General features: G+C 58.8%; 45 protein-coding genes, 1 tRNA gene and 1 pseudogene (1 of these 47 running past the window's edge). 33 read left to right on the top strand and 14 right to left on the bottom strand.

The window, feature by feature from the left end; translation table 11 throughout:
- Nucleotides 1-1,087 carry the 3' portion of an MBL fold metallo-hydrolase RNA specificity domain-containing protein gene (locus BEN48_RS00255; protein WP_070731784.1) on the top strand. The gene continues 317 nt to the left of window position 1, outside the view, so only the last 1,087 of its 1,404 coding nucleotides appear in the window; its start codon lies beyond the left edge, outside the window; the stop codon is at nt 1,085-1,087.
- A 101-nt stretch (nt 1,088-1,188) separates the two neighbouring features.
- Here the strand turns inward: BEN48_RS00255 and BEN48_RS00250 are convergent, their stop codons facing one another.
- The 3 genes from BEN48_RS00250 to BEN48_RS00240 all read right to left on the bottom strand — a co-directional run bounded on the left by BEN48_RS00250 (nt 1,189) and on the right by BEN48_RS00240 (nt 3,984).
- Nucleotides 1,189-2,202 carry an MlaD family protein gene (locus tag BEN48_RS00250; RefSeq protein WP_070731782.1) on the bottom strand — a complete coding sequence of 338 codons (1,014 nt, stop codon included), beginning with the start codon at nt 2,200-2,202 and terminating at the stop codon, nt 1,189-1,191.
- A gap of 59 nt (nt 2,203-2,261) precedes the next feature.
- Complete coding sequence (locus BEN48_RS00245; protein ID WP_070731780.1) at nt 2,262-3,038, bottom strand: ABC transporter ATP-binding protein; 777 nt, start codon at nt 3,036-3,038, stop codon at nt 2,262-2,264.
- Nucleotides 3,039-3,183: 145 nt separating this feature from the next.
- Entirely contained in the window at nt 3,184-3,984 is an 801-nt protein-coding gene (locus tag BEN48_RS00240) for an MlaE family ABC transporter permease (RefSeq protein ID WP_394330917.1), read from the bottom strand.
- A 958-nt stretch (nt 3,985-4,942) separates the two neighbouring features.
- Here BEN48_RS00240 and BEN48_RS00235 point away from each other — a divergent pair.
- The 3 genes from BEN48_RS00235 to BEN48_RS00225 all read left to right on the top strand — a co-directional run bounded on the left by BEN48_RS00235 (nt 4,943) and on the right by BEN48_RS00225 (nt 7,251).
- Complete coding sequence (locus BEN48_RS00235; protein ID WP_241502119.1) at nt 4,943-6,310, top strand: FAD-binding oxidoreductase; 1,368 nt, start codon at nt 4,943-4,945, stop codon at nt 6,308-6,310.
- Between the two features lie 113 nt (nt 6,311-6,423).
- Nucleotides 6,424-6,810 carry a cupin domain-containing protein gene (locus BEN48_RS00230; RefSeq protein WP_070731775.1) on the top strand — a complete coding sequence of 129 codons (387 nt, stop codon included), beginning with the start codon at nt 6,424-6,426 and terminating at the stop codon, nt 6,808-6,810.
- A 96-nt stretch (nt 6,811-6,906) separates the two neighbouring features.
- Nucleotides 6,907-7,251, top strand: a complete 345-nt coding sequence (locus BEN48_RS00225) for a F0F1 ATP synthase subunit epsilon (protein WP_070731773.1) — start codon at nt 6,907-6,909, stop codon at nt 7,249-7,251.
- Between the two features lie 58 nt (nt 7,252-7,309).
- Here BEN48_RS00225 and BEN48_RS00220 read toward each other — a convergent pair whose 3' ends face one another.
- The 5 genes from BEN48_RS00220 to BEN48_RS19325 form a co-directional block, all read right to left on the bottom strand.
- Complete coding sequence (locus BEN48_RS00220; RefSeq protein WP_070731771.1) at nt 7,310-8,167, bottom strand: universal stress protein; 858 nt, start codon at nt 8,165-8,167, stop codon at nt 7,310-7,312.
- Nucleotides 8,168-8,379: 212 nt separating this feature from the next.
- On the bottom strand, nt 8,380-9,243 hold the full coding sequence (locus BEN48_RS00215) for a universal stress protein (protein ID WP_083320607.1): 864 nt from the start codon (nt 9,241-9,243) through the stop codon (nt 8,380-8,382).
- Nucleotides 9,244-9,286: 43 nt separating this feature from the next.
- Nucleotides 9,287-10,120 carry a universal stress protein gene (locus tag BEN48_RS00210; protein WP_070731768.1) on the bottom strand — a complete coding sequence of 278 codons (834 nt, stop codon included), beginning with the start codon at nt 10,118-10,120 and terminating at the stop codon, nt 9,287-9,289.
- A gap of 47 nt (nt 10,121-10,167) precedes the next feature.
- Nucleotides 10,168-10,986, bottom strand: a complete 819-nt coding sequence (locus BEN48_RS00205; RefSeq protein ID WP_070731766.1) for a universal stress protein — start codon at nt 10,984-10,986, stop codon at nt 10,168-10,170.
- Nucleotides 10,987-11,251: 265 nt separating this feature from the next.
- A complete protein-coding gene (locus BEN48_RS19325) occupies nt 11,252-11,503 on the bottom strand; it encodes a hypothetical protein (protein WP_070731764.1) in 252 nt (83 codons plus the stop codon).
- 9 nt (nt 11,504-11,512) lie between these two features.
- Between BEN48_RS19325 and BEN48_RS18485 the strand changes: the two genes are divergently transcribed.
- The gene (locus tag BEN48_RS18485; RefSeq protein WP_125932400.1) at nt 11,513-11,755 is read left to right on the top strand and encodes a hypothetical protein; all 243 of its coding nucleotides are present in this window, start codon (nt 11,513-11,515) and stop codon (nt 11,753-11,755) included.
- Nucleotides 11,756-11,929: 174 nt separating this feature from the next.
- Here BEN48_RS18485 and BEN48_RS00195 read toward each other — a convergent pair whose 3' ends face one another.
- On the bottom strand, nt 11,930-12,862 hold the full coding sequence (locus BEN48_RS00195; protein WP_070731763.1) for a flavin reductase family protein: 933 nt from the start codon (nt 12,860-12,862) through the stop codon (nt 11,930-11,932).
- A gap of 390 nt (nt 12,863-13,252) precedes the next feature.
- Between BEN48_RS00195 and BEN48_RS00190 the strand changes: the two genes are divergently transcribed.
- The 8 genes from BEN48_RS00190 to acs all read left to right on the top strand — a co-directional run bounded on the left by BEN48_RS00190 (nt 13,253) and on the right by acs (nt 24,633).
- Entirely contained in the window at nt 13,253-13,675 is a 423-nt protein-coding gene (locus tag BEN48_RS00190; protein ID WP_070731761.1) for an IS1/IS1595 family N-terminal zinc-binding domain-containing protein, read from the top strand.
- 150 nt (nt 13,676-13,825) lie between these two features.
- Complete coding sequence (locus BEN48_RS00185; protein ID WP_241502118.1) at nt 13,826-15,370, top strand: hypothetical protein; 1,545 nt, start codon at nt 13,826-13,828, stop codon at nt 15,368-15,370.
- A gap of 51 nt (nt 15,371-15,421) precedes the next feature.
- Nucleotides 15,422-16,930, top strand: coding sequence for an MFS transporter (locus BEN48_RS00180; RefSeq protein ID WP_083320606.1), 1,509 nt, complete (start codon nt 15,422-15,424; stop codon nt 16,928-16,930).
- A 108-nt stretch (nt 16,931-17,038) separates the two neighbouring features.
- Nucleotides 17,039-17,290 (top strand): hypothetical protein, encoded by a 252-nt coding sequence (locus BEN48_RS00175; RefSeq protein ID WP_241502117.1) that lies wholly within the window; start codon nt 17,039-17,041, stop codon nt 17,288-17,290.
- A gap of 60 nt (nt 17,291-17,350) precedes the next feature.
- Nucleotides 17,351-20,155 (top strand): sensor histidine kinase, encoded by a 2,805-nt coding sequence (locus tag BEN48_RS00170; RefSeq protein WP_070731758.1) that lies wholly within the window; start codon nt 17,351-17,353, stop codon nt 20,153-20,155.
- Between the two features lie 94 nt (nt 20,156-20,249).
- On the top strand, nt 20,250-20,633 hold the full coding sequence (locus BEN48_RS00165; protein WP_070731755.1) for a response regulator transcription factor: 384 nt from the start codon (nt 20,250-20,252) through the stop codon (nt 20,631-20,633).
- A 93-nt stretch (nt 20,634-20,726) separates the two neighbouring features.
- Nucleotides 20,727-22,658: a propionyl-CoA synthetase gene (locus BEN48_RS00160; RefSeq protein ID WP_070731753.1), complete on the top strand. Its 1,932-nt coding sequence runs from the start codon at nt 20,727-20,729 to the stop codon at nt 22,656-22,658.
- A gap of 46 nt (nt 22,659-22,704) precedes the next feature.
- Nucleotides 22,705-24,633, top strand: a complete 1,929-nt coding sequence (acs, locus tag BEN48_RS00155) for an acetate--CoA ligase (RefSeq protein ID WP_070731752.1) — start codon at nt 22,705-22,707, stop codon at nt 24,631-24,633.
- 90 nt (nt 24,634-24,723) lie between these two features.
- Here acs and BEN48_RS00150 read toward each other — a convergent pair whose 3' ends face one another.
- From BEN48_RS00150 to BEN48_RS00140, 3 genes are all read right to left on the bottom strand, one after another.
- A complete protein-coding gene (locus BEN48_RS00150) occupies nt 24,724-26,208 on the bottom strand; it encodes an exonuclease domain-containing protein (protein WP_070731751.1) in 1,485 nt (494 codons plus the stop codon).
- 233 nt (nt 26,209-26,441) lie between these two features.
- Entirely contained in the window at nt 26,442-26,918 is a 477-nt protein-coding gene (locus tag BEN48_RS00145) for a PA2169 family four-helix-bundle protein (protein ID WP_070731750.1), read from the bottom strand.
- Nucleotides 26,919-27,013: 95 nt separating this feature from the next.
- Entirely contained in the window at nt 27,014-28,207 is a 1,194-nt protein-coding gene (locus tag BEN48_RS00140) for an AI-2E family transporter (RefSeq protein ID WP_083320605.1), read from the bottom strand.
- Between the two features lie 181 nt (nt 28,208-28,388).
- Here BEN48_RS00140 and BEN48_RS00135 point away from each other — a divergent pair, with 181 nt between their 5' ends.
- The 9 genes and pseudogenes from BEN48_RS00135 (at nt 28,389) to rplT (ending at nt 42,532) form a co-directional block, all read left to right on the top strand.
- Nucleotides 28,389-30,332 carry a DNA topoisomerase IV subunit B gene (locus tag BEN48_RS00135; protein WP_070731749.1) on the top strand — a complete coding sequence of 648 codons (1,944 nt, stop codon included), beginning with the start codon at nt 28,389-28,391 and terminating at the stop codon, nt 30,330-30,332.
- Nucleotides 30,333-30,604: 272 nt separating this feature from the next.
- Nucleotides 30,605-32,638 carry a tetratricopeptide repeat protein gene (locus tag BEN48_RS00130; RefSeq protein WP_158010055.1) on the top strand — a complete coding sequence of 678 codons (2,034 nt, stop codon included), beginning with the start codon at nt 30,605-30,607 and terminating at the stop codon, nt 32,636-32,638.
- A gap of 932 nt (nt 32,639-33,570) precedes the next feature.
- Nucleotides 33,571-36,315: a DNA gyrase/topoisomerase IV subunit A gene (locus tag BEN48_RS00125; RefSeq protein ID WP_394330916.1), complete on the top strand. Its 2,745-nt coding sequence runs from the start codon at nt 33,571-33,573 to the stop codon at nt 36,313-36,315.
- A 348-nt stretch (nt 36,316-36,663) separates the two neighbouring features.
- On the top strand, nt 36,664-37,572 hold the full coding sequence (locus BEN48_RS00120) for a tetratricopeptide repeat protein (protein ID WP_070731746.1): 909 nt from the start codon (nt 36,664-36,666) through the stop codon (nt 37,570-37,572).
- A gap of 131 nt (nt 37,573-37,703) precedes the next feature.
- Nucleotides 37,704-38,831, top strand: a complete 1,128-nt coding sequence (locus tag BEN48_RS00115) for a tetratricopeptide repeat protein (RefSeq protein ID WP_158010054.1) — start codon at nt 37,704-37,706, stop codon at nt 38,829-38,831.
- 99 nt (nt 38,832-38,930) lie between these two features.
- Complete coding sequence (thrS, locus tag BEN48_RS00110; RefSeq protein WP_070731742.1) at nt 38,931-40,865, top strand: threonine--tRNA ligase; 1,935 nt, start codon at nt 38,931-38,933, stop codon at nt 40,863-40,865.
- A gap of 278 nt (nt 40,866-41,143) precedes the next feature.
- Nucleotides 41,144-41,701 (top strand): annotated as a pseudogene (infC, locus tag BEN48_RS00105) (translation initiation factor IF-3); the annotation flags it as partial.
- A 216-nt stretch (nt 41,702-41,917) separates the two neighbouring features.
- Nucleotides 41,918-42,112: a 50S ribosomal protein L35 gene (rpmI, locus tag BEN48_RS00100; protein WP_070731735.1), complete on the top strand. Its 195-nt coding sequence runs from the start codon at nt 41,918-41,920 to the stop codon at nt 42,110-42,112.
- Nucleotides 42,113-42,187: 75 nt separating this feature from the next.
- Nucleotides 42,188-42,532, top strand: a complete 345-nt coding sequence (gene rplT, locus BEN48_RS00095; protein WP_070728591.1) for a 50S ribosomal protein L20 — start codon at nt 42,188-42,190, stop codon at nt 42,530-42,532.
- Between the two features lie 196 nt (nt 42,533-42,728).
- On the opposite strand, the gene BEN48_RS00090 is transcribed toward rplT, so the two are convergent.
- A tRNA-Met gene (locus BEN48_RS00090) sits at nt 42,729-42,802 on the bottom strand.
- A gap of 132 nt (nt 42,803-42,934) precedes the next feature.
- Here BEN48_RS00090 and BEN48_RS00085 point away from each other — a divergent pair.
- The 11 genes from BEN48_RS00085 to BEN48_RS00035 all read left to right on the top strand — a co-directional run bounded on the left by BEN48_RS00085 (nt 42,935) and on the right by BEN48_RS00035 (nt 53,689).
- Nucleotides 42,935-43,348 carry an START-like domain-containing protein gene (locus tag BEN48_RS00085; protein ID WP_070731733.1) on the top strand — a complete coding sequence of 138 codons (414 nt, stop codon included), beginning with the start codon at nt 42,935-42,937 and terminating at the stop codon, nt 43,346-43,348.
- A gap of 110 nt (nt 43,349-43,458) precedes the next feature.
- The gene (locus tag BEN48_RS00080; RefSeq protein ID WP_070731732.1) at nt 43,459-44,904 is read left to right on the top strand and encodes an LptF/LptG family permease; all 1,446 of its coding nucleotides are present in this window, start codon (nt 43,459-43,461) and stop codon (nt 44,902-44,904) included.
- A 146-nt stretch (nt 44,905-45,050) separates the two neighbouring features.
- A complete protein-coding gene (rpsO, locus tag BEN48_RS00075) occupies nt 45,051-45,326 on the top strand; it encodes a 30S ribosomal protein S15 (protein ID WP_035566361.1) in 276 nt (91 codons plus the stop codon).
- A gap of 201 nt (nt 45,327-45,527) precedes the next feature.
- Entirely contained in the window at nt 45,528-47,699 is a 2,172-nt protein-coding gene (gene pnp, locus BEN48_RS00070) for a polyribonucleotide nucleotidyltransferase (RefSeq protein WP_070731730.1), read from the top strand.
- 123 nt (nt 47,700-47,822) lie between these two features.
- Entirely contained in the window at nt 47,823-48,686 is an 864-nt protein-coding gene (locus tag BEN48_RS00065) for a sigma-70 family RNA polymerase sigma factor (RefSeq protein WP_035566352.1), read from the top strand.
- 144 nt (nt 48,687-48,830) lie between these two features.
- Complete coding sequence (gene trxB, locus BEN48_RS00060) at nt 48,831-49,766, top strand: thioredoxin-disulfide reductase (protein ID WP_070731729.1); 936 nt, start codon at nt 48,831-48,833, stop codon at nt 49,764-49,766.
- Nucleotides 49,767-49,896: 130 nt separating this feature from the next.
- Nucleotides 49,897-51,045 carry a M23 family metallopeptidase gene (locus tag BEN48_RS19985; RefSeq protein WP_317043655.1) on the top strand — a complete coding sequence of 383 codons (1,149 nt, stop codon included), beginning with the start codon at nt 49,897-49,899 and terminating at the stop codon, nt 51,043-51,045.
- A gap of 117 nt (nt 51,046-51,162) precedes the next feature.
- Nucleotides 51,163-51,882 carry a bacillithiol biosynthesis deacetylase BshB1 gene (bshB1, locus tag BEN48_RS00050; RefSeq protein WP_070731728.1) on the top strand — a complete coding sequence of 240 codons (720 nt, stop codon included), beginning with the start codon at nt 51,163-51,165 and terminating at the stop codon, nt 51,880-51,882.
- Between the two features lie 154 nt (nt 51,883-52,036).
- Nucleotides 52,037-52,474, top strand: a complete 438-nt coding sequence (parS, locus tag BEN48_RS00045; protein WP_083320604.1) for a type II RES/Xre toxin-antitoxin system antitoxin — start codon at nt 52,037-52,039, stop codon at nt 52,472-52,474.
- A gap of 104 nt (nt 52,475-52,578) precedes the next feature.
- Nucleotides 52,579-53,031: an RES family NAD+ phosphorylase gene (locus tag BEN48_RS00040; RefSeq protein WP_070731727.1), complete on the top strand. Its 453-nt coding sequence runs from the start codon at nt 52,579-52,581 to the stop codon at nt 53,029-53,031.
- Between the two features lie 232 nt (nt 53,032-53,263).
- A complete protein-coding gene (locus BEN48_RS00035) occupies nt 53,264-53,689 on the top strand; it encodes a hypothetical protein (RefSeq protein ID WP_070731726.1) in 426 nt (141 codons plus the stop codon).
- Nucleotides 53,690-54,054: 365 nt separating this feature from the next.
- Here the strand turns inward: BEN48_RS00035 and BEN48_RS00030 are convergent, their stop codons facing one another.
- Entirely contained in the window at nt 54,055-57,204 is a 3,150-nt protein-coding gene (locus tag BEN48_RS00030; protein WP_083320603.1) for a T9SS-dependent M36 family metallopeptidase, read from the bottom strand.
- Nucleotides 57,205-57,671: the final 467 nt, after the last annotated feature.

The raw sequence follows: 57,671 nt of genomic DNA, 5'->3' as shown, positions 1-57,671 counted from the left end.
GGCCAAGCTCCAGGAAGAAGAAGCCGCTTTCGCCAACAAAAAAGGCTACTCCAAGCACCACCCCGCCGAGCCGCTCTACACCCAGGCCGACGTGGAACATATGCTGCCGCTGGTGGAAAGCGTAGCCTACGATGCCCCCGTTGACCTGCTCGATGGCCTGCTCACCCTCACCTTTCGCGATGCCGGCCACATCATCGGCTCGGCCATTGTGGAGCTGGAGGTGCAGGGCGCGCAGCAGCACAAGAAGCTGGTGTTTTCCGGCGACCTGGGCCGCTACGACAACCCGGTGCTGTTCGACCCCACGCCCATTACCACGGCCGATGTGCTGCTGGTGGAATCCACCTACGGCGACCGCGACGCCCGCATCGAAGACCCCGAAGCCGAGATGGTGCAGGTGGTAACCGAGGCCATGGCCCGGGGCGGCGTGCTGCTTATTGCCGCCTTTGCCGTGGGCCGCACCCAAACCCTGCTCTACTACCTCAAAAAGCTCATTGCCGATGGCCGCCTGCCCCAGGTGCCGGTGTACGTAGACAGCCCGATGGGCATTCGCGTGTCGGACCTGTACCCGCGCCACCCAGCCGCCCACCGCCTCGGGCACGGCAACGTGTTCGACTTTCCGGGCGTGCGCTTCGTCACCGAAGCCCGCGAGTCGAAGGGGCTGAACTCGAAATCCGGGCCGGCCATCATCGTCTCCTCCAGCGGCATGCTCACCGGTGGGCGAATCATTCACCACCTGTTCAACCGCCTCTCCCGGCCCCAGGACACGCTACTCCTTGTGGGCTACCAGGCCGAGGGCACCCGGGGCCGCCGCCTGCAAAACGGCGAAACCGAAATCAAAATGTTCGGCGAAATGGTGCCCGTACGCTGCCAGGTAAAGCAGTTGCAGGGCTTCTCGGCCCACGCCGACCGCTCGGAGCTGCTGCGCTGGCTGGGCCAGTTCGAGGCCCCTCCCAAGCGCGCGTTTATCGTGCACGGCGAGCCCGAGCCTGCCGAAGCCCTGGCAAAAGCCCTGCGCGAAGTCCACAACTGGCCCAACGTGATAGTGCCCGACTACCTAGAACGGCATGTGCTGTTTGAAGGCATTTAACCGGGGACAAGCTCAGCTCACTACCCTAAAGTATCGGACCACTGAACTGGCTGCCAACTCCATTCAAGTAAGTAGCAGCAGAGGGAATGTCGGCAGGCACATTACTGTGCGAGGCGGGCGCTGTCGCGGGCCAGGCGGGCTTTTTCGCAGGCGGCTTTGCGGGCCTCCTGCTTGGCCTGGCGGCGGAAGTAGCCGCGCAGCAGGAAGTTGTGCTGCAGGGCCGTCATGCTTTGGTTGAGCTTGGCGGTGCTTTGCGCCACGCTGCCCATGGTCTGGCGCAGCTGGCGGGCAGCGGTGGTGTCGGTGAGCAGCGTCTGCACCGGGCCGCCGCCGCTTTGCACCTGGCGTTGCAGGCCGTTGAGGGTGGCGGCCAGGGTATCGGAGGTACCGGCCAGCTGCCGGGCGGCGTGCCCAATCTGGTTGGCAAACGCCTTGTCGGTAAGCAGGTAGCCCAGCGGCCCCCGGCCATTGCGCACGCCGCTGGTAAGCTGGTGCACATCCACGGCGGCGGCGTTGAGCTGGGTCGAAGCGGCGGCGGCGTTGCGCACGCTCCGGCTCACGTCGGCCGGCAACTGCTCGTTGCCCAGCAGCACCCACAGCGCCTTGCTGTTGTTGAGCTTGTCCGTGACCTGGCGCAGGCCGGCGGTGATGCCAACGAGGTTTTTATTGGACACGTCGAGCGTGGCCAGCATCGCGTCGATGCTGTTTTTTTCGTGAGTGGGCAGCTGGTCGCCGGCCTGCACGGTTGGGGCCGGGCCGCGGCCGGCCGTGAGGTTGATGATGGTGTTGCCCACCAGCCCGTCGGTGCCGATGCTGGCCACCGCATTGCGGCGTAGGATGGGCTGCACGTCTTGGTTTAAACTCATTGTCACGCGTACCGTGGTGTCATTCAGAATGTTGATGTCTTTCACGGTGCCCACCGTGATGCCCCCCAGGCGCACGTTGTTGCCCTTGAGCAGGCCCGCCACGTTGCGGAAGTCGGCCTGCACCGGCAGGCTGCTTTGAAACAGGTTTTGCTGGCGCCCCAGCAGAAACAGAATAACGAGCAGGCAGCCCACCCCCACCAAAACGAACAGGCCGAGGCGCACTTGCTTGCTGCTGGATGAGTCAGGCATGGTGTGTGGGTTTAAAGTGGATGTTTGGATAAATGGGCGCCCGCCCAATCAGCTCGGTATCAAATGAAAAAGGCGTGCACGCGCGGGTCTTCATGTTTGGCCAGCTCCGCGTAGGTGCCCTGGGCGTAGCAGCGGCCGTCGGCGAGCAGAGCCACCCGGTCGGCTACTAGGCGCACGCTGTCCATGTCGTGGGAGATGACGAAGGCCGCCGTCTGGTACTTCTGCTGCACCTCCCGGATGAGGCCGCTGATTTCGCGTGCCGTGATGGGGTCGAGGCCGGTGGTCGGCTCATCGTAAAGAATGATTTCGGGCCGTAAAATGAGCGTGCGGGCCAGGGCGATGCGCTTGCGTTGCCCGCCGGAGAGCTCGGCCGGCATTTTTTCGGCGGTATCGCCCAAGCCTACGTCCTCCAGCGCCTGCTGCACCATCTCTTTCTCCTGGCCCCGGCGGTCGGCCAGCCACTGCCGGCGCAGCGGAAACAGCAGGTTCTCGCGCACCGTCATCGAGTCGTACAGGGCATTGCTTTGGAACAGGAAGCCCAGCTTGGCCCGCAGCTGGTCCATGGCCTCGTGGCCCAGGGTGCCAACGTCCTGCCCCAGCACCGTAATACGCCCGGAATCGGCCTTTAGCAGGCCAATAATGCACTTCACCAGCACCGACTTTCCCGAACCCGACTTGCCCAGCACCACCACGTTTTCGCCCCGGTGCAGGTTCAGGGAAAAGTCCTGCAGCACATGGTTGTCGCCAAACGATTTGGCGATGTGCTCCAGCGTAAGCACCACCTCGGCCGAGCCAGTGGGAGCAGGGGGCGGTGCCGGTTCGGTGAGGGTTTTCATGGGGTAGGGTAGTTGTTGGCCAAATAAAATAAGAACGTCATGCTGAGCTTGCCGAAGCATCTCTACCGCTTCGTTGCGGTAGTAATCAAACGAAGCGGTAGAGATGCTTCGACTACGGCTCCGCCTTCGCTCAGCATGACGTTCTTTAGTTGAAGCCCATTAGACTGGTAACCTGCACGGCCAGCAGGTCGAGAATAAATATGAGCAGCGACGATACTACCACGGCCGAGTTGGCCGCTGCTCCCACGCCGGCCGTGCCTTTGTCGGCGTAGTAGCCCTTGTAGCAACCGATGATGCCCACCGCAAATCCGAAGAAGAATGTTTTGAAGAAGGCCGGCAGCACGTCCGCGAAAGTCAATCCGCTGAGAACGTTGTTTGTAAACAGGGCAAGCGACGTAACTCCTTTGAAGTTGATGCCCACGTAAGAGGCGTAAAGGCCAATGGCATCGGCCAGCACCGTGAGCAGCGGCAGCATGAGCGTGGTGGCCAGCACCCGCGTCACTACCAGATACTTAAAGGGGTTGGTGCCCGAAACCTCCATGGCGTCAATCTGCTCCGTCACGCGCATCGAGCCCAGCTCGGCCCCGATGCTGGAGCCGATTTTACCCGCGAAAATCAGCGCCGTGATAATCGGCCCCATCTCGCGGATGATGGTCAACCCGACCATGGTCGGAATCCAGGATTCGGCCCCGAACTGGGCCATGGTGGGCCGGCTTTGCAGCGTGAGCACAAGGCCCATGATGAAGCCCGTAATGCCTACCATCGGCAGCGACTGGTAGCCCACCACGAAGCACTGATACAAAAACTCCCGCACCTCATAGCGCGGCCGAAACCCCTCGCGGAAAAACCGCCCGGTAAACTGCGCAATGGCGCCGGTTTCGGCAAGGAAAGGGCTGTTGAACACGGGGCAGTGGTTGCAAAAAGTTGTTTGGGTATCGGTACGTATTCGGCTCAAGGAGAAGCTGATAAGCAGTTGCCAAGTGACAGTAGTTCGATGGCAGCAGCCACTGCCCCGGGTACAACAGCCCCGTGCACCAGCGAGCGGGCCCGGGACCCCACCTCAGGCAGGGTGTTGTCCTGCTGAGTGTTAAGGGTATCCGGCAGTCCGTTTTCGTCCAGCAGCAGCCAACAGGCGTCGGCCCTGGTGGCAAAGCCGTCGGGCACCCTGATGCCCTGCTCAGCTTGTTTAATATATCACTTCAGAAAGCATTTTTGCCGCCCAACTGGGCCACTTTGCCGTAGGTTAGTTACCGGAAAAAAAACATGAAAGGTGCTTGTATCATAGTGAGTTGCTGAAAAAGGGTGAGGTAGGCGGCCTGACTGTTGGCATATGGCAAAGGACCGATGCGCCCCCGGCAACGGGAATGCCCAATGTCAGGCTCCGGCCATGACTTTCGTCAAGGGCGCACGGCTGGCGTGGTCGTAATCTTGTGATGGGCTATATCCTTAGCAAGTAGCTGTGTCGCAACCCAATCCTGAATGTCGATGAACCATCAAACGCACATGCCGGAAGCCGAAGGGGCTACCCATCCTGCTTCGCCACCCGCAGCCGCCCGCACCGCGGGCCGTTCGGCGGCGCAGGGGTGGGCAAAACGGTGCTGCACACGGCGTAAATTCACAACATGGCAGGCCAAATGAGCGGGGCCAGCCCGTTTTTTTGGCATTGGCGGGCGGTGTCTTTTGTAGGATTAAGACAACTGAGGAGGCCCGGCAAAAGGCTCGCAAAGTGAAAAAAGTGCAGCTGGAAAAATCAGTTTTTCCAGTTGCTTAGGCTAAAAAAACCACAGAATACAGCGAGAGATAATCTTGTGCAAATTACGGTTAGAAACATAGCAAAAACAAAATAGTAAACTCTTCAAATATTGAAAGTTATGGTAATGAAAGAGAATAGCACGCTTCCTTCCATGAGTGCGAGAGGAGCGCTGTTGCAGCCCCAGGATGCGGGCTACGACGAGGCCCGGAGGGTGTATAACGGGATGATTGACAAGCACCCGGCCTTGATTGCCCGTTGCGCCGACGTGGCCGACGTGATGGCTGCCGTAGACTATGCGCGCCAGGAGCACCTGCTGCTGGCCGTGTGCGGAGGGGGCCACAGCGGGGCCGGCATGGGCATGTGCGACGATGGCATGGTCATCGACCTGAGCCTGATGCGCGGCATCCATGTAGACCCCGAGGCGCGCACCGTGCTGGTGGAGGGGGGCTGCACGCTGGGCGACATCGACCACGCCACCCACCCCTTTGGGCTGGCGCTGCCCAGCGGCATCATTTCCACTACCGGCATTGGGGGCATCGCGCTGGGCGGGGGCATGGGCTACCTGTCGCGCCGTTTCGGGCTCACTATCGACAGCCTCCTGGAGGCCGATGTGGTGCTGGCGGAGGGCCGCCTGGTAAAAGCCAGTGCCGAGCACAACCCCGACCTGTTCTGGGCCCTGCGCGGGGGCGGCGGCAACTTCGGCGTGGTCACGTCCTTCCTGTTTCGGCTGCACCCGGTGGATATTGTGCAGGCCGGCCCCATGTTCTGGGAGCTGGACGATGCGGCGGAGATGATGCGCTGGTACCGCGACTACATGCCCCAGGCCAAGGACGACATGTACGGCTTCTTCGCCTTCCTCACCGTACCGCCCGTCATCGACCACTTCCCCGAACACTTGCACGGGCACAAGATGTGCGGCATCGTGTGGTGCTACACCGGGGCCGAGGCCGGGGCTGAGGCTGCGTTTCAACCAGTGCGTGACTTCAAAAAGCCGGCCCTTGATTTGGTGGGCCCCAAGCCCATGCCGGCGGTGCAGAGCATGTTCGACGGCTTGTACCCGCCCGGGCTGCACTGGTACTGGAAGGCTGATTTCGTGAAGGAATTGCCCGATGAGGCGATTGAGCAGCACGTGCGGTTTGCCCGCCAGCTGCCCACCATGCACTCCACCATGCACCTGTACCCCATCGACGGGGCCGCGGGCCGGGTGGAGCAGTCGGCCACGGCCTGGAATTTCCGCGACGCTACCTGGTCGATGGTGATTGTGGGCGTGGACCCCGACGCGGCCAACGATGAGGCCATTACGAGCTGGGCCAAAGCGTATTGGGAGGCGCTGCACCCGTACTCGGCGGGTGGGGCCTACGTCAACTTCATGATGGAGGAAGGCGAGGAGCGCGTGCGGGCCACCTACGGGCCGCACTACGAGCGGCTCTCTAAAATCAAAGCCAAGTTCGACCCCAACAACCTGTTTCGGGTAAACCAGAACATCAAGCCTGCGGCCCGCCACCCCGCGCCGGAGTGAGTGCAGGCCAGTGGCCGGGGCAGCGCCGGATAGTCATGCTCAGACAATCCCAGCATAACTGTGTGGCGAATATTGAAATACACTCAATATCATGAACTTAAATTTCCGAAATCATGAAAATCTCAAAAGATGACATCGAAGTCAAAATGGATATTCCTGGAGCTGTTCTTCGCCAAAAAACTGAATTCGGTAGTGCTGCCGGATTGGGTATGATTAGCGCCGAGTATTTCAGCCTTGCCGAAGGCGTTGACACAACCCCGCTGTTTGTGGGGCTTCAAGGAAATTTGTGCCAGTGCCCGCACTGGGGCTACCTGCTGAGCGGTCAGGTGACCGCAACGGACGCTAGTGGCACCGAAGAGACTGTAAATGCGAATGACCTTTTTTACTGGCCTCCGGGGCATAACGTAAAAGTATATGCAGATGCAGAGATGATTCTGTTCAGTCCCCAGCACGAGCATACACTGGTAATCAATCACATGATTGAAAAGACCAAAGGGTAGGGGCGGCCGGGCCGCACGACCCCGGCTATGGGCTACGTCGGCTCGCTCTGCCTGGCGGGCTGGTTTTTATTCCCCTCTATTTAGGCCATTGCCCATGTGTCGACCCTAAACCTGAAGGTGCTGCTGCCGTTCCGCGTGTTCCTCAACATCGGCCAGGTAAGCCGCATCGTGCTGGAAACCAGTGCCGGCGCGTATGGCCTGCTGCCCCGGCGGCTGGATTGCGTGGCGGCCCTGGTACCCGGTGTTTTCACATACCAAACCGCCGATGGCCAGGTGCATTACCTGGTCGTGAATGAAGGCGTGCTGCTCAAAGCGGGGCCAGACGTGTCGCTGCGCAACGCCTTCGGCGGGGCCGACCTCGGCCCGATCCGCCACTCGGTGGAGCGGGCCTTCCGCAGCCGCAACGCCGAAGAGCAGGTGGCCTGCGCCACCCTGCGGTAAATAGAAACCCTACCTGCTCCCCCGGCTCGAAACGCTGCTGGGATATTAATGAATTGATTTAAAATGAATTATACAAATGCGCATGGTCCGTAGGCAGCACCAGTACCGGCACCGGGCAGGTTTGCAGGAGCCGCGCCGTGACGCTGCGGTGGAACAATTCGCTAAAATAGCTGCGCTGCCGGGCCAGCACCACTATCAGGTCGGCGCGGGTGTCTTGCACGGCGGCTAGCAGGCCCCGGGCGTAGTTGCCGTATTCGTAGCTAAGCAGTTCCGGGGCGGGCAGGCCCTCAAAGAGGCGGCTGCCCAGCACGGCTTTCTCCGCCAGGCCATAGCCTAGGCCGTCTTCGAGCGCACCCGCCACGTGCACAACATGGTATTTGGTACGGGGCAGGGCCAATAGCTCCCGCAAAGGCAGGCTGTTGTCTGCCAGTCGGAACGGCTCGCGGTCGGCGGCAATCAGGATGCGGCGCGGCATGTGGTCCGTTGGGGTTGCCAGGGGCAGCACCAGCACGGGGTAATTGGTTTGGAGTAGGTCGGCACAGGCGTCGACTACTTCCTCGTCCTCATCATCAGGAGGTCCCTGACTTATTACGAACATAAGTGGGTGGTGGTGCTTGGCCAAGTCCTGTACCAGGGCCGGCGGCAGGTCGGGTGGGAGCTGGGCCGCAGGATGTTCGTGGAGCTTATAAGCCTCGCTGGCTTGGTCGGTGGCCGTGCTCTGGCACTGCTGCCCATCGGGCTCGAAGAGAGAGGCCGTAAGCGTGCCGGGCGTTGTCATCGATTGTCCGCTCACGCGCAGCTGTAGTACCTGGCCGTTCACGCTTTGGGCCAGCGTGCTGGCATAGCACAGGCAGTGGTTCGGTGCTGCCGTATCCTCGGCAAAAGCAACAAATGTCAGAGGTTTTTGGGGCGTCATGCGTCAGAGTGCCGGCCTGAGGGCGGTGAGTACGGTGATGGCATAGCTGGCGGCGTTACCGAAGCCAAGCGTTTCGGTAAAGGTAACAGCCGGCACCGTGGACACCACCAGCACCGGCACAGGGCAGTATTACAGCCGCTGGGCCGCTACGCTACGCTGTAATGCTACCCTGAGCTACCTGCGCTGCCTGGCCATCACCCCGGCCCGGTCGGTTAACTCATCGACGGCATATAGTCGGGCTGGTCCGGGGCGTTGGCGGGCAGCAGCAGCACCGGTACGGGGCAGCCGTGCAGCACCTGGGCCGTAACGCTGCGATGAAACAGCCGGCCCAAAAAGCTGCGGGGCCGGGCAATGAGAATCAGCAAATCAGGCTGCTCCTCGGCCACGGCGCGCAGCACCACGGCGGCCGGGTCGTGGTCGTCATCGTCGTAAAGGGCACCTGGCGCATCCTGGGGCAGCAGCTCGCGCAGCGGCCCGCTGAGCTGCCCATAGCGGCCGGGCTGCTCAATCCCGGTCACGACCTTGCGCACGTGCATCACCGAAAAAGTAGCCTGCCAGCTCGCCAGCAGTGGTGCCAAAGCAAGGGAGCTGGCGCTGAGGGCGAAAAAATCGTTGTCGACAGCCACCAGCACGTGGCGCGGCCGGGCGGGGGGCGGGCTGGCTTCGGGTACCAGCAGCAGCGGCCGGTGGGTGGCGCGCAGCACAGGCAGTGCATGGTTGCGCAGCATGTAGTCAAGCAGGTCTTTCTCGGCGCTCAGGCCCATGGCCAGCAGCAGCGGGTGGAAGCGCGTAATCACTTCCTGCACGGCATCGGGCATGGGGGCCATGAGCACTGTTACCTCGGCCGGCACGGGCAGGCGCTGGGCTATGGCCTGCAGCGCGGCTTTTGTCTCAGCCTCCTGCTGAGGGAAGTGAGGTGTGGCGACAATCGCCACATCACTAATTGGCAAAGGCGGCTGGTAAACATTGACCAGCGCCAGGTGCACGCGCAGCGGCGCCCCCAGCGCGGCAGCGCACTGGGCCGCTTGCTCGGCCGCGGCGGAGAGGTTCACCAGCACAACGAAAGAAGGATTCATGGCAGTAGAAGGTTGAGCAAGCTGTTGGGAAAAGGCCCTGCGGCTAGTCGCGCGCAGGCAGCGCCAGCACGGGAATAGGGCTTTGCTCAAGGAGCCGGGCCGTGATGCTGCTGTGGAACAAGCTGCCCACCAAACTGTGCTGCCGGGCCACCACCACCAGCATATCGGCCCGCAGGCGCTTGGCTTCGGCCAGAATGCCTGCCGCTACATCGGGCGCGTGGTGCACGTGCAGCCGGCTGAGCGGCATGGCCGGCACCGCGTCGTCGAGGCGAATGGTGCTGAGCACGGTAATAGCGTCGGGACGGGCAGGTTTGCCGTCTGGTATAAAAACAGCGTCCAGCGTGGCCTGTGGGCTGGCCAGCAGCTGGCGCACGTGGTCCGGGAGGGGGTGCAGGTCAAACGGCGCGCCGTCTACGGCCAGAAGCAAGCGGCGTGGTACGGCCGCCACCGGAGCGTTTCCTTCGGCCGCGTTGGGCACCACCAGTACCGGGCACAGTGCCATTGCCAGCAGCTGCTGGGCCGTGCCGGCTGCTATTTCCACGGGTTGTTCGGCGGCGCCGGGCTGGCCCAGCACCAGCAGCTGGCCCTGGTGCGCCAGCACGGTCTGCTGCACGGCATCCGGAAAAAACTCTTCCGATACCACCAGTTCGGTGGGTGACGGCTGGCCAGTGGTCAACTGCATAAATTCCCGCTGCTTTTGCCGCTTGTTCCACTCGGTGCGCGGGGTGCCCCTTTCCCCAGGGCCGTGCAGGCCATCCTGGCATACGTGCAGCAGCACCACGCGGGCCTGCTGGGCAGCTGCCAGCCCGGTGGTGTAAGCCAGCGCCTGTGGATAGACGGTAAAAAAATCGGTTAAAACAATGAAAGATGGGCTCATGGCAGGGAGTTAGGCAACGGGAAAGTTCCGGGTAGGCAAGGGGTGGGCTAATCTTCGGCGGGCAATATCAGCACCGGAATGGAACTGCGCTCGATGAGTTGGGCCGTGACGCTGCGATGAAACAGGCTGCCCATAAGGCTGTGGTGCCGGGCCACCACCACCAGCAGGTCGGTCTCCTGCCGTTGGGCTTCAGCCAGTACGCCATCCACTATCGACCGGTTGTACACTTCGTAGAGCTGGCTGGGGTGCAGCTTCTCGGTCAGGTCGTTGGCAGCCACGGTTTGGAGAATGGTTTCAGCCCCCAGGCGGGCGTGGCTGTCGTCGGCCACTCGCACCATTGCCAGCGTGCCCGCTGCCACATGCAACAGTTGCCGGACCACGTCCTGGTGCTGCCGCAGCACAAACGGCTCGCCGTCTACTGCCAGCAGCAGGCGGCGGGGCGGAAAAGCCTCCGCGCCGGGGGGCGGCACCACCAGCAGCGGATGGGGCACGCCAATGAGCAGGTCCATGGCCGTGCCGGTCATTATTGCCAAGGGCGTATCAGTGCCACCGGGCCGGCCCAGCACCAGCATAAGGGGCCTATGATGGCGCACGGCGTCGCGCACGGCCTCCGGCAGCTCCCGTTCCGACACGTTGACCTGGGTGGGCACGGGCTGCTCGTCGGCCAGCGTTTGCAGGGCCTGGTCGGTGGTGTGGTCGCTGATGGGGGAGTAAGGGCTGTTGTCCATCGGGGCCAGCAATACGTCGTGGCGGGCGTGCAGCAGCACCAGTTCCGCTTTCAGGGGAATGGCCAGCCCGGCAGCATAGGAAAGCGCCCGGTTGGTGACAGCATAGAAATCGGTGAGTACCACAAGGGGGGAGGCCATGGGAGTAAGGAAAAAAGGTGGACGAATGGAATGACCGGCGGGCCGTGTGGCAAGAGTTGAGTGAAGGGGGGGGGTATGGCTCCGGCTACAAAGGCATAATGTTGATGCTCACGAATATTGCCGTGTTGAATTATGAATACGAAGTGGCCGCTGATACACTGCCGACCCTTCGCCAACGTGCATTGCTGTGGCTCCTGTTGGTGTAAAATTCAGCCAGGATGGCGGCCATCTCTATGACAAGAATTGCGGCATCAGATGACATTTGTCAAGGCCGGATGCTTCCCCCAATGCCCAACCCAAACATATCGGCAAACGCCAGCTCCCAGCCCGGCCAGCTGCGCAGGGGCGGCAGCAGCTTGGGCAGCAGCAGCAGCAGGGCCAGCACCGCGAGGGCAGCCACGGCCGCAGGTCCGGCCGGGGAGCGCCGGGCGTGCGCAAATACGGCACGGCCAGCCCCAGCATCACCAATGTCCCAAACACGGTGGCTAGCTCCGGGGCCAGCGCGGCCAGGGTGCAAAATGGCAGCGTGAAGAATTTCATCCAGGCAAAGTGGCCCGGGATAGCCGGCGCCCTTCGCTGTAGCCAGCCGGACTCCGGCTCAGCCCAAGGTTCGTCAGGCGTCGCCCCCAATGGCATGACACAAATTATCCGAAGCCTTGATTTTTCCCAAGTGTGGCTGTTTTACCTTCCTTGGAAGCTGTTTGAATTGTTTCAGAACGTCCTGCTCATCCGGCATCCGCTTGCCGAAGCCACACCATCGGAGCAGTAAATCTGATTATTTACGCGGTAGAGAGGCTTCAACAAGCGGATGCCGGATGAGCAGGACGTTCTAAATTCCGTGCGCCTACTTCCGCACGAGTACTTGACGTGGTAAAGGCGTTTCGCCTGCGCTTAGTAAAACCCTTCCAGCTTAAACCCGGTCAACCCAGACAGCCTCTCGGTATCACCGCTGTTCTCCATTGTTAAGCAGCACTTTCCAGGCGTCCACCAGGCGTCCTTCGGCCAGAAACTGGCGGCCCAGCTGCAGCAGCTGCTTCTTCAGCTCCGGGGCATCATCGCGGTACTTGTTTAGCAGGTAGCCCACCATCGGCTCGGTATTGAATTCCTGCACTTGCGTGAGGGTGGGCAGGGCGCCGCGCTCAATGTTGGCTAAGCGGCCCAGCTCGTTGCCGGTGAGCACGTCGCTGTTGCGCAGGTGCTCGGGCAGCTGGTCGATGCCAATGCCGATGTGGCGGTTGGGCTTGGGCACTTCGAAGAGGCTGGCGCCGCTGGCCCGGCAGTACCAGTCGCCGCCGAGGCGGGCCACGGCGTCGAGCCGGAACGGGTCGATGCCGGTGGCGTCGGGCAGCAAAATGTCGTGCCGGAAATGGGCCCGCACCACCCGGCAAACGATGAGGTTGCCGGCGCCGTTGTTCTGGCCCAGCTCAATCACCTGCTCCACTATGCACTCGAATGAGGCCGGGGCCTCGGCCACGCGCGGCGGCCGCACCAGCTCCGAGGTCAGCTCGGTGAGGCCCGCTTTGGTGAATTCGTTGACGCCCTTTTCGTACTCGGTGCTGGCCAGCGACATCTGCTCCACCATGGCAAAATCGCAGATGTTGATGACTACTTCGGCCACATCGCGCACGTTTTGCAGGGTGTGCTTCTGGGTGTTGTCGCGCACACGGTTGGCCGGCGAAAACACCAGAATAGGCGGGTTGGAGCTGAAAGCGTTGAAGAAGCTATACGGGCTGAGGTTCACACGTCCTTCGGCATCAACGGTGCTCGCAAAAGCTACCGGCCGCGGGGCCACCGCGCCCACCATAAAGGGGTGCCACTCGCTGGGCTTCAGGTCGGCGGGGGTAATGGAGTGGAACGTGTGCTCAGAAGTTGGCATAATGGGCTAGGGAAGTGGTAAGGGCTTGACTGGGTAAAGCTAGAGGGCACTGGCCGCTTAAGCGTAGGGAATGCAGATAGCAAAGGGAATGCGAGGCAGCATTGGCCGGCACCAGTGTATTATTTCAGGGTCTGAAACCCTTTGTCAAACAATAGGTTAACAGGGAATGCTATTTTTGCCGACGCTGGTTCATCCCCCTCTGTCAACTATCACACACGAGTTGTGCCGCATTTATGAAGGCGAAGGACTAATTTCGGCAAATTGCTGTGACTGGTTTGGCTATCAAAGCGGAGATATCTCAATCTTATCGAATACCGGTTATTTGCTAAATAGGTATATGTTTGCTTAATTGCTGTAGCTTTACCCTTCTCCTGTGCAAATAACCGCCTAATGACTGCTCCGGCCTGCCCCAAATGCGAATCATCGGAAGCCACCAAAAGCGGGGTGGTGAACAACCGGCAGCGGTTTAAGTGCCGGGCGTGTGGCTACCACTACACGGTGGCCAAAATTGGCCGGGAAGTAGATACCTACTACGTGATTAAGGCGTTGCAGCTGTACATTGAAGGGGTGAGCTACCGGGAAATTGAACGGCTGCTGGGCGTGAGCCACGTGAGCGTGATGAACTGGGTGAAGAAGTACGGGGTGCGCGCGCCGCGCCAAACCGATTATCACCCCACTTACAAAATCATGAGCCAGGCCGAACTGGGCGCATTTTTTCAGGTGCCCAGCAACCTGAAAGGCGCTGGTATGGTGGTGACGGAGCTGGGGGATAAGTTTATGGTGATTCGTTGGGAGCGGTTCCGGGCCAGGTAGGCGGTAGCAAGCTATAGGCGTTTAGCAAAACGACCACTGCGGGTAGATTACGGGATGAGGCGGGTGCTATTTAGGCCTTGCTAATTCGGTGATGGCGCGTGCGCCATCCAGATTTGGTCAGTTCCCACCCTAATTAACCTCTTTCCGCTTATGCGAAATTCTCGCTACGCATTGTCTCTGAGCGGCCTGTTGCTGGCCGCCACCGCCGCTACGGCGCAAGTGCAGCCGCCACCTTCTAGCAGCCAGCCCGTACCGCCACCTGCTGCACCGGTCGCACCACCAGCGCCGGTTGTTGCCACCGAATCGGTGCCCTACGGGCCGGGCATGAAGGTGAACATCTCGTCCGACGGCTCCAAGTACCTCCGCTTTATCACCTGGCACCAGGTGTACGCTCGCTTTACGGAAAACAACACCGGTACCACACGGGCGGCCGGCAAGCCACAGGACAGCCAGTTCGACTTCGCGCTGCGTCGCTCGCGCGCCATCATTCTGGCCCAGCTCAACCCGCGTTTTCTGGTGTACACCCACTTTGGCATCAACAACCAAACGGCCGTTAACGGGGGCGTTTTGGCTACCGATGGCAAAAAGCCACAATTGTTTGTGCACGAAGCGGTAGTGGAATTTAAGGTAAATAAATACCTGAGCCTGGGCACTGGCATGCACTACCAGAACGGCCTTTCGCGCATGACGCGGTCGAGCACCCTCAACTACCTGGCCATGGACGCGCCGGTCACGAACTGGCCTACCATCGAGGCCATCGACCAGTTTGCCCGGGGCATTGGCGCCTACGCCAAGGGCCGGGTGGGCAAGCTCGACTATGCGCTGAGCGTGAACGAGTCCATGCTAACCAATCAGACGGGGGCCTTTAGCACGCCCCTGGGCCTGGGAACTACCACCGGCACGGGAAGTACGGCCACCAACCAGGGCACCAATAGGGCACAGTATAACCCACAGGGTACCAATCATATTTACCAGGGTTACTTCAGCTATGAGCTGTTTGACCAGGAGTCCAACCTGCTGCCCTTCAACGTGGGCACTTACCTGGGCACCAAGCGCGTGTTAAACTTCGGTGGTGGCTTCTTCTACAACCAGGACGGCATGGTGTCGCGGCCAACCAACAGCGTGCTCGACGCAGCCGGTATTTCGGCCGCTGGCACGGGCATTACCGCATTCAACAACTCGGCCAACGGCGTGCAGAAGCACGACATCGGCCTGTGGTCGCTGGATGCCTTCTACGACACGCCCGTGAACAAGGAAACGGGCACGGCTTTTACCTTCTATGGGGTGTACTACAACTTCGACATGGGCCCAAACCACGTGCGCTTCATCGGCCTGGCCAACCCCGGCTACGGCGTTGTATCGGGTGATGCATCGCGCCGCGGCAACGCCGTTCCCCAATCGGGCACCGGCCAGGTGGGCTACGCCCAGGCGGGCTTCCTGATGCCCAAAAACCTGCTGGGCCCCAAGCTGCGGGTGCAGCCCTACGCGGCCTACCAGCTGGCGGGCTACGAGGGCCTGAAGACCACTTCCGGCGACCAGAAGAACGTGAACATTTTTGACGGAGGCGCCAACTTTTACATCGACAGCCACAACGCCAAGTTCACCATCAACTACCGCGCCCGGCCCGACTTCACCAACGTGAACAGCGTGAAGTACCGCCCCGAAATCACCATGCAGACGCAGGTATTCTTGTAGGGCCTGACCATAGCTGAACCATCCACCGCACCCTTAAATCCCGCTTGAAAAATGGAAAAAACTACTTCCTCCACGTTTGGGCACCCTGCGGATAATACCGCGGATGTCCACGACAACAACAAGACGCCAACCAACAAAATATGGCAGGTGATAACGGCCTCTTCGGTAGGTACGGTCATTGAGTGGTACGATTTTTACATTTTCGGCTCGTTGGCAACCATCATCGCCACCCAGTTTTTCCCCAAAACCAACCCACTTGCGGCCTTGCTGAGCACGCTGGCGGCATTCGCAGTGGGCTTTGTGGTGCGGCCCTTTGGTGCGGTGGTGTTTGGTCGCATCGGCGACATGGTGGGGCGGAAGTATACCTTTCTGCTCACGCTGATTCTGATGGGCGGCTCCACGTTCGCCATTGGCCTGGTTCCAAACTATGCCACCATTGGCGTAGCTGCGCCCATTCTCATCTTTTTATTGCGCGTGGTGCAGGGCTTGGCACTGGGCGGTGAGTACGGCGGCGCCACCACCTACGTGGCAGAGCACGCCCCCGACAGCCGCCGCGGCTACTACACGAGCTTCATTCAAACCACGGCAACGGTGGGCCTCTTCATCAGCATTGCCGTTATCGTGGGCACTCGCCTCACAGTGGGCGATGCCGAGTTTAAGGAGTGGGGCTGGCGCATTCCGTTCCTGCTTTCTTCGGTGCTGTTGGTCGCTTCCTACGTTATCCGCCGGCGCCTGAACGAGTCGCCCTTGTTCGAGAAGGCCAAGAAGGAAGGCACCGTGAGCACGTCGCCCCTGCGCGACTCTTTCGTGGAGCCTGTGAATCGCCGCCTCGTACTGTTGGCCCTGTTTGGTGCCACCATGGGCCAGGGTGTGATTTGGTACACCGGGCAGTTTTACGCCTACTTCTTCATGCAGACGGTGCTCAAACTGGAGCAGATTCCGGCCAGTATTATCTTGTGCGTGGCCCTGCTGGCCGCCACTCCGTTCTTCATCTACTTCGGCAGCCTGTCGGACCGCATCGGCCGTAAGCGCATCATCATGACCGGCATGCTGTGCGGGGTACTGTTCACGTTCCCCATTTTTTACGGGCTGACGCAGTTTGCGGGCCAGGCCGTGGAAAAAACCGCCGCCATTCCCGCCACCGTGGATGCGGCCGGAGTGGCCGTGGCCGCCGTACCCGCCGTGATGGTGGCCAACGATTACCAGATGCTGCCCATGATAGCGCTGGTTTTTTGCCTGGTGTTGTTCGTGACCATGGTGTACGGCCCCATTGCGGCCTACCTCGTCGAGCTGTTCCCCACCAAAGTGCGTTACACCTCGCTTTCGGTACCGTACCACATTGGCAACGGCATTTTTGGGGGCCTGGTGCCGCTTATTTCAACGGCCATGGTAGCGTACGCGGCTTCCCAGCCCAGCGGGTTTCTCCAGGAGCACAGCATCTACTTTGGCCTGGTGTACCCGGTGGTCATTGCCGCCATTTGCTTCCTTTATGGCTCAATCAACATGAAGGATATCCGCAACGTGAAGCTGATGGACGAACACCCATCGGCGGGGGCCTAGCCAATTCTCCAGCCTACTTTGAGTCTGGTAAAAAGCCGCTGGTCCCTTGGGCCAGCGGCTTTTGCGTTAAATTGAAGGGCTGCCACTCCCTGGCAGCGCGCCCGCTTCATGCCCGACTTCAAGCCCGATAATCCCATGCCTACCCGCCGGCGCGCCATTCGCACCGAGCCCCGCCTGGGGCAGCGCCTGCTGTTTTTATCGGTTCTGTTTGGGGTGCTGCTCAGCTTCCCGGTGCTTGGGGTGTTCGACCACGAGACCCGGGTGGGCGGCGTGCCCAGCTTGTACCTCTACATCCTGCTCACCTGGGTGCTGCTGGTGGCCATCACCGGGTTTCTGGTTCGCAAATCGTCCGGGGACTGACCTCGCTGCGGCGCCTGTTTTGTTTCGGCCAGCTAGTAGCGCTGCCTTTTGCCTCCCCTCATGTCCAAGCTGCTCGTCATAGCTTTTTCGTTCGGCTACCTGGCCCTGCTGTTCGGCGTGGCTTACGCGGCAGAGCGCCGCTCGGCCGCCCGCAAAAGCTTGGTGAGCAACCCCTACGTGTACGCCCTGAGCATGGCCGTGTACTGCACCGCCTGGACGTACTATGGCAGCGTGGGCCGGGCGGCCAGCTACGGTCTGGAATTCGTGAGTATCTATCTGGGTCCCACGCTCATGGCCCCGCTTTGGTGGCTGGTGCTCCGCAAAATAATCCGGGTGTGCCGGCAGCAGCGCCTCACTTCCATCGCCGATTTTATCTCGGCCCGCTACGGCAAAAGCGCCGCGCTCGGAGCCCTGGTCACAGTGGTGTGCGTGCTGGGCATTGTGCCGTACATCGCGCTGCAAATCAAGGCCATTGCGGCCTCTTTTGTGACCATGACTGGAAGCCCGGCCGGGGGCGATGGCCCGGCGGCAGGCACGGCACTCTACACCACGGGCGCGCTGGCTGTGTTCACCATTCTGTTTGGGGTGCGGTCGGTAGAAGCCACCGAGCGCCACGAGGGCATCGTGCTGGCGGTGGCCGTGGAGAGCCTGCTCAAGCTGGTGGCGTTTCTGGCCTTGGGCATTTTTGTCACATTCGGGCTATTTAACGGATTTACTGACGTTTTTGACCAGGCGGCAGCGGTGCCGGCGCTGCGGCGGCTGTTTACCCTGCAGGGGTCGGGCACGAGCAGCGCCGAATGGTTCACGCTGCTGATGCTCAGCATGTCGGCGGTGCTACTGCTGCCCCGGCAGTTTCAGGTAGCGGTGGTGGAAAACGTGGACGAAAACCACCTGCGCAAGGCCATGTGGCTTTTTCCACTGTATCTGATTATCATTAATCTGTTTGTGCTGCCCGTGGCTTTTGGGGGCATGCTGAAGCTGGGCGCCAGCGGCATCGACGCCGACACCTTCGTGCTGGCCCTGCCGCTGGCGGTGGGGCAGTCGGGGCTGGCACTGTTCACCTACCTGGGTGGCATATCGGCGGCCAGCAGCATGATTATCGTCGAAACCATCGCCTTGAGCGTGATGATGAGCAACCACCTGCTCATGCCGGTGCTGGTGCGGGTGCCCGCGGCCCGGCCCGCGCTCCAAACCCGCTGGTTTGCTTACCTGGGCCGGGTGGCGCTGCAAAGCCGGCGCCTGGCCGTGGTAGCGGTGCTGCTGCTGGCCTACGCCTACTACGTGGGCGTGGGCAAAGAGCTGCCGCTGGTCAACACGGGCCTGGTGTCCTTTGCGGCCGTGGCGCAGTTTGTGCCCGCCGTGCTGGGGGGGCTGTACTGGAAAGGTGGCACCCGGCGCGGGGCCACGGTGGGCCTGTTGGTGGGGTTTGGCGTGTGGTTTTTCACGCTGGTGCTGCCCACCATGGTGGGGCCGGGCAAACTGCCGGGGTCCATTCTTACCGAGGGCGTGGCAGGGGTGTCTTGGCTGCGGCCTTTTGCACTTTTTGGGCTCGATGGCCTCGATTACCTGTCGCACGGCTTGTTCTGGAGCTGGTTTTTTAATTTTGGGTTGTATGTGGGTGTCTCACTTGCCGTGCCACCCACGGCCCTGGAGCTACGCCAGGCCGATGTATTCGTGGATGTATTCCAACGCCGCAGCCTGGCCGAGGAAGTAGCCGGCTGGCAGGGGCAGACCCCGTTTCCGGATGTGCGGGCACTGCTGCTGGGATTTTTAGGGAAGAAGCGCACCAACCAGGCCCTGCGCACTTTTGCCTCGCGCTTTCCCGATGCCCTGCTGCTGCCCACGGAACAAGCCCCCGGCCCTGACCTTACCTCCGCCGACCCGCGCCTGCTGACCTATGCCGAGAAGCTGCTGGCAGGCAGCCTGGGCCCGGCATCGGCCCGGCTCTTGTTGGCCTCGGTGGCGGGGGTGGAGCAAATAAGCTACGACAACGTGGTGGGCATTCTCAGGGAAAGCCAGCAGCTGCTGGAGGCCAACCGGCAGCTCCAAAAGCAGTCGCGCCAGCTGCAACGCCTCACCGACGAACTGCGGGCCGCCTACGACCAACTGCAGGCCCTGGACCAGCGCAAAGACGAGTTCCTGTACACCGTGACGCACGAGCTGCGCACGCCGCTCACCAGCATTCGGGCGCTGGCCGAAATCCTGGCCGACAACCCCGACCTGGAGGAAGCCGAGCGGCAGCGCTTCCAGCTCACCATCACCCGCGAAGCCGAGCGCCTGACGCGCCTCATCTCGCTGGTGCTTGATTTGGAGAAATTCGAATCCGGACAGGCAATTCTGGAGCGCGCTCCGGTGGCGGTGGCCGACTTGCTTCACGAAGCCGTGGAGGCCGTAGAGCAGCTCCTGCGCGACAAGCACATTGCCCTGGACCTGGCCGTGCCCGCCGCATTGCCCGACCTGCCCGCCGACCGCGACCGGCTGATGCAGGTGCTGGTAAACCTGCTTTCTAATGCCATCAAAGCCTGTCGGTCCGATGGCTCCGGCCGCATCAACCTTGCGGTGAGCTACACGGCCCCTGTTTACGGCGTGCCGGCCGAGGGCGCGGCGTTGGTGCTGACGCTCGTGGTGGCCGATAACGGCAAAGGCATTCCCACGGTGGAGCAGGAGCACATTTTTGAGAAGTTCTTCCAGGCCCGCCACCAAACCACCCGTAAGCCCGAAGGCACCGGCCTGGGCCTAGCCATTACCAAAAAGATTGTGGAGCTCCACCACGGGCGCCTGTGGGTGGAAAGCCAGCCCAACCACGGCGCCAGATTCTATGTGGAGCTACCCGTGGAGCCCGTATCCGAACTCACCACTTATTAACGATTAACGATTAATGGTTAGTGAGATTAATATTCAGGCTTAACCGCTAACCGCTAACTATTACTCCTTTTCTCTGCCCTCTCACCCACCTGCTATGAAAGTGCCCCACATTCTGATTGTTGACGATGAGCCCAACATCGTCATGTCCCTTGAATTTCTGATGCGCAAAAATGGCTACCAGGTAGGCATTGCCCGCAACGGCACCGAAGCCCTGGCCGCCATTGCGCAAACCTGCTACGACCTGGTGCTGCTTGATGTAATGATGCCCGATGTGGACGGCTATCAGGTGTGCAGGGAACTCCGGGAGCTGCCCGGAAACGAGAACACCAGAGTCATCTTCCTATCGGCCAAAAGCCGGGAGGCCGATGTGCAAAAAGGCTATGAAGTAGGGGCCGACCTTTATATTTCCAAACCATTCAGCACCCGCCAGCTCGTGGAAAAAGTGCGCGAGCTCCTTGCTCACCCCGTGAGCCGATAGGACCGCCAACACCTTGCCAGCGTATACCAGGTAGGACCTGTGCCCACGCCGGCCCACTCGTCATCCTTCCTTTTCATCCAATTCCCACCTGCCATGAAACACGCCTGCTCTTATGCCGCCACGCATGCCGCCAGCCTGGCCGACCCCGCCGCCTTCTGGCTGCACCAGGCCCAGCAGCTGCCCTGGGACACGCCCCCGCGGCAGGCGCTTTCGCAGGATGCCAATGGCTTCTACCGGTGGTTTGAGGGCGGAAAACTGAACACGTCCTTCTTGTGCCTGGATTACCACGTGCAGCAGGGGCGTGGCCAGCAGCCGGCGCTGATATATGATTCGCCCGTAACTAACACGCTGCGCACCTACACCTATGCCGAACTGCTGGACTTGACCGCCCGCTTTGCGGGCGGCTTGCGGCAGTTGGGCGTTGGCCTCAGCGACCGGGTCATTATCTACATGCCCAACCTGCCCGAAGCCGTGGTCGCGATGTTGGCCTGTGCTCGCATTGGAGCAGTGCATTCGGTGGTGTTTGGTGGTTTTGCACCCCACGAGCTGGCCCTGCGCATCGACGATGCGCAGCCCCGCGTGATTATCTGTGCTTCTGGCGGCATGGAGTTCGACCGCGTGGTGCCCTACAAGCCCTTGGTAGACGACGCCATATCCAAAGCTGCCCACAAAACGGCCAAAGTAGTCGTGTTTCAGCGCGAGTTTGTGCAGGGCACCCTGCAAGCGGGCCGCGATGTAGACTACCAGGAGCTGCTGCAGGCCGAAGCCGTGCCGGCTGTGTCCGTACCGGCCACGCACCCGCTTTACATCCTGTACACCAGCGGAACCACCGGCCGGCCCAAAGGCGTGCTGCGCGACCACGGCGGCCATGCCGTGGCCCTGCGCTTTAGCATGGAGGCCGTGTACGGGCTGGCCCCCGGCGAAACCATTTTTGCCGGCTCCGATATTGGCTGGGCAGTGGGCCACTCCTACATCGTATACGCGCCGCTGCTACAGGGCTGCTCATCGGTTTTGTTTGAAGGCAAGCCCGTGCGAACCCCCGACGCCGGCACCTTCTGGCGGCTCGTGGCCCAGCACAAGGTGCAGGTGATGTTCACCGCGCCCACGGCCATTCGGGCCATTAAAAAGGAAGACCCCGAAGGAAAACTGGCCAAGCAACACGACCTAAGCTCCCTGCGCCAATTGTTTGTGGCTGGCGAACGCTGCGACTCTGCCACCTACGCCTGGGCCCGGGAATTGCTGGGGGTGCCAGTCATCGACCATTGGTGGCAAACCGAGTCGGGCTGGCCCATGCTGGCCACGCTGGTGGGCCTGGAAGGCATGCCGGCCCCGCGCGCCGGCAGCGCCGGCCACCCCGTGCCAGGCTACGACGTGCAAATTCTGGACGAAGACGGCCACCCGGTGCCCCCCGGCACCACCGGCCTGGTCACTGTGAAGCTACCGCTGCCCCCCGGCTGCTTCCCCACACTATGGAACGACGATGCCCGGTTTCGGGAAAGCTACCTCAGCACCTTTCCGGGATACTACTTCAGTGGCGACGGAGGCTACCGCGACAGCGAAGGCTACGTCTACATTATGGGCCGGGTCGATGACGTCATCAACGTGGCTGGCCACCGCCTGAGCACCGGCGAGATGGAAGAAATTCTAGCCAGCCACCCGGCCGTTGCCGAGTGCGCCGTGCTGGGCATCAGCGACAGTCTGCGGGGCCAGGTGCCGGTAGGCCTCGTGGTGCTGAAAGACGGGCACCCCTTGGCCGAAAAGCAGGTGGAGCAGGAGCTGGTGAGCAATGTGCGCGGACAGATTGGGGCGCTGGCCTGTTTCCGCACGGTGGTGGTGGTAGCCCGCCTGCCCAAAACCCGCTCCGGTAAAATCCTGCGCAAAACCCTGCGCCAGCTTGCCGACGGCGAAGACTTTGCCATCCCATCCACCATCGATGACCCGTTGATTATTGAAGAAATAACCAACGCCTTCCGGCGGCGAAGCCTGGGTGCTGCGTTTGAAACCTTGCCTGAAAATGCCGGCTAGCCCTTGCCTCGCAATTCATTTCGCTTACTTTTATTAGCCTAACTCCATGTCAGAAATCAGCACGCAACCCGCCCGGGTACGCACCTTAGAGGAATACCACGCCGCCTACCAGCAGTCCGTAGCCGACCCCGACGCGTTTTGGGGCGCCGCTGCCGAAGCCTTCACCTGGCGCCGCAAATGGGACACCGTGCGCGGAGGACAGTTCTCGCCCGAAGGCCAAAGTACCTGGTACGAGGGCGCACGGCTCAACATTACCGAAAACTGCCTGGACCGCCACCTCGAACAGCGCGCCAACAAGCTGGCCATCATCTTCGAGCCCAACGACACCAAGACGCGCCACCTCCGCCTGACTTACCGCGAGCTTTACACCCAGGTGTGTCAGTTTGCCAACGTGCTGAAGAAAAATGGTGTGCAAAAGGGCGACCGGGTGGTGCTTTACATGCCCATGATTCCACAGCTGGCCCTTGCCGTGCTGGCCTGTGCCCGCATTGGGGCGGTGCACGGCGTCATCTTCGCGGGCTTTTCGGCCACTGCCATCGCCGACCGCATCAATGACGCCGAGGCGGCCTTCGTGCTCACCGCCGACGGCCTGAACCGCGGTGCCAAGCAAATTCCCGTGAAAAGCGTGGTGGACGAGGCTCTGGAACAGTGCCCCAGCGTGCGCCGCGTCATTGTAGTGGAGCACACCAGCTGGCCCGTGCAAATGAAACCCGGCCGCGACGTGTGGTACCACGACGAAGTAAAAGACGTGGAGAAAGAGTGCCCCGCTGAGGAAATGGCCGCCGAAGACCCGCTATTTATTCTCTACACCAGCGGCAGCACCGGCAAGCCCAAGGGCGTGGTGCACACCCAGGCCGGCTACATGGTGTGGGCCGATTACACCTTCCGCAACGTGTTTCAGGTAGAGGAAAACGACGTGTACTGGTGCACTGCCGACATTGGCTGGGTCACGGGCCACACCTATGGCCTATACGGCCCGCTGCTGGCCGGCAGCACCACGCTGCTATTTGAAGGCGTACCCACCTTTCCCTCGCCAGGCCGCTTTTGGGAGGTCATCGACAAGCACAACGTCACCATTTTCTACACCGCCCCCACGGCCATCCGCAGCCTCATGGCCACGCCGTTGGACAATGTGCTCAGCTACTCCCTTAGCAGCCTGCGCATCCTGGGCTCGGTGGGCGAGCCCATCAACGAGGAGGCTTGGCACTGGTACGATCAGCACGTGGGCAAGGGCCGCTGCCCCATCGTGGATACGTGGTGGCAAACCGAAACCGGCGGCATCATGATTTCGGCCATGGCCGGAATCACGCCCTCGGTGCCGGCTCGCGCGGGACTGCCGCTGCCGGGCGTGCAGCCCGTGCTCCTCAACCAGGACGGCAGCGAGATTGAAGGCAACAACCAGGAAGGTTATCTGGCCATTAAGGGCAGTTGGCCGGGCATCATCCGCACCACGTGGGGCGACCACGAGCGCGCGCGCCAAACCTATTTCCAGCCCTATCCCGGCTACTACTTTACCGGCGATGGCGCCCGGCGCGACGAAAACGGCCTCTACCGCATCATCGGCCGCGTCGACGACGTCATCAACGTGAGCGGCCACCGTTTCGGTACCGCCGAAATCGAGAATGCCATCAACGAGAGCGAGTTTGTGATAGAGAGCGCCGTGGTGGGCTACCCGCACGACGTAAAAGGCCAGGGCATCTACGCCTACGTCATCTGCCAAAACGGCGTCCCAACCACGGACATTGATATTCAGCGCGCCGAAGCCAGCATCATCGAAGCCGTAGTAGCCCAAATCGGCCGCATCGCCAAGCCCGACAAAATCCAGCTGGTATCGGGCCTGCCCAAAACTCGTTCGGGCAAAATCATGCGCCGCATTCTGCGCAAAGTAGCCGAAGGCGAAACCAGCAACTTAGGCGATGTCACGACCTTGCTCGACCCGCTGGTAGTAGATGAAATTGTGGCAGGAAAAAAGTAGAATTATTAGTTTTTAATACGCAAAAGCGCCCTTCGATTGAGTTCGAAGGGCCGCTTTTGCGTGTTAGTATTGTTCAATACACCTATACACCTACCCAAACACCTTCACCTTTTCCCCTTTGTGCTTGGTGCGCAGGTGCAGCCGAATAATCTGCTGGGTATCCTTGTTATCATTATAGGGCTTGATGACGTCTCGAAAATCGGCCAGCTTGCGGGCCGAAAAGGTCTCGTCCACGAAGGCGAAGCCTCGGTAGCTGCCGTTTTCAATGAGCACGATGCTCTTTTCCAGCTCCGTGCGCCCGGCCCCGATAACCACGAATGTTTCGTGTTCGTAGCTAATGCTGTCTATGGCCTCGTCTACCCGCAGATTGTAGGTTTCGGGGTCTTCCTGGCCCACGCAGGCGCCCAGGCAGCGGTGCACCTGGTAGTCGAAGCAGGCGCCCTGGGTTTTGTAGAGGCCGCACAGCTTCTGGCACAGGTTGTACTTGGCCACTTTGTGGTAGAGGAAGCCCTGCGCCTTGTACTGGTTGCCCAGGGCAATGATGGGGATTTCGGCGTTGCGTATATCGGCCCGCCCATAGGCCAGGCGCTTGTAGCCCTGCTCGTCTATGCGCAGGTAAATACCGGCCGGAAACACCGAGCGGCGCTGGGCGCGGTTGTAGGCCGGCTTCAGCTGCTTAATCAGGTGCGACTCATACAGCAGCGCCACCAGTTCCGAGCCGGTGAGCTCCCAGGTAATGTCGGCAATGGAGTTCTTAAATTCCAGGCTTTTGCGGGACTTCACATCTACCGCGAAGTGCTGCTGAATGCGCTTGTAGATGTTGATGCTTTTGCCCACGTAAATCACTTCCCCGGCCTCGTTGTGGAAATAGTAGACGCCCGTGGCCTGCGGCAGGCTGGCCACCAGCGCCGGCGACACCAGCGGCGGAATCAGCGCCGTGCGAATGGCTTCCTGCATGGCCGTGACGCGCTTGGGCGATGGGGCTTTGGTGCCGTCGGGGCGGCGGCCCGCCGGGGCCAAGGCATCCACGCGGGCCAGCGTGTGGCTGGTGTCGGTGCCATGGGGCACGCTTTCGCTTTCCTGGGTAATCTTGAGGAGACGCCCAAACAGCACGGCCGTAGCGTGGGCATCGCCGGCGGCGCGGTGGCGATTTTCCAGCGGAATGCCAATGTTCTGGCACAGCTTGCCCAGGCTGTAGCTGGGCTGCCCCGGAATGAGGGAGCGGCTCAGGCGCACGGTGCACAGCGTTTTGCGCGAGTAGTTATAGCCCAGGTCCGCAAACTCTTTTTTCAGGAAAGAATAATCAAACCGCACGTTGTGCGCCACAAACACGCAGCCCTCGGTCATTTCCACCACCTTGCGCGCCACTTCGTGGAATTTTGGTGCGTCGCTCACCATGTCATTCGTAATGCCCGTGAGCTGGCTGATAAACGGCGGAATAGCACGTCCGGGGTTGAGCAGGGTGGCGTACTCGTCCACTATTTTCTCGCCGTCGTGGATGTAGATGGCAATTTCGGTGATGCGGTCCTGGGTAGGCTGCCCCCCGGTAGTTTCAAGGTCGATAATGGCGTACAAATCGCGGGGCCGGATTGGTGGTCGGTAAAAAAGACTAACAAATTTAGTTAATCTTAAGGTTGCATTTTTTGCACTGTTTAGCCCACACACCAAGTAGCGTATGATATCAGGAGCCTGAGTAGCTTGATTGTGCTTCAACTACGAGCCCAAAAAAGCCCGACATCCAGCAAACTGCGGGTTGTCGGGCTTTCCTTTACAAAACGCCAGCCCGTTGGGCAGCGTTTCTAAAGATTTTAACGGGAAGTGCTTCCTTTTTGCTGGGTAACCCAGTTTTTAGCCTCAAGCACCTGGCCGTGCTGTTTTTCCAGCACCGATTTGGCTTCTGCCGACAGGTCGCCCGATTTAAGGGCTGTCTCGTAGGCTTTCAGGGCCACCGAATCGCCGGTTTCGCACTCGCCCAGGATGGCGTTGTCGTTCTGGCCCGTTATGGCCGACTTGATATTAATCCAGCCCTGGTGCACCGCAGCGGCGGCGTCCGTGAGCAGGCCTTCTACCGTGTTGGTATCTTCAATGTTGAGGCCGAGCTTGCTGGCGTGCTGCGTGAGGTCGGACGCAAACTTGGCACGCTGCTGCGAAAAGCGGCTTAGCTCGGATTTCAGCTGGGGGCTGGTCACGCCTTCGGCCGCTTCCTGGTAGCCTTTGGCTCCCGTTTTGTTGATTTCAACTAAGTCGTTAAATGCGCGGGCGGTGTTCTCGGTGGTTGTGGCCATGGAGTAGGAAGATTTTAGTTAAATGGAAAGGTTTACTAAAACTATACTCTGAACGGGCCCGATGGGTTGCATGGCCAGCCCGGCGCGGCCGTTGGTTATATGCGCTTCACCATGTGCCAAAACTTGCCCCATAACCCAGGGTTGGTGTTAAGTTTGGTTTTGGGTGTGTCTTCACCTTCGCTCACGTCGCCCAGCAAAAAGCCCCAGGGCTCGGTGCTTTTGCTGGAGTCGAACACCACCTTGAGCACTGCCACTAGCGGGATGCTCAGAATCATGCCCGGCGTGCCCCACAGCTCTCCCCCCAAAATGAGGGCTACAATGGCGGCCATGGGATTGATGCTCACTTTTGAGCCCGTAATCATGGGCGTAATGAAGTTGCCTTCCAGGAACTGCACAAACACAAACACGCCTATCACGGCGGCGGCCTTGCCCGGCGAACCGGTTTCCACCAGCGTTATCAGGGCCGGAATAGTGGCCCCTACCAGAATACCGATAAAGGGAATAACGGCCAGTACCGAAGCGAAAATGGCGAAGAATATAGCAAATTTCACCCCCAGTACCAGCAAGCCGATGCCGTTTAGAATAGCGACAATGACAATAACCATCAGCAGGCCGGAGATGTAGGCTTGCACCACCGCCTGAATGTTGTCCATGGTGTGCAGCACCGACGTGCGTTTTTCGGGGGCTACAAACCGAAACATGAACTGCCGCATGTGGTCGCGGTAGTACAGGAAGCAAAAAATATAGATGGGAACCAGCGTCAGCACGCTGAGCACGCCGGCTGTAGTGCTCAGCGTGCTGCCCAAAAAACCTCCCGCCGACTTCTTGGCTGAGTTGAGCGACGAGTCAATGATTTCGTCCTTGCTCATTACCCGCATCCCAAATCGGTCGTGCAGCCACTGCTGGCTCTGGTCAAACATCACCATCAGCTTCTTCTGAATGAGCGGCAGCTCGGCTTTCAGGTCCATTAATTGGCTGCCAAACACGACAAACAAGCCCACAATGCCCCCAATCAGCAGGAGTAGGGCCATCAAAATGGCCAGTACCCGGGGCCAGCGTAGCTTTTCGAGCCGCGTCACCAGCGGCAGGAGTAGCGTTGACAGCAGCGCTGCGAAAAAAAGCGGAAGCAGAATATCGTCGAGCTTGTGCAGCACATACACCAACAGCGACAACCCAATGAGTAGAAAGGTGTAGTAAATGACGGGCGCCTGCCTGGTTTCGGGGTTTGCACCGCTCTGCTGGGCCACGTGGGCCTGTGCCGAGCCACGTTTGATTAAAGATGGGAACATGCGGAAGAAATGGTAAAAGTGAGTGTCAGGGTGCTGGCCCGCGGGAGTGAACCCTGAGCTTAAAAATGGTGTTTAAAACTAAATAAATTAGCTGGCGTGTGCTAAAGAAGCTGGCAATTTTTCTTGCCCTCCTGCTATTTTCTGCGTTATTTTACCCAAAAACTGGACAACAGTTGCCCTAATGAAAGAAGATTTACTGACGGACGCCCCAGAAGCCCCTGCTAAAGCCCCCGACCACGGCTACACCGAAGACAGCATTCGCTCGTTGGATTGGCGCGAGCACATCCGATTGCGGCCCGGTATGTACATTGGTAAGCTTGGCGATGGCTCCGCTTACGACGATGGCATCTACGTATTGGTGAAGGAAGTGGTCGATAACTGCATCGACGAGCACGTGATGGGGCACGGCCGCACCATCGACATCAAGATTTCCGACTCCCGGGTGCAGGTGCGCGACTACGGCCGCGGCATTCCCCTGGGCAAGGTGGTGGACGTGGTGAGCAAGATAAACACCGGTGGCAAGTACGACTCCAAGGTGTTTCAGAAGTCGGTGGGCCTCAACGGCGTGGGCACCAAGGCCGTGAACGCCCTGAGCGGCTACTTCCTGGTGCAAAGCGTGCGCGAAGGCGTTCTCAAAGCCGCTGAGTTTGCCCAGGGCAAGCTGGTGAGCGACCCCAAGCCCCAAAAAACCAGCCAGCGCAACGGCACGCTGGTCACGTTCCAGCCCGACGACACCATTTTCAAAAACTACCGCTTTATCCCGGAGTACCTCGAAAATCAAATCTGGAACTACGTTTACCTCAACGCCGGCCTCACCATTAATTTCAACGGCCAGAAGTACTACTCCGAAAACGGCCTGCTCGACCTGCTGGCCCGCAAAGCCGACGTGGAGCACCTGCGTTACCCCATTATCCACCTGAAGGGGGACGACATTGAGCTGGCCCTGACCCACGGCAACGATTACGGCGAAGAGTACTACTCCTTCGTGAACGGGCAGTACACCACCCAGGGCGGCACCCACTTGGCGGCGTTCCGCGAGGCGGTGGTGAAGGCCGTGCGCGAGTTCTACAAGAAAGACTTTGACGCGGCCGACGTGCGCGGCTCCATCATTGCCGCGGTGTCCATCCGGGTGCAGGAGCCCGTGTTTGAGAGCCAGACCAAAACCAAGCTCGGCTCCATCAACATGGGCGAGGACGGCCCGTCGGTGCGCGGCTTCATCGTGGACTTCGTAAAGGAGCACCTCGACAACTACCTGCACAAAAACCCCGCCGCCGCCGATGCCCTGCTCAAGCGCATCATGCAGAGCGAGCGGGAGCGCAAGGACATGGCCGGCGTCAAGAAGCTGGCCAACCAGCGCGCCAAAAAAGCCAACCTGCACAACCGCAAGCTGCGCGACTGCCGCTTCCATTTGGGCGAAAACGCCAAAGACGGCGCCGAAAAAGAATTGCTCACCACGCTCTTCATCACGGAGGGCGACTCCGCTTCCGGCAGCATCACCAAGAGCCGCAACGTGGAGCTGGAGGCCGTGTTCAGCCTGCGGGGCAAGCCCCTGAACTGCTTCGGGCTGAAAAAGAAGATTGTGTACGAAAACGAGGAGCTCAACCTGCTGCAGCACGCCCTCAACATCGAGGAAGGCATTGAGCACCTGCGCTACAACCGCGTGGTAGTAGCCACCGATGCCGACGTGGACGGCATGCACATTCGCCTGCTGCTGCTCACCTTTTTCCTGCAGTTCTTCCCCGATTTGGTGCGCAACGGCCACGTTTTCATCCTCGAAACGCCGCTGTTCCGCGTGCGCAACAAGAAAGAAACCATCTACTGCTACAACGAGCAGGAAAAGCAGGCCGCCATGCGCAAGCTGGGCAAAAACCCCGAAATCACCCGGTTCAAGGGCTTGGGTGAGATTTCGCCCGAGGAATTCGGCAAGTTCATCGGCGACAACATCAAGCTTGAGCCGGTCATTCTGCAATCAGACCGCAGCATTCAGCAGGTCCTTACTTACTACATGGGCAAAAACACGCCCGACCGCCAGAATTTCATCATAGACAACCTGCGCCTCGAAAAAGACCTGGTGACCAGCGATGTACTCCCTGTGGCCGAGACCATCGAGGAGGAATTGGCGTAATCAACTTTTACTTTTTTTGCAACAAAAAGCCCCCGTTTGGCGATAGCCACACGGGGCTTTTTGCTTTTAGTAGTTCTTGCCGTAAAATTTGTGCGCAAAAGGCTGAAACTTTGCAATTGAGTCATTGAATATTTTGCTATTGTTTATAACAATTTTAATCTGTTGCCTGCTATATTCCCGAATTGAAGGGGTCTTAATGTGGAAATTTGAATTTAGCAGTGGTAGTTTTAGCTGCTGAATGACATAGGAGAATGCGCTATTCTATTGAGGCTATGATGCAGAGGATGTTGGTTGCGGCGGCGCTGTGGGCGTGGAGTCCGTTGCCCGCAGGTGCGCAAGACCAGCCCGCTCCCAAAGACCTGCTTACTTTTACCAGCCTGGGCGCATCAACACCCAAACTGCCCAACCAGCTCCTGCGACGCCAGAAAGTGCGCATCGACAGCATTAAAACCTTGCTCAGCGCCAGCCCAGAGCGAGATTCCAAGCGCGTGGTCCTTCTCACGCATCTGGCCGAAGAAATCAAGCTGCAGAATGTGAACGCCGCGCTGCCGGTGCTAAAGGAAGCAGTAGCCCTGGCCCGCAGCCTCAACAACGACAAGTTGATTGCGGAAACCTTACTGGACCTGGCCGACTATCATATTGTGCTGGCTGAGTACCTACCCGCTACCAAATACCTGGCTGAAGCGCGTGCGCAGTTTGCCAAAGCCCGAAACCTGGGCGGTGAGGTGCGGAGCCTGGGCCGCCTGGCTTTAGTGGCCGAGCAGCAGGGCCAATACGCGGCCAGCTTAGCCCACTGCCTGCAAGGGTTGGCTATTCCCGTCACCAACGACACCCGGCGCTTCCACACCAGCCTGAAAATCCAGGCGGGCAACACGTTCAATAAGCTTGGCGATTACGCCCATGCAAGAGACTACTTCCTTGATGCCCTCCAGGTAGCCCGCAATCAGGATTACCCCGACCGCATTAATCTGGCCCTGGGAGGGCTTGGCGATGTGTGCCTGAAACAGAAGCAGTGGGTAGCAGCGCGCGTGTACTACCAGCAAAGCCTAGCCGTGAGCCAGCGGTTGGGCAATGCCCCCGAGGTGCTGGCCATGCAACTCAACCTGGCCGAAATAAGCGAGCGGCAGGGCCAGCTTGCCGAAGCTTTTGCCTTGGGGTATCCGGCCTTGCGGCAGTCGGTGGTCACGGGCCGGCTCCTGGCCATTCCGCGGGCAGAGGGGGTGCTGGCGCGGGCCTTTCTGCGCCAGGGCCAGACCGATAGTGCCATTACTTACGGCCGCCGCAGCCTTGCTTCCAGCCAGCGCGTCGGCTCACTTGAAGGCAGCCGCGCGGCAAATGAAGTGCTGGCGCTGGCTTACGCCAAGCAAAAGAACTTTGCCCAGGCTTACCTGGCATCCTTGGGCCGCAAGGCATTCAACGACAGCTTACTTAGCGAAGCTACTGGCCGCCGCACCGCGGCCCTACAGCTGAACTACGAACTTGGCAAGCAGCAAGCCCAGATTAAGCTGCTCACCCAGCAGGCGCGTCTGCAAGACCAGCAGCGCGAGCTGAGCCGCCTGCGGCAGCAAAACCAACTCATTGGCCTGGGCGGACTGGGCGTATTGACTGCGTTGGTGGCGGGTTTCTTTTTCTGGCAGTACCGCCAGCGCCACATTTCACGCGAAAACGACCTGCGCGCCCGGCTCGCCGCCGACCTGCGCGACGACGTGGGCACGCTGCTCCGCCAAATCAGCCTCCAAAGCAATTTGCTTCAGGAAGGCCTGGCCGATGCTGCCGGCCAGCGCCTGCAAATAAGTCGCCTGTCCGACAACAGCCGCTATGCCGTGCGCCAGCTCAACGACGTGGTCTGGAGCCTTGACACCCAAAATGACAACTTGAAGGACCTCCTTATCCGTATGCGCGACTACGGTTACGAAGTCCTCACCCCGCGCCGGGTGGCTCTGTGTTTTGAAGTACCCGATAATTTGCCCACGTTCCGCCTGCCCGCCCGCCTGCGCCGCAACCTGTACCTGATTTACAAAGAGTGCCTGCAAAACGTGCTCAAACACGCCCACGGCGCCACGCGCACCACAGTGCGCGTCCGCTTGGAAGGCCCCCAGTTGCTCATCGACGTTATCGACAACGGCCAGCCAGATTCCCCCAATGCCCCAGAGGCCACGCTTCGGCGCGCCACTCAGGGCTTGGAAAACGTGGATGTTCGCGCTGCTGCCATGGGGGGAGCGGCCACTACCGGCCCCATCATCAGCACCGAAGGCGTAGTCACCGGATTTCGGGTAAGAATAGCGGCTCCGCTGCCATCGGCCTGATTGCCTGTTTGCGCCCCAGAATTGAGCCTAACGAACTCTGCTTTAGTAACGCAACCAATGAAGGAATGAATTGCCAAAATCTACGGCCCAGCTTATTATAATTGCTAAGGAAAGTTAATTATTGCCTTTTGCAAAGAAAGTAATAGCGAGGTAGAGCAATGTTATTAAGCAAAGAATTCCATTTTTGGTCTTGATATAGACTGTTATACAGGTTTACCGCGAATGTTTTTCCCGCTATGGGAAATAGGGGAGAAACAGTCCAGGTTATGATTTCATGGCCTTAAAATTGAAGAAATTAGCGGTTGAACAATAGGGGAGGTTTTGCATTGCATGATTTTTTTTCGTACGTTTGAATCGCCGCCTAGGGGTAGACTAGTCGGCACATTCCACGGAAAAGCCCGCGCCTTTGGTTCGGGCTTTTTTCGTTTGTAAAAATTGCCGCTCATTAACGCGCATTTGCAACCCGGTTTGAGTCACCGCTGACTATTGTATTTAGCTTGCGAATCAGCTTGGTATTGCCTAAATTTGGGCTGAATAGACAATAAAGCAATGCAATTGCGGCTTGTCGGTATCGTGTTTAGCTAAAATAATTGGGAGCCTTTAGCTTCCTGTTCTACTTATAAACCGTTGCGCTCCGCGCCGATTACGGTATTTTTGATGGCACTTCGCCGACCTCTTTCTCTCCCTCTGTGGCCACACCTGATATTCCTGCCTCCGACGCCCCCGACCAAGACTTTCTTCAGCCCGGTGATTCGGTCAATTTCGACCTGACCGCTTTTTCGCCTGCTGCTGCCGAGGACGCGGCCGAGCCAGCCAGCTTTGCCGAGCAGGATGCCGCACTAGCCGCCGGTGCTGCCGCTGCTGCCGCTGCTGCGGTTAAGGCCGATGGGCTGTTTGGGGAGACGGCTGGGGTGCATGTGGCCGCCGATACCGTGCCTGAGCCTGAGACCGAAGAAGAGCCCAAGTTTGCGCCCGGCGAGACCATCCACGACGTGGCCACGGTGAAAGGAATGTACCAGAACTGGTTTCTGGACTATGCTTCTTATGTAATTCTGGAACGGGCCGTGCCCGCCATTGAAGACGGCCTTAAGCCCGTGCAGCGGCGCATTCTGCACGCCATGAAGGAGATGGACGATGGCCGTTTCAACAAGGTGGCCAACGTCATCGGCCAAACCATGCAGTACCACCCGCACGGCGACGCCAGCATTGGCGATGCTATGGTAAATCTGGGTCAGAAAGACCTGCTCATTGAGACCCAGGGCAACTGGGGCGATGTGCGCACCGGCGACGGCGCCGCCGCCGCCCGTTATATCGAAGCGCGCCTGAGCAAGTTTGCGCTCGACGTGGTGTTTAACCCCGACACCACCGAGTGGCAGCTCAGCTACGACGGCCGCAAGCGCGAGCCTACCACGCTGCCCGTAAAATTCCCGCTGCTGCTGGCGCAGGGAGTGGAGGGCATTGCCGTGGGCCTGAGCACCAAGATTATGCCCCACAACTTCCGCGAGTTGTGCAAGGCCAGCATCGACGTGCTGCGGGGCCGCGAGGTGCAGTTGTTTCCGGACTTTTCGACGGGCGGGCTGTGCGATGTGAGCAATTACAACTCGGGCATGCGCGGCGCGAAAATTCGTTTGCGCGCTACCATCGAGAAGGTCGACAAAACCCTGCTGGTTATTCGCGACATTCCCTACGGCTCCACCACCACGGCGCTGATGGAGAGCATTGTGAAGGCCTCGGAGGCCAATAAAATCAAGATTAAGAAGGTGGTCGACAACACGGCCGCCAACGTGGAAATCCAGGTGCAGCTGCCCACCGGCGTCTCGCCCGACCTGACCATGGACGCGCTATATGCTTTCACGGACTGTGAAATCAGTATTTCGCCCAACACCTGCGTCATTATCGAAGATAAGCCCCGTTTTGTGGGTGTAGAGGACGTGTTGCGCCAGAGCACCAAGGCCACGGTGCGCCTGCTGGAGCGCGAGTTGGAAATCCGGCAGGACGAACTGTGGGAGCGGTGGCACAATGCTTCGCTGGAGAAGATTTTCATCGAAAACCGCATTTACCGCCGCATAGAAGAATGCGAAACCTGGGCCGAAATTCTGGAGACCATCGACAAGGGCCTCAAGAAATTCGTGCGCATAGAAGGGGAGAAGGCAAAGGCCGACGATACCCGGATTCTGCTCCGCCGGCCCATTGAGGAAGCCGACCTCACCCGCCTGACCGAAATCCGCATCAAGCGCATTTCGAAATTTGACGGATTCAAGGCCGATGAGTACCTGCAAAAGCTGGAGGTGGAGCTAGCCGAAGTAGCCGACCACCTGGCCAACCTTACCCGCTACGCCATTGCCTATTTCGAGGGCCTGCTGAAGAAGTATGGCGCCGGCCGCGAGCGCAAAACGCAGCTGCGCACCTTCGACGTGGTAACGGCCCAGAAAGTAGCCGTGGCCAACCAGAAGCTGTACGTGAACTACGCCGACGGCTTTGTGGGCTACGGCCTGAAGAAAGACGAAAACGCGGTGACCATCTGCGACTGCTCGGACCTGGACGACATTATTGCCATCAAGCGCGACGGTACTTTCGTGGTGAGCAGAATTGCGGAGAAAACCTTTGTGGGCAAAGACGTGCTCCACGTGGGCGTGTACAACAAGAACGACGACCGGCTGGTGTACAACATGGTGTACCTGGACGGGGCCTCGGGCATCAGCTTTGCCAAGCGCTTCCTGGTGTCAGGCATTACCCGCGACAAGACCTACGACCTAACCAAGGGTACCAAGGGCACCAAAACCCTGTATCTGACCGCCAACCCCAACTCCGAGTCGGAGATTGTGAGCATTCAGCTCAGCGACAAAGCCCCGGCCCGCGTGAAGCAGTTCGACTTTGACTTCGCCGAGCTGGCCATTAAAGGCAAGGGCTCGATGGGCAACATCGTGACCAAGCAGCCCATCAAAAACATCAAGCGCCAGGCCCTGGGCGACTCCACGCTGGGCGGCCGCGAGGTATTTTTTGATAGCGTGGTGGGCCGCCTCAACACCGTCGGCCACGGCCGTTACCTGGGTACTTTCGACACCGAAAACCACGTGCTGGTAGTGTTCAAGGACGGCAGCTACGAGCTGACCGCGCCCAATCCCACCAATCACTACGACGTGCCCAATATTTTGCTGCTTCGCAAGTACGAGCCCGAAACGGTGCTCTCGGCGGTTTATATGGAGGGTGAAAGCAAAATCCACTACGTGAAGCGGTTCAAGATTGAAACCAGCACCCTGGAAAAGCGCTTTTTGTTTATTTCCGAAACCAAGGGCTCAAAATTGCTGGCCGTCACGGCCAACCCGGAGCCCCTTGTCGAATTGAAATTCCAGAAAGACAAAAAGGCCGACAAGGAAACGGAAAAAATCAGCCTGCATGAATTCATTGATGTGAAAGGCTGGAAAGCCATGGGCAACAAGCTCAATTATTATAAAATCCACAGCCTGGGCCTGCTCACCGACGAAGGACCTGAACCCCAGCGCCGGGAAGTGGCCAAAAAGCGGACAACCCCCGCTGCTCCCAAAAGCAGCGACGCCCCCGCCGAAACGGCGGCTCCCCGTTCCGAGACCACCGGTCCAGTTGATGTAACGGCCGAAGAAGTAGCTCAGGCGCGGGAGCTACTCAAGCGGCCCAAAGCGCAGCTTGGGTTGTTTTAAGTTGGGTTTGAAGCGGCACGCCGTAGCCCGTTTGTGGGCATGATTCAACACTTCGCTGCCGACCAACTCCGCGCCGGCGTCTTGCCTGTGAACGACGTGCGCCAGGGGCCCGAAATAATGCCAGGTAATTCGGGAACTAACACGATGCCATCACTGGTAAAGCTTATTTTGCAGGCAGCACTTCCATGGCATTTTAACCATGATTCTTATGTAACAACAGGTAAGTAGCTGCTGCTTGCCGATACGACGTGTCTTTGCCCCATGCCTGCGCCAGCCCCTTTACAAACCTGTTTTGTCCGTTTATCCAGACCGTTTCGGGTCTGGATGCTTGGGGCAGGTTTGCTGTGGATGGCAGCCGCGCCAGCTGCCGAGGCGCAGATTCGGGTTCCGACGCGTAAGCCCACGGCGGCGCTATCCAAACGGCCCGAAACCCCGGTTTTGGCCGACCCACCGGCTACTCAACAACTGCTGCTGCAAGCGGCCAGCCTTACCATAAATTTTAAAGATTCCGAAGCCCTGGCTGTGTACCAGGAAATTCTAAAAACTACCCCTTCCCATTACCTGTCGCTCTGGCAAGCAGCAGTGCTAAGTGTTAAAATCGGGGCCCGGTATTCGGACGAAACGCGCAAAGCCGCCTACTTCAACGCGGCCCGTTCGTACGCTGATCGGGCCCTGCTGCTGCGGCCGGAAGGCGGCGAAAGCAATTACGCCGTTGCCTTGGCACTTTTCAATCAAGCCACTCTTTACAAAGCCGGGGCTCGCCTGGCGGCTTTCCGCGACCTGCGTTCGCACGTATTCCTCGCCACCGAGCACCGACCCGACCTGGCGGAAACCTGGCAGCTCCTCGGGCGCTGGCAGTACCGGGTAGCGCACTACAACCTGCTCGAACGTCTTTACAGCAAGCTGGTGCTGGGGGGCGTGCCCGAAGGGGGCAGTAGCCGGCAAGCCATTGAATCCCTCGAACAAGCCCATAAAATAGCGCCCGGCAACCTGCAGGTGTGCTATGACCTGGCTCGCATGTGCCGGTACCAAGGCAGGCGAAAGCGGGCCATCGAAGTATTGCGTGCCGCCGAAAAGATTCCTCCCATCACCAGCGAAGAGCTGGTAGTGAGCCGGCTGTGCCGTAAAATGCTGCCACCCTTGCTACGGGCCGATGTACGACGGCAAGAACGGCAACAATCAGACCCACCTGCCTCTCAGGTCTCCACCCCAGATACCTTACTGAGGCCAGCGCCCCGTGTCAGCAATAGAGAATAGCGCTGGGATTAGCTATTCAAGCCACTTATTTTGTTTGCTTTTTGCCCAAAGAACAGCAGCAAATTCCAGCTTATTTCAAGGCGGCAATGCCGGTTTCTTTCATGATTAATTTGCGGCTATATCAGTGGGTTTTGAGTTTCTTGACCGTTACGGTACTGGCTGCGTGCTCCAATGAGCCCAGCGAGCAGCCCGATACCCTTGTCAACTTGGCCACGGTGCAGAGCGGCCCTCGGGTTCAGGCTGAAGAGCTGAACGGCGCCATTGCCCGTGAGCCCCGTAATACGACGCTACTCGCTCGTCGGGCCTCTTTGTTGTTGGCGGCTGGCCAGCCGCAAGCCGCCCTGCGCGACGTTGCTGCCGCGCTCGAGATTGATAATTCGGATGGCGGTCTGTACTTCCTCCAGGCCCGGGGGTTGCGCGGCTTGGGCGAGCTCCCAGCGGCGCTGGCTGCCGCTCGCCAGGCCGCCCAGCGCGGGTTTTCGGGGCCCGAACTGCCGCTACTAGTGGGCGAAACCCAGCTGGCCTCCCGCAACTACACGGCCGCCCTCGACAACCTGGACCGCACCCTGCGCCTCGACCCCGACCAGTCAGCTGCCCTCTTCTACAAAGGATTGGCCTATGCCGCCATTGGCGATACCTCAACGGCCATACAATACCTGCACGATGCCTTGGCTCGGGACCCGCGCCAACCCGAAATCCTGCACCAGTTGGCCTTCTTGCTCAACGCCCGGCGCGTGCCCGGTCAGGCCGCCCGTTTTGCGGCGTTGGGCATGCGGCTCGATACTACCTCCGGGCTCTTAAAGTATGATTACGGCCGGCAGTTAGAATTGCAGGGCCACTCGGATAGTGCCCTGTGGTATTACCGCAGGGCCTTGGTCCTCGATAGTACCGTGTATCGGGCCGATTACCGCCTGGGGCTGGCTGCTGCCCGGGAGCGCAAGCCCGCCGCTCTTATCTCGCACTTTCAGCGGGCCCTGCGCCGCAATCCCCGCCTGCCCCAGGCACGTGCCTTGCTCGCCGAGGCCCTGGAATCCCAGAACCGTCTGCCCGAGGCCCTGGTCCAGTACCGCCGGCTGGTAGCCGAAAACCCCGGCAACCAGCACTGGACCTATAAAGTGTGGAAAACCGCAGACCGGGTCCAGTCGCAGCTTCCCGACAGCCTCCGCACTACCCCGCGGTACTACTACCGCCGGCCGCCTGCGCCCGAGAGAGTCCTGCCCATCAGCCCATTGCCCCCTATTCGGCCGGAGGCCGGCTAGCCGCTCACTACTTTCTTCTGTCCCGAAAACAGCGCCACTCCATCCAGGGGTGCTAACTTGCGCCTTGCTTTGCCCCCTGGGCGCATCATTCCCATTCTTATGCTCAATATTACCCTCCCCGACGGCTCGGTACGCCAGGTCGAGTCCGGCTCTACGGGCCACTCCTTGGCCAGCAGCATCAGCGAAGGCCTCGCCCGTAACGCCCTCGCCGTGCGCGTCAACGGCGAAGTGCGCGACCTTCACCGCCCCTTTACCGATGATGCCACCGTCGAAATCCTGACCTGGAACGACGAGTCCGGTAAATCAACGTATTGGCACTCCTCGGCTCACCTCATGGCCGAGGCGTTGGAAGTACTGTACCCCGGCGTGAAGCTGGCCATTGGCCCTGCCATCGAAAACGGTTTTTATTACGATGTGGACCTGGGCGAAGGCCGCAGCATTTCGAGCGAGGACTTCCCGGAAATCGAGAAAAAGATGCTGGAGCTGGCCAAAAACAAAAGCCGCTACGAACGCAAAGATGTTTCGAAGGCCGATGCCATTGCCTACTTCACCGAAAAGCAGGACCCCTACAAACTGGAGTTGATAGAAGGCCTCGAAGACGGCCAAATCACCTTCTATACCCAGGGTGGTTTCACCGACCTCTGCCGCGGCCCCCACATCCCCGACACCAGCACTATCAAGGCGGCCAAGCTCATGAACGTGGCCGGCGCCTACTGGCGCGGCGATGAGAAGAACAAGCAGCTCACGCGCCTCTACGGAATTACCTTTCCCAAGGCTAAGGACCTCACCGAGTACCTCGAACGCCTCGAAGAAGCCAAGCGCCGCGACCACCGCAAGCTGGGCAAAGAGCTGAAGCTGTTTGCTTTCTCTGAGAAAGTAGGAGCGGGCCTGCCCCTGTGGCTGCCTAAAGGCACGGCCCTGCGCGAGCGCCTCGAGCAGTTCCTTCGCAAGGCTCAGGTGAAAGCCGGCTACCAGCCCGTCGTCACGCCCCACATCGGCTCGAAAGAGCTGTACGTAACCAGCGGCCACTACGAGAAATACGGCGCGGACTCCTTTCAGCCCATCAAAACACCCAACCCCGGCGAGGAATTCTTCCTCAAGCCGATGAACTGCCCCCACCACTGCGAAATTTATAAAACCGAGCCCCGCAGCTACCGCGACCTACCCGTGCGCTACGCCGAGTTCGGTACCGTGTACCGCTACGAGCAGTCGGGCGAGCTGCACGGCCTCACCCGCGTGCGCGGCTTCACGCAGGACGATGCCCACATCTTCTGCCGCCCCGACCAGGTGAAGGAAGAGTTCAAGAAGGTGATTGACCTGGTGCTCTACGTCTTCAAAAACCTCGGTTTTGAAGATTACACGGCCCAAATCAGCCTGCGCGACCCCGAGAACAAGACCAAGTACATCGGCTCCGACGAAAACTGGGCCCTGGCCGAAAGCGCCATTCAGGAAGCCGCCGCCGAAAAAGGCCTGCCCACCGTTACCGAACTCGGCGAAGCTGCTTTCTACGGTCCCAAGCTCGACTTCATGGTGCGCGACGCCCTGGGCCGCCGCTGGCAGCTCGGCACCATTCAGGTCGATTACAACTTGCCTGAACGCTTCGACCTCGAGTATGTAGCCCCCGACAACACCAAGCAGCGCCCCGTAATGCTGCACCGCGCGCCCTTCGGCTCGCTGGAGCGCTTCGTGGCCGTGCTCATTGAGCACTGCGCCGGCAACTTCCCCCTGTGGCTCACGCCCGAGCAGTTCATCGTGCTGCCCATTTCCGACAAGTACATCGATTACGCCAACGAGGTGAAGGCCCAACTGGAGCAGCGCGAGCTGCGCGGCACCGTAGATGCCCGCGACGAGCGTATTGGCCGCAAAATCCGGGATGCCGAAATGGGCAAAATTCCTTACCTGCTGGTAGTAGGGGAGAAGGAGGCTCAGGATGACATCATTTCGGTGCGCAAGCACGGCGAAGGCGACTTGGGCTCCATGCCGCTTGATGCCTTCGTGAAAAGCGTGCAAAGCCAGATAGTAGAGGCTTATTAATTAAGCTAACAGCTGTAACAAAGAACGTCATGCTAGTCAAAGCCGAATCATCCTTACCGTTCAACTAATCCAAACACCAGGATTCAGTGTGGCGGTAGAAGTGCTCTGGCTTCGTTCGGCATGACGTTCTTTTTAGGTAGTCCTCGGAATTACAATATGGCCCCGCTTGTCTTTCCAATTATAAATGCCGATATTTGCCCCTTGATAACCAGGCCATACCCGGCCTAAAACGCCCAGAATCTCATTTCCCGCCACTTTTTTAGGAGGAGGACCATACCATAGCAGCCCCGAATCGTCGGTACGTGCCCCGCCAGCAGGTGGAAGAGCCGTTCAAAATCAACCAGAAAATCCTCGCGCGGGAAGTCCGCCTTGTTGGCGATAACGTCGAGCAAGGGGTGTACCCCACCGACCAAGCCCGGAAAATGGCCCAGGACCAGAATCTCGACCTCGTTGAGATTTCGCCCACGGCCACGCCTCCCGTTTGCCGCGTCATCGACTACTCGAAATTTAAGTACGAGCAGAAGAAGAAAACCCGCGAGCTTAAGGCCAAGCAGACCAAGGTCGTGCTCAAAGAAATTCGTTTCGGTCCCAACACCGACGAGCATGACTTTGCCTTTAAGGTGAAGCACGCCCAGGAATTCCTTCGCGAAGGTGCCAAAATCAAGAGCTACGTGCACTTTGTGGGCCGTAGCATTGTGTTCAAAGAGCGGGGTGAAATCCTGCTGCTCAAATTTGCTCAGGCCCTTGAGGACCTGGCCAAAGTAGAGCAGCTACCTAAGCTCGAAGGCAAGCGCATGTTCCTCTACCTCGCGCCTAAAGCCGCGGTAGTAGCCAAAGCTGCGGCCAAACCTGCCGCTGCGGCAGATGCCAAGCCTAAAGCCCCCAAGCCAGCTGCCGAGCCCAAAGCCGAAGCCACCGAACAGACCCCCGACCCGGCACCAGCACCCGCTGCTGACGCCGCCGAATAGATTTTACCCGGTTGAAGATGGCTTCCCGACCACCGGTCAGTCAGCAATCAACAATCAACAACCAACCCTCCAACACTTACTACAATGCCGAAAGTAAAGACGAAATCCGGTGCTAAGAAGCGCTTTGCGCTCACCGGAACGGGCAAGGTGAAGCGGAAGCACGCCTTCAAATCGCACATCCTCACCAAGAAGACGACCAAGCAGAAGCGTGGTTTGACCCACACCGGTCTTGTGAGCAGCGCCGACATGAACCGCGTGCGCCAGATGTTGAATTTCTAGTTTGTCATAAAAATTTCACCAGGCTTCCGGCTTTAAGACTTAACCCGTCGCCGGCTGCCAAAAACTCTCTAGGTTATGCCAAGAAGTGTCAACCATGTGGCCTCGCGCCACCGCCGCAAGAAAATCATGCGTTTGGCGAAAGGCTATTACGGCCGTCGCAAAAACGTGTGGACCGTTGCCAAGAACGCCGTTGAAAAAGGCCTCTTGTACGCCTACCGGGACCGTAAAGTAAAGAAGCGCGAATTCCGTGCTCTTTGGATTCAGCGTATCAACGCCGGTGCTCGTGAGCACGGCCTGTCGTACTCGCAGTTGATGGGCGGCCTGAAAAAGGCTGGCATCGAACTCAACCGCAAAGTGCTGGCTGATTTGGCCCTTAATCATCCTGCTGCTTTCAAAGGCATCGTGGAAAAGGCAAAATAGTTGCCTCTGTCCGTTAAAAACCAAGAAAACGTTGGCCTTTAGGGTCCAGCGTTTTCTTGGTTTTTAGCCCATGCTGGTTTGGAGGGGTTGGTTACCTGCTTCCTTCACTGCGATTGGAAGGACATCGTTCATTCAATTCCAATCCCACCAGACACAAAAAAACCGCTTCAGCATGTAGCCGAAACGGTTTCCGAAGTAGCGGGGACGAGAGTTGAACTCGTGACCTCAGGGTTATGAATCCTGTGCTCTAACCAACTGAGCTACCCCGCCGGGTTTTTTGTGGGTGCAAAGGTAACGCTACAAACAGCCCCGACGCAAGGTGCTGGGGTAAAAAATGCTGTATTTCTCCCTTGTGGCCGGTTCAACCCGTGGTTTGACCAAGCCCCTACGTTTCTAAATTTTATGGCTCTGCCTGATATCCAAGCAAAAACGCGCTTCTTGGTGGAATTCCCCATCAACGCTTCTCCCAAAATACTTTTTCCTTATCTGGCCACCGCTTCGGGCCTGTCGCAGTGGTTTTGTGACGATGTGCGGTATGTGGAAGGCCAACGCCTCAACTTTATCTGGGACCAGGAAAACCATTACGCCGAAATTTCGGGCCAGCGCTTGAACCGCGCCGTGCGCTTTGTTTTTCTAAGTGAAACCCGCCAGACGGTGGCCGACCCCAGCTTTTTGGAGTTCACCTTGGATTCCTCGCAGGTGACGGACGAAGTTTACCTACGGGTAATTGACTATTCGCCGTCCCAGGACAGCGACGAACAGCAGGAGATGTGGGAAAGCCTGGTGGCCAAGCTACGCGAGCAGGTAGGAGGGTAGGCACTATAGTGCATTCTGCTGCCCAAGCCGAGTGGTAACCCTGTACGGTACTATTTTGTCTTAACTCACGTTTCTGCGCTGGACGCTCACTCTGAGCCGGCGCCGTACTTATGCTTAAAAAGCTCGATAAGCTTATTTTAAAGGCCTTTGCTGGCCCCTTTTTGCTCACGTTTGCCGTGGTGCAGTTCATACTGCTCACCCACACGTTGCTTAAGTACCTCGATGACATCATTGGCAAGGACCTGGGCACCGGGGTGCTGTTGCAGCTGCTGTTCTTTTTCAGCGTGCTCATCGTGCCCATTTCGTTACCATTGGCCGTTTTGCTGTCTTCGCTGATGACCTATGGCAACCTGGGCGAGCACCACGAGCTTACGGCCATTAAGGCTTCGGGCATTGCGCTAACCCGTATTCTGCGGCCAGTCCTCCTAGTCACCATTGGCCTGGCGGTAGGGGCGTTCTGGTTCAATGAAACCATTGTGCCGCGGGCCAATTTGAAAGCGTACAGCCTGCTGTGGGATGTGCGGCAGCAAAAGCTGGCCCTCGATATCCGGGAAGGCGTTTTTTACAACGGGATTCCAGGCTACACCATCAAAGTGGATAGGAAAACGGGTGAAAACGGCGACCGGCTGCACGGGGTCATGATTTACGACCACACCCAGAAATCGGGCAATGCTACGGTTATTCTGGCCGATTCGGGCCGGATGTTTACCCGCTTTGGGGGGGCTTACCTGGGGCTGGAGTTGTTTCATGGTAATACCTACATCGAGCAACCCGACATGCAGAACCGGGCTGGCGCGTCGTTCACGCGCCAGGGGTTCGACCACAACCTGGTTACGTTTTCCCTGGCCTCCTTCGATTTGGGCCGGACGCAGGAAGAGCTGTTCTCCACCAACCGCATGATGCTAAACATCCCGCAGCTGCACAACGCGGCTGATTCGGTGCAGAAGCGCATGCTCATTGAGCAAAGCCAGGTGGTGCGCCAGACCAATGCGTATTTCAGCTTTCTGCGGTTTGATACCACGGGCCGGGCGGCCAACCGTAAAGTTGAGGGCTTGGTGGTGCCGGCATCTCTGCTGGCTCCGCCATCGGCCACCATCTTACAGCAGGCCGGCAACCGGGCCAATAACCTGCGGGCTTTCGCCAGCTCCACTGCTGAGCGCCTTGACGACTACGCCCGCAACTCGGCCATGTTCCGCATTGAGGTGTACCGCAAATACTCGCAGTCGGTGGCCGTGCTGCTCATGTTCCTGATTGGGGCGCCGCTGGGCGCCATCATTAAGAAAGGAGGCCTGGGCGTGCCTATACTGGTTTCTATTATGTTTTTCATCATTTACTACGTGCTCAGCATCATGGGCGAGAAGTACGGCCGCGAGTTTGTGATGCCGGTGGGCATTGGCATGTGGATGTCAAACCTACTGTTGCTGCCTGCGGGGCTCTTTTTCCTTTACCAAGCCTACAACGACTCGGGCCTGCTGGAACTGGATTTCTGGCGGCGCCTGCCCCAGCGCATGGGAATTCCTGGTTTGCGAAAAATAACGCAGCCGGTAAAAGAATAGCGCTACTGCGAGATGCTGAAGAATCCGGCTTTCGCGCTTTTATCCTGTTCTAAAATTGCGTACCTTTGCGGCACCCCAATGTGTGGGGTATCAAATCAACATTTTTTACATTTTTAAATCTAAGACGGGGTAATACCTATCAGCCGATGATTCTAACTACAGACGCAAAACAGGCCATCTTCGAAAAGAACAGCCTGCAAAAAGTAAAAACCGATACCGGTTCGGCCGAGTCGCAAATCGCACTCTTCACCCACCGCATTACCCACCTCACCGAACACCTGAAGGTGAACAAGAAGGACCACAGCACCCGCCTGGGCCTTTTGAAGCTGGTAGGTAAGCGTCGCAGCATGTTGGACTACCTGCAGCACCGCGAAATCAACCGCTACCGTGCCATTATCAAGGAGCTGGGCATCCGTAAGTAAGTCCAGAATCTGAGAGTAGGGAGCCTTCCAACGAAGGTTCCCTACTCTTTTTTTGTTCGGGTCGGTTTTGCACCGAGGCTGGCCCGTAGCAATGTTTTGCATCGGTGCACCGTTGTGTTTAATACTCTGAGTAACGAGGGTCTCTATGGCGCTCGTTTTTGGCTGCTCGCCCGCTGTCGCTTTTCCAAGCAAATCCCGCTGATGTCCCAACCCCACGCCATTACCAAGTCTCTAGCGCTGCCCGACGGCCGTGTTATCACCATTGAAACCGGCCGCCTGGCCAAATTCGCCGACGGTGCGGTCGTGGTTCGCCTCGGCGATACCATGCTGCTTGCCACGGTGGTTTCGGCCCCCAGCCAGCGCGACGGCGTTGACTTCCTGCCCCTGTCGGTGGACTACCAGGAGAAATTCGGTTCGGCTGGCAAGATTCCCGGCTCGTTTCAGCGCCGCGAAGGCCGCCTGAGCGACCATGAAATCCTGATTTGCCGCCTCGTTGACCGCATCCTGCGGCCGATGTTCCCCAAGGACTACCACTACGAAGTGCAGGTGATGATTACCCTCATCTCGGCCGATAAAGAAGTACAGCCTGATGCGCTGGCCGCTTTGGCTGCCTCGGCTGCCTTGTCTATTTCCGACATACCGTTTGCTGGCCCGATTTCCGAAGTGCGCGTGGCGCGCATCGACGGCCAGTTCCAGATTAACCCCAAAACCTCCGACCTGGCCCGTGCCGACATGGACCTCATGGTGGGCGCTACCGCCGATTCCGTGGCCATGGTGGAAGGTGCCATGAAGGAAGTGAGCGAAGAGGAAATGGTGGAAGCCATTGCTTTCGGCCACGAAGCCATTAAGGCCCAGTGCCAGCTGCAGAAGGACCTGGCTGAGGCCGTGGGCCGCACTGCCGACTCGCCCACCCGCGAGTACCCCAAGTACGAGGAGAACGAAGAGCTGAAGAAGACCATTCTGGACGCCGTGTACCAGGGTGCCTACGACGTAGCCCGCAGCGGCAACACCAGCAAAGGCGGCCGTAAGGAAGGCTTTGGCAAGGTGAAAAAGGCTGTACTGGAGCAGCAGCTGGCCCTGAATGCAGAGCTGGACATGAAGATGTTCAGCCGTTATTACGGCTCGGCTGAGAAGAAGGCCATCCGCGACATGATGGTGAAGGAGCGGGTGCGCCTTGACGGCCGCCAGCTCACCGAAATCCGTCCTATCTGGGCGGAAATCAACTACCTGCCCGGTGCCCATGGCTCGGCCATTTTCACCCGCGGCGAAACCCAGAGCCTGACCACGGCCACGCTGGGCACCAAGCTCGACGAGCAGATTGTGGACCAGCCGCTGAGCAAGGGCTACTCGAAATTCATGCTGCACTACAACTTCCCCGGTTTCTCAACCGGCGAAGTGAAGCCAAACCGTGGCGCTGGTCGTCGCGAAATCGGCCACGGTAACCTGGCCCTGCGCTCGCTGAAGCAAGTGCTGCCCCCCGAAGACGAGAATCCTTACACCATCCGCATTGTGTCGGACATCCTGGAGTCGAACGGCTCTAGCTCGATGGCCACCGTTTGCGCTGGTTCGCTGGCGCTCATGGACGCGGGTGTAAAAATCACGGGTGCCGTTTCGGGTATCGCCATGGGTTTGGTGCAGGATAAGGAAACCGGCGAATATGCCGTACTGAGTGATATTCTCGGCGACGAAGACCACCTCGGCGACATGGACTTTAAAGTTACCGGTACGGAGAAAGGCATTTGCGCCTGCCAGATGGACATCAAAATCCAGGGCCTGAGCAATGAGATTCTGACTGCCGCGCTGCACCAGGCCCGCGAAGGCCGCCTGCACATCCTGGGCGAAATGGCCAAGACCATTGCCGCGCCAGCTGCTGAGCTGAAGCCTCATACGCCGCGCTCGCACAAAATGCTGATTGACAAAGAGTTCATCGGTGCCATTATCGGCCCGGGCGGCAAGGTTATTCAGCAAATCCAGAAGGATACCAACGCCACGGTCATCATCGAGGAAAAGGACGAGAAAGGTCACGTGAGCATTTACGCGGCCAACCAGGACGACATGCAGGGCGCCATCGACCGCATCCGGGCCATTGCGGCCCAGCCCGAAGTGGGCGAGGTGTACAAAGGCAAGGTGCGCAGCATTCAGCCCTACGGTGCGTTTGTGGAAATCATGCCGGGCAAAGACGGCCTGCTGCACATCTCGGAGGTGACGCACGAACGGATTCAGACCTTGGAAGGGTTGTTGGAAGTGGGCCAGGACATTGACGTGAAACTGGTGGAAATCGATAAGAAAACGGGCAAGTACCGGCTCTCGCGCAAGGTGCTGCTGCCCAAGCCGGAAACGGCCGCGGCCAGCAACGGCGAAGCGCAGGCTTAGTCCGGCACCGGAGTCCCGAACTAATGTCGGAGGGAGCCTGTTGGCTTCCTCTGACTTAGGGACCGGCCGGGTGGCTTTTTCTTACGTATAACCCCATCAGATATCGTTCTTACCTAGTCCCCAATGAGACAGCTAAAAATTAGTAAGCAGATTACCAACCGCGAAAGCCAGTCGCTGGACAAGTACCTCCAGGAGATTGGCAAGGTTGATTTGCTCACGCCCGACGAGGAAGTGACGCTTGCGCAGCGCATCCGCGACGGAGACCAGCAAGCGCTGGAGAAGTTGACCAAAGCCAACCTGCGTTTCGTGGTGTCGGTAGCCAAGCAGTACCAGAACCAGGGCCTGTCGCTGGGCGACCTCATCAACGAGGGCAACCTGGGCCTTATCAAAGCCGCCAAGCGCTTTGACGAAACCCGTGGTTTTAAATTTATCTCCTACGCCGTGTGGTGGATTCGTCAGTCCATTCTGCAGGCCCTGGCCGAGCAGAGCCGCATTGTGCGCCTGCCTCTGAACCGCGTGGGTTCGCTGAATAAAATCAGCAAATCCTTCTCGGAGTTGGAACAGAAGTTCGAGCGCGAGCCCTCGCCCGAGGAAATTGCCGAAGTGCTGGAGCTCACTACTTCCGAAGTAGTGGACACCCTGAAAATCTCGGGTCGCCACGTATCGGTGGATGCTCCGTTTGTGCAGGGCGAAGAAAACCGCTTGCTCGACGTGCTCGAAAACGAGGACGAGGAGTCGCCGGACATGGCCCTGATGAACGACTCGCTCCGCAAGGAGGTGCAGCGCGCCCTTAGCACGCTCACCAAGCGCGAGGCGGATGTTATCACCTTGTACTTTGGGTTGAACGGCGAAGCCGCCTTGACCTTGGAGGAAATCGGTGAGAAGTTTAACCTGACCCGCGAGCGGGTGCGTCAGATTAAGGAGAAGGCCATTCGCCGCCTGCGCCACACTTCGCGCTCGAAAGCCCTGAAGCCTTATCTCGGCTAATCAATTAGTTTTGCAGAATAAGAAACCCCGACCGTCAGGTTGGGGTTTTTTGTACAACTTGTGCGGTAAGCTGTAGCTTGCCGTGAGACTTCTATTTTGTAAATCACATTCAAGACGACAAGCTGTAGCTTGCCTCACACTGCAATGTCTGAACACATTAAATGCCTGATTATAGGCTCTGGCCCTGCTGGTTACACTGCTGCTATCTACGCGGCGCGCGCTAACATGGCACCCGTTATGTACATGGGCCTGCAGCCCGGTGGCCAGCTCACCATCACCAACGACGTGGAGAACTTCCCCGGCTACGCCGATGGCGTGATGGGCCCCGAGATGATGGAAGACCTGAAAAAGCAAGCCACCCGCTTTGGCACTGACATCCGCTATGGCATAGCCACAGCGGTAGATTTCACGGTAACGCCGCGTAAAATCACCATTGACGAAACGCTGGAACTGACGGCAGATACCGTCATTATAGCCACCGGTGCTTCGGCTAAATGGCTGGGCATTCCGTCGGAGGCGCGGCTCAATGGCTCGGGCGTATCGGCCTGTGCCGTGTGCGACGGATTCTTCTACCGGGGCCAGGAAGTGGCCATCGTTGGCGCCGGCGACACGGCCGCGGAGGAGGCCACGTACCTGGCCAACCTGTGCAGCAAGGTGACCATGATAGTGCGTAAGGGCGAGATGAAAGCCTCTAAAATCATGCAGAAGCGTGTATTGGACAACCCCAAGATTGAGGTGCTGTTTGATACCGTCACGGATGAGATTCTGGGGGAGCATGCCGTGGAAGGCGTGCGGGTGAAAAACCTGCTGACGCAGGAAACGCGTGAAATAGCCCTCACCGGCTTTTTTGTAGCCATTGGGCACGAGCCTAACTCGAAGATTTTTCAGCCCTACCTGACCCACGACGAGCAGGGTTACCTGAAAACCATTCCCGGCACAAGCAAGACCAACATCGACGGCGTATTTGCCTGCGGCGACGTGCAGGACTATACCTACCGGCAGGCCGTAACGGCAGCTGGCACGGGCTGCATGGCAGCTCTGGACGCGGAACGCTATTTAGCAGCGTTAGGCGTACACTAAAATCCCTGAATTGGCGTGTTAGGAAAGAAGAGCTTAGCAGCTCGTCTTATCTGACTTCTTTATTTAGACTGAACGGCACGTGGGCGGGAACTGATAGGTTCCGCGCCCACGGCCTTATTCCTGTTCGCTTTTGACTTTACTGAAAACAACAACCTGGCGGCCGGTTCTGCTGCTGCTGGCACTATTGCTGGTGCTGGCGGGCCTCAATCCGGTCCAGGCGCAGCGCCGCAATGCGCCGCGCACCAAAGCCCGGGCCGGTACCACTAACGGCAACTCGGACTTTTTCCGGGCTAAAACGCCCAAGATGCGCTACGTGCGCCCCGATACTACCACCGTTATTGAAACGGAAGAATTGCCCGATGATGGCTCGGACGCGGCCAAATCCATCTTCTTTAATCCGGCCAAAAAGCTCAGCATTGTAAGCGAGGACACGTCGCGCCTGAACGAAGGCGGGCAAAGAATCGTGGAAATGTCAGAGGAAGTGCTCATTGACTCGTCGTGGGTGAAGGTGGCGGGCTACTATTCCATCTGGGACACGCACAGCGTGAACCCTTATCGGGTGGACGGCCGCAGCTACCGCGACTCGCTCAAACTGCAACTGGTGGACGAGCCACGGCAGCGCTACGCCAAAATGCCCTTGGTTACCACGCCCGTTACGTCGGCGTTTGCCTTCCGGGGCTACCGCTGGCACTACGGCATGGACCTGGACCTGGCCACCGGCGATTCGGTGAAATCGGCCTATGACGGGGTGGTGCGCATCAGTGCCTGGGACGGTGGCGGCTACGGCAATTACGTGCTGGTGCGGCACTACAATGGCCTTGAAACCATCTACGGCCACATGAGTAAATCGCTGGTGAAAGTGGGCACGTTTGTGAAAGCGGGGCAGCTCATCGGTTACGGAGGCAGCACGGGGCGCAGTACCGGCTCGCACTTGCATTTTGAGGTGCGTTACCAGGGCAACCCCATTGACCCGGCGTTGATTTACGACTTTCCCGGCTACAAGCTGCGCCAGGATAATTTCACCATTACCTCCCAACTCTTCAACTACTACAGCCGGGCCGTGGGGCACCGTAGCAGCAGCCGGAGCAGTAGCAGCCGGGGCAGTGGTGGCAGCAAAAGTAGCCCATCCCGCGCGCGGCAGGTAGTGAACCACACGGTCCGGTCCGGTGATACGCTCTCCGAAGTGGCCGAAAAATACGGTGTGGGGCTTAGCACCCTGAAGCGACTAAATCCTGGGGTGAAGACCTTGCAGCCCGGTCGCAAGCTCCGGGTGAAGTAGCCTTTATTCGTCCGCACAGTCCTTGCACGGTATGTGCTGCCCGGTTAGCCTACTTATCCCAGGCATGCTTCGCTTTTTTGTGTTCAGAGACAATCTATTATCAACAACCCATCTCATATGAAACTTGATATTCTGGCCCTGGGCGCGCACCCCGACGATGTGGAGATGTCGTGCTCCGGAACCATGCTGGCGGCTGCCGCCGCAGGCAAGAAAATTGGGATAGTGGATTTCACGCGGGGGGAGCTGGGTACCCGTGGCACCCCGGCCACCCGGGCTGCCGAGGCCGCCGCGGCCAGCCGGGTGCTGGGCCTGAGCGCGCGGGAAAACCTGGGCCTGCCCGATGGCTTCTTTCGCAACGACCGGGAGCATCAGCTGCCGCTCATTGCCGCCATTCGGCGCTACCAGCCCGAAGTAGTGCTTTGCAATGCCATTCATGACCGGCACCCCGACCATGGCCGGGGTGCCCAACTGGCTACCGATGCCTGCTTTCTGGCGGGCTTGCGGATGATAGAGACCTTGGGCCCTGACGGGCAGCCGCAGGCGCCGTGGCGGCCCAAAACTGTGTACCACTACATTCAGGACCGGGCTATTGTGCCTGCGTTTGTGGTGGACATTTCGGCGCATTGGCCGGGCAAGTGGGCTTCCATTCAGGCCTACGGGACGCAGTTTTTCAACCCCAGCCTCGACGGGCCTACTACTTATCTATCCAGCGAGGAGTTTTCCAAGTTTTTGGAAGCCCGGGCCCGCGAATTTGGTCACATGATAGGAGTGGAGTTTGGCGAGGGATTTACGGTGCACCGGCCGGTGGGCGTGCGCGACGTGACGACGCTGCTATAAACTCAGCTGCTTGTTCAACTGACAGCAGTGCCCGGCGCGCGACGGAACTGCGGAGGCAAACGGAAGCGGTTGGGGTGATGGAACAAAGCGGAATATTTTCCCGTTATTAGGGAAAATATTCCCATCTTTGGGGATGTGTATTTCGCTTGTCCTTATGGCCACTGCTGCTCCTTCTGCTGTATATACCCCCGCCCTGCTTGGGCTGCAAGCCACTGTGGCCGATTCCTTTGCTTTGGTGATGAAGGCGCGCGACGGCGTATTGGCCAAAACGGCCTTTGATGTGGCGGCCCTGCTGCAGTTCAGCGCCGATGAGCTGGCCGACCTGCTGCACACTACCACCAAAACGCTGCGCACGTACCGCCAGGGGAAGAAAACACTGGGGCCTGCCGCCAGCGAGCAGGTGCTGAAGCTGCTGGCGCTGGCCCGCCACGGCGAGGAAGTGTTTGGCAGTCAACCCGCCTTCCGCCGTTGGCTTGATAAGCCGGCCTATGGTCTTGACAACCAAGCCCCGCTGGCCCTGCTCGAAACCAGCGGCGGTATCGACCTGGTGGCTGATGAGATTGACCGCATTGCCCACGGTGACTTCGCCTGATTTCAGCTATCGGTTTCAGCTGTTCGTTTCCAATTGCCAGAACATTAGGGGAAAGGGGGCAGCAGCGCCTGACAACGGAGCACAAGCAACTGACAATCAACCCCGTGGAAATCTACCGCATCTGCCTGGCCAAGTATGCCGATGAGCTAGTGGCATCCGGCAATCCCGGCCGCTGGAACCTGCGCGGCCAGTTGGTTATCTACGCCGCGGGCAGCCGCGCCCTGGCCTGCCTCGAAAACGTGGTGCATCGCAGCGGCGAGGGCCTAAACAGCCGGTTTAAAGTCATACGAATTGAGGTGCCCGACACGATGGTAATCGAAGAGTTGACGCTGGACCAGATGCCCCCCGAATGGCAGCTGCCGCGCCATTATGCCCGCTGCCAGCCGCTGGGGGCCGCCTGGTACCAGCGCCGGACAGCGGCCATCCTGCGGGTGCCGTCCTCCATTATTGCCCACGAGCACAACTACGTGCTCAACACCCGCCACCCGGACTTTGGCCAAATCCGTATTATGGGCTGGGAGGATTTTGAATTTGACCCGCGTATCAAGAACGACTGATCAGGGAGCAAGCCTGAAGGGCTACCCAGAAAATATCGGCTAAGTGACGGCGCCAATTGAATGATGGCGAATCAGTATGCGCTGCAAAAGCGGGGAGCATGCGAAACTCGGGGCAAGCGGCGGTACCGTCCATTTAGCCCACTCGATAATAGTTCGGGAATCCTCTCAAAGTACTATTGGTCCTTAGAGGACTAAGGCAGTGGCATTCTTTTGAAAAAAATAACCCCGAACCATGAGCAATGATTTTATTCGCAACGGATTTATAATCTCCGGACTGGTCAATATTCTTGCCGTGCTGTTCCTGTCGCGTGCCTTCACGAATGCAGCCATTCCCGAAACCGACCCCGTGGTGATGTCCAACTTTGGTTTGCTGATGATTGCCGTTTGGGGGCTGGTTTTTCTGGCGGTGGCTTCACGCTACCAGTACGTGAAGTGGGTAGTGGGTGCTTTCGTGGTTGAAAAGCTGGTGTATGCCGTGGTGTGGTTCCGGTGGATTACGACCCACAATGTGGCCGCAGTATATGCCAAAGACGCATTCGCCGGAATTTTCTATTCGGTTTATGGGCTGAACGACTTCCTTTTCTTTCTCTTTTTCGCGGCGGTGTTTTACCAACTCCACCGGCTGGAAGCAAACCAGCAGAAGGAAGCGCTGAGCTAATGACCTGCTCGTTCCGCACCGCGCATTAAAGCCCATGCAAATGCTTCATAGGCTAGATAATGGACAGATGCGGAGCCAATCACAAGCGGGTGCTGGCACTCCCGTTCTGTAACAGACCAGCAAGTCCTCCGTGACAAGCAGGAGAGCGGCGCGCACAACGGGTAGCTGGAGCCCTACCCGATGTGGTATCGAAAACCCTGAGCGCAAAGCACAAGAGCTGAGCTACGTGCCGGCACTCGATTACCTCCGGAATTGGGTGCCGGCACGTGGCTCAGGCTTTTGGGAATGAACAAGAAAGCAACCACAAAAAAAACCGGGGTCGTGCACTGCACGACCCCGGTTTTTAGAAAACGCGCTGATTATATCTAATCATTGAACTGGACGCGGGTGAACTGGTTGCCCTCGCCCGTGATGAGACGCACGATGTAGAGCTGGCCCGTCAGGCGGCCTTTGTTGAACTGGTGGCTGATGCGCTGGCCGGCTTCGCCGTAGCCTTCGCCCAATACCGCTACCACAGCACCCTGCATGTTGCGCACTTCCAGGCGGTAAGTGCCAGCCTTGCGCATCGAGAAGGAAATTGCCGTGGACGATACCGCAGGGTTGGGGGCGCTGGTCAGCTTGCTGTCCGCATCGGCATTCTGGTTGGCAAAAGAGTCGCCCGAGGGAACAACATCGCACTCGCCCAGCATATCGCCGTGCTTCAAGTGGTTTTGCACGTCGCTCTGCTTCAAGCACTTGGTGTCTTTGCCGTCGTGGCATACCAACACTTTGTCGTTGGCTGGGCCACAGCGCACATCCACTACCGTGATGGTCACCGATTCCGAAGCACTGCAGTTGTCGCCGTTAACCGACGTTACGGTCAGCTTGTAGACACCAGGGGCCAAAGGCGTGAACACGGGGTTCGGAATGTTGGGGTTGCTCAAGCCAGCGGCGGGGCTCCAGGTGTAGCTCACCATGCCCGTGCTGCTGTTGGCCTGCAGTTGCACGCTCTGTGGACCGTAGCCCTTGTAGATGGTCGTTACCGGGCCATTGGTCTGCACGCTCGACGTAGGCGTCACCGTGATAACCGGGGCGGCGCAGGCGTAGATGGGGGGCATATCAAATGCCTCAACCTGGTCAGAACGGTTGGTGTTCAGACCCTGGCTGGCGCTGAAGCCCAAGCCGCGCTTGGCAAAGGCTTTCCAAATCAACTGCTGGTTGGCACCGGCGTAGTTGGCGCGGTCGGCGGCCAGAATGGCGTTGCGGGCATCCACAAAACCAGGGCGGCAAACCTGCATCTTCAGGCCGTCGATGACCAGTTGCATGGCCATGTTGTTGCCGGCTTTACCGGTGTACAGGTTGGCGTCGAAGCCATACTTGTCAACCAAAGCCCAGTTCAGGTCCCAGAGCATGGTAGCCCACACAAAGCCAATGCCGTGGGGCTGCGTGAGCACGGGGTTGTTGGTAGCGCCGTAGGTGAAGCTGTTCACCGCAAAGTCGGTGCTGTAGGGAGAAGGACGAATGCCGCGGCCCGAAGTAGGCTGATTTTGTACATACGTGCCAATGCCGCGGGGCTTCACGCTGGTGTCGCCGGCTTTCATGGTCAGCATCAGGCCGAACCAGTCGCTCCAGCCCTCACCGCCCTGTTCGGCGTTGTTGAGGCAGCTGGAGTTGCCGGGGCCACCCGTGAGGCGGATCGAAATACCGTGTCCGTATTCGTGGGCAATAATGCCGTTGTCGAAGTCGCCGTCGAGCTCGGGCAGACCGCCGCTGTTCTTCAGCACCACGTCAACCTGCGTCGAGGCATCGAGCTGCTGGCGGATAAGCTGGCCAGCTTCCATGCTAATCATAACGGCCGGAATGGTGATGGCCGGCGTTGGGTTGGTGGGGGTGCCGCCCATGGCAATGGGGTCGCCGGGGGCGTTGTTGATTACAACCACCGCCGAAGCGCCAGCCGATTGGGCGTTCTGCACTTTGTCGGCAAAGGAGCAGTTGCCACGGTACACCACGGCAATGTTGCCGCTGATGGCGGGGGCGTTGGTATAAGTGCCGCAGCCTTCCTCGCTAATGCCGGGCGAAGCAGGGGGAGTGGACTGCGCCAACACCAGCTTGCCCAAGAAGGCAGTAGAGGTGATGGGCTTGCTGAAAGACGCCTCGCGAGCCTTGTACGTACCGGCAATGCTGGCCGGGGCCGTCACGCGGAACAGTTCAGGGTCGGGCAGGCCGCTCCACAGGTACATCTGCATGCGGGGAGCCTGGCCGTCGGTGGGGGTAGCAAAGTTGGCGTTGTTGCGCGTGGCAGCCACGTTGCGGCTATCCTGCGATTCGGCCATTACCTGGTCGCCGCCCAAGCCTTGCAAGGCGTTGGGGTTGGTCATCTGGAAGTTACCGCTCACTTCATCGAAGCCGTACTGGTACCAAATGTCGTGCATGATGTTGCTCATGTAAAACAGGTTGGTGGTAGCAGCATCCTTGTAGGTTACCGGCTGCTTCGTGAAGTCAACTGGGAAGTTGAAGAGCATCGAAGGGCCGGCGTCGGGGCTGGAGCCGGGAGCCGGAGCGTTGAGGTTGTCCGGGTCCTCATAGGCATACACGTTGTTGCCGCGCGTGATGGAGAACGTAGTGCCGGGCAGGATGCTGTTCCAGCCCATGGGCGATGCCTTGCCATCGGCCACCGACGAGCTCACAAAACTGCGTGCTCCGTGCGTTGGCGTTTCGGTAGGCACAGCGAATACATTAAATGCATTCGTGGTTGGGTTGGCGGCTACCGAGGAGAACGAAAACGGCGCGGCTACGGGAGCAACGTCGGCGTGCATGCCGGCGGCGTGCAAGGAATGGCCACCGGGACCGTCATTTTCGAAGTTGCACTCTACAACCAGGTTGTCTTTGTCGAGCACTGCGCCCGTGCCGGCGTCAATCCGCACATTCCACCAGTTGCGCGCATCCATCTCGTAGATGGAAACTTCCCAGGCCAGGGCCAGGCCACCATCGGCAATGGGCTGGTACACCAGCCGTGCGGAAATAGGGCGCAAAGAAATGCCGCCCGTTGAGAACGTGGCGGCGCGATTCAGGCCACGGCTCTGTGCCGTGTAAGTAAGAGGGGCTTTCAGCGACAGGTTGAGCGACTTGGCTACTGCAACCACTGCGGCTTGGGCATCCAGCTTGGGCTGCTTAGCCTTGGCTTTCTTGGTAACGTCCTTCTGGAAGCGGTTGCCCAGGTTAACAAACTGGCCATCTTTGCCCACATGGACGTTGGTAATGGCACCAAAAATTTCAATGCCCTGGTAGCGCTGCTGGAGGTAGTAGTGCTTCAGGCCATTGTTCTTGCTTTCGCTCTGACTGCTGAGTACTACATCCGCAATGTCTTCATTGGACAACTGCAGCGCTTTCTGGTTTTTCTTGAGGTATTCAAGCGCCACTTGTGGAACCTGACCCTTGTCGAAACTACCACTGCTCTGGCCGAAGGCGGCCAAGTTTCCGGCCAGCAATCCCGACACCAGCACAGTCCGGGTTGCTTTAAGTAATGTTTTCCTCATTGACTTACTTGTAAAATGTAGGTAACAAATGACTCAATGAAACTCAGGTGTGAATTTCATTATGCAAAGGTACGTTAAACAGATGCCCCATGGATTTGACTATTATGAATTTATTAATCAAACATGGCTATACGGACAAAGATGATGTATTTAATTTGTTTTAACACTCTTTAAAATGCCGATTTATGTCAAAATAAACCTTTTGATTAACAAATAAACATTGATAAAAGTAGGCATTTAATATGATTAATTGAATTTTATTTATTTTTGATGAATTTAATCATGTAATAAAATTCATGATTAAATTATATACTTTTTCACAATGCATCCCTTATTAATCTAACTTCATCCCCGTGATGTGGAATGCCATTACCACTTTCCATGGGGTTGCGTCCCGCCGTCCCGGATGAAATACCTTTAAGCCCAACCGGCCCTCTGCGTCATCAGAAATTTCTGATGCGCAGAGG

This window comes from Hymenobacter glacialis, assembly GCF_001816165.1.
Lineage (GTDB): Bacteria > Bacteroidota > Bacteroidia > Cytophagales > Hymenobacteraceae > Hymenobacter > Hymenobacter glacialis.
Note: the sequence above shows the minus strand (reverse complement) of the source record. Positions and strands in the feature narration are given on the sequence as shown.

Coding starts and splice junctions, on each gene's coding strand:
- BEN48_RS00250 (WP_070731782.1), bottom strand. CDS start 2,202: ATGCCTGACTCATCCAGCAGCAAGCAAGTGCGCCTCGGCCTGTTCGTT.
- BEN48_RS00245 (WP_070731780.1), bottom strand. CDS start 3,038: ATGAAAACCCTCACCGAACCGGCACCGCCCCCTGCTCCCACTGGCTCG.
- BEN48_RS00235 (WP_241502119.1), top strand. CDS start 4,943: ATGAGTGCGAGAGGAGCGCTGTTGCAGCCCCAGGATGCGGGCTACGAC.
- BEN48_RS00230 (WP_070731775.1), top strand. CDS start 6,424: ATGAAAATCTCAAAAGATGACATCGAAGTCAAAATGGATATTCCTGGA.
- BEN48_RS00220 (WP_070731771.1), bottom strand. CDS start 8,167: ATGACGCCCCAAAAACCTCTGACATTTGTTGCTTTTGCCGAGGATACG.
- BEN48_RS00215 (WP_083320607.1), bottom strand. CDS start 9,243: ATGAATCCTTCTTTCGTTGTGCTGGTGAACCTCTCCGCCGCGGCCGAG.
- BEN48_RS00210 (WP_070731768.1), bottom strand. CDS start 10,120: ATGAGCCCATCTTTCATTGTTTTAACCGATTTTTTTACCGTCTATCCA.
- BEN48_RS00205 (WP_070731766.1), bottom strand. CDS start 10,986: ATGGCCTCCCCCCTTGTGGTACTCACCGATTTCTATGCTGTCACCAAC.
- BEN48_RS00195 (WP_070731763.1), bottom strand. CDS start 12,862: ATGCCAACTTCTGAGCACACGTTCCACTCCATTACCCCCGCCGACCTG.
- BEN48_RS00190 (WP_070731761.1), top strand. CDS start 13,253: ATGACTGCTCCGGCCTGCCCCAAATGCGAATCATCGGAAGCCACCAAA.
- BEN48_RS00185 (WP_241502118.1), top strand. CDS start 13,826: ATGCGAAATTCTCGCTACGCATTGTCTCTGAGCGGCCTGTTGCTGGCC.
- BEN48_RS00180 (WP_083320606.1), top strand. CDS start 15,422: ATGGAAAAAACTACTTCCTCCACGTTTGGGCACCCTGCGGATAATACC.
- BEN48_RS00175 (WP_241502117.1), top strand. CDS start 17,039: ATGCCCGACTTCAAGCCCGATAATCCCATGCCTACCCGCCGGCGCGCC.
- BEN48_RS00170 (WP_070731758.1), top strand. CDS start 17,351: ATGTCCAAGCTGCTCGTCATAGCTTTTTCGTTCGGCTACCTGGCCCTG.
- BEN48_RS00165 (WP_070731755.1), top strand. CDS start 20,250: ATGAAAGTGCCCCACATTCTGATTGTTGACGATGAGCCCAACATCGTC.
- BEN48_RS00160 (WP_070731753.1), top strand. CDS start 20,727: ATGAAACACGCCTGCTCTTATGCCGCCACGCATGCCGCCAGCCTGGCC.
- acs (WP_070731752.1), top strand. CDS start 22,705: ATGTCAGAAATCAGCACGCAACCCGCCCGGGTACGCACCTTAGAGGAA.
- BEN48_RS00145 (WP_070731750.1), bottom strand. CDS start 26,918: ATGGCCACAACCACCGAGAACACCGCCCGCGCATTTAACGACTTAGTT.
- BEN48_RS00140 (WP_083320605.1), bottom strand. CDS start 28,207: ATGTTCCCATCTTTAATCAAACGTGGCTCGGCACAGGCCCACGTGGCC.
- BEN48_RS00135 (WP_070731749.1), top strand. CDS start 28,389: ATGAAAGAAGATTTACTGACGGACGCCCCAGAAGCCCCTGCTAAAGCC.
- BEN48_RS00130 (WP_158010055.1), top strand. CDS start 30,605: ATGATGCAGAGGATGTTGGTTGCGGCGGCGCTGTGGGCGTGGAGTCCG.
- BEN48_RS00120 (WP_070731746.1), top strand. CDS start 36,664: ATGGCAGCCGCGCCAGCTGCCGAGGCGCAGATTCGGGTTCCGACGCGT.
- thrS (WP_070731742.1), top strand. CDS start 38,931: ATGCTCAATATTACCCTCCCCGACGGCTCGGTACGCCAGGTCGAGTCC.
- rpmI (WP_070731735.1), top strand. CDS start 41,918: ATGCCGAAAGTAAAGACGAAATCCGGTGCTAAGAAGCGCTTTGCGCTC.
- rplT (WP_070728591.1), top strand. CDS start 42,188: ATGCCAAGAAGTGTCAACCATGTGGCCTCGCGCCACCGCCGCAAGAAA.
- BEN48_RS00085 (WP_070731733.1), top strand. CDS start 42,935: ATGGCTCTGCCTGATATCCAAGCAAAAACGCGCTTCTTGGTGGAATTC.
- BEN48_RS00080 (WP_070731732.1), top strand. CDS start 43,459: ATGCTTAAAAAGCTCGATAAGCTTATTTTAAAGGCCTTTGCTGGCCCC.
- rpsO (WP_035566361.1), top strand. CDS start 45,051: ATGATTCTAACTACAGACGCAAAACAGGCCATCTTCGAAAAGAACAGC.
- pnp (WP_070731730.1), top strand. CDS start 45,528: ATGTCCCAACCCCACGCCATTACCAAGTCTCTAGCGCTGCCCGACGGC.
- BEN48_RS00065 (WP_035566352.1), top strand. CDS start 47,823: ATGAGACAGCTAAAAATTAGTAAGCAGATTACCAACCGCGAAAGCCAG.
- trxB (WP_070731729.1), top strand. CDS start 48,831: ATGTCTGAACACATTAAATGCCTGATTATAGGCTCTGGCCCTGCTGGT.
- bshB1 (WP_070731728.1), top strand. CDS start 51,163: ATGAAACTTGATATTCTGGCCCTGGGCGCGCACCCCGACGATGTGGAG.
- parS (WP_083320604.1), top strand. CDS start 52,037: ATGGCCACTGCTGCTCCTTCTGCTGTATATACCCCCGCCCTGCTTGGG.
- BEN48_RS00035 (WP_070731726.1), top strand. CDS start 53,264: ATGAGCAATGATTTTATTCGCAACGGATTTATAATCTCCGGACTGGTC.
- BEN48_RS00030 (WP_083320603.1), bottom strand. CDS start 57,204: ATGAGGAAAACATTACTTAAAGCAACCCGGACTGTGCTGGTGTCGGGA.